Below are 45,334 nucleotides of genomic sequence, written 5' to 3' on the forward strand. Positions count from 1 at the left end.
TCCTTGCTCTGCTTCCTCTTTCAACTGCTTAACACCCTCTACTGTGGCGTTATCACCAAGCGCATTACGAATAGCAATATCATCTGGTTGACGGAAAGTTTCTCCTTCTTCACCAAGTAATTTATAAATTTCTCGTTTTTCAACTTTGTTTTCTCGAATAGCTTCAGTAATTTGTTGTAATAATCCCACGCTACGTGCCCCCTTTGAATTTTTAGACATAAAAAATGAACGCTTATTATCATCCAAGCGAACTTGGAACTGGCGTTCTAGTCTCTCGATATTTTGTTGTGATAGTTGCCCCTGCTGCACATATTCGCGCGCTTTATCAATATAGGCTCCTGGTGTCGAACCTTTGTATACAGTAGATACTTCTCGTAAATGAGCATCTACAATCCAAGAAAATGAAATTCGCTCGTTCTCATCCTCCAAACCAGGAATATGAGGACATTCCCAATCCCATAAATCACGGCCACATGATCCGCAGCGATATGACATTTTATCTCCACCAAATCCAACTGACATATCTCTAATAATGCCAGCTTTCATTGCTCTAATAGTATCATCCGTATTCTCACCATTTAAAGTGAGTCCTCGTATAATGTACCAGTGCCCTCTTACTGCATTGAGACTATTTGCATCATCTGCAGCAGGGACAAGAATACCATCATAGCTACGGCCATATGGAACTAAAGAGATATCATGACCATTTAATAATGAAACACCTGTTTTTAAATCTTCTGCATAATTTCGTAATGTTGTAGTTGGGTCCATTCTTGTAAAATATGAATCTTGTCTATCATTTGAACAATTACCACTAAACGTAAATATTTCTTCCATTGTAACCGGCTCAATAGTATGCCTATTAATAAGTTCTAAATCAACATCTTGGTTTTGCTCAAGGCTTAAACGAACAGGTAGATGTAAAACCTGTGCTGCTTCACTCATAAATCGTTCACCTCCTCTCAAATAACGTAGATTTAATTACGCGCAACTGCAGCATTAGCCCACATTACTGCAGTTTCTAAATTAGTTAAAGCTACTGATTTTTCACGAGAAGCAGGACATAACTCATCGATTAAGTATGCAAATTCTTTAGCCTTTTCTCGCAGAGCCTCATATTTTTCTGGTTGCCCTTCTTCTGGAGAATGATAACTAAATGTGTTTTCAATTTGTTCATTTGTTTGTGGCATGTATAGCCCTCCTATTGTAATTTTTGTTGTATCATTTATCCTATTAACAATATTGCTGTTTTTAGGGAGATACAATGTAGGCCCGTCTTCTCCGATAACTAATGTTTCCGCATTATTAATAGAACCGCCTTTAATTTCCATTTAATTTATCTTCCTCACCTTGCAGAATTCGTTTGTACCAACAACGACAACAAATCAGATTACTAGCAGTAGCTCCTTGAGAGTCATCTCCAGGGAACATTAGTTTCTCTAGACTACCTTGTCCATTTGCCACTTCAAACGGTTTGTCAAATGGTTGAATCTGCCCATTAGCATCATAATGACCAGGACGCGTCCTATCTGGTTGTCGAGCAGAACGCCATTCTTTTCCTATTACCATTCCACTTTGATCATCAGAATGAAATTGCCCTGCACGAGAAGCGTTTATTACTTCTGTACGAGCTATTGTAGTTGCCCTGGTATCACTAAATTCAAAGGATTCTTGCAGTGCATCGGAAAATTTCTGGATTGTATAATTACCTTCTGCTGCTACATCCCAGAGAGTCATAATAACAGCTTCATCCGTTGTACCTTGTATAAGTTCTGCACTTTTATATGCACGATTAGCAAGCCACCGGAGCAGCTTCTCATCTCGGAAGTTAAAGTTAAGCTCTGGATCAATCTCAAATAAGTTTTCTTCACCGGCTACTAATCCGGCTTGCTCAGACCATTTATAGGCTAGTTCGTTCCATTCTTCAATTTCTTGAACAGAATCACCGAGAATATGTTTGCGAACCCATTCAATAAACGCTTTAATAGGTTCTAAAATTCGTTCTTCTTTTGGCATACGCTGTATATCTACCAACATACGGGTGGGAACTTCCGGCGCCTCTTGTAACCTATTAATGTATCTTTCTAACTGATTCTGCAGTAAACTATGCATTTCCTCACGTGCTTTTGTTGTGATTTTTGCAATCTCAGAAGACCAAGCTAAATCAATTTCTTTTACATACTCATCTTCCTCGGAATCAGCACGCATATTAATTTCTTTTTTCATTTGCCGCCGCTTACTTCTTCCTACTGCAGGTGGAGCAGAGGGAGCTTGCGGTTCTGCTACTGCATCATGGCCAACCATGTGCTGTGCTGCTTCATTGTTATCAATCCAACCTGCAGCAACCTGAGCTTGTTTTGTTTCTGTTTCAATCTTCTCGGCATTTGCTTCTTTTTCACGGTCATTAACCCGTATAGAATTGAAAGTAAGTCTGGCCTTGGATTGTTTACCATATACCTGCAGAGCTACGTTGTAAGCACGTTCTAATAAACGTTTAATACCGCGCTGCATGTTTTCTATACCTGCTACATAGATTTGCCATTGAATAGTACCATGTGTCTCTGTAGTTCCCTCATTTCTACCTAATAAAATAGGCAGCTGCTTCAGTGCAGTAGTTACACGTTGGTTAATTACATCAATAACTTTTGTAACATCCATAGATTTACCTTGTATACCACCTGTAATATTTACTTTCACGCTATCAGTATGAAAGAAATCATCATCCGGCTCCAGTTCGCTCATCATTCGTTGCACTTCTGTTATATAACCAGTCACATAATCCTGTACTGCTTTAGGATCACCTTGAATGTGTGGCGGTATATTTTTCATAATCGCTTCTTCTACAATTGAAATATCGAAACGCGCATGCCCTTGATGATGAACCACTTTTTGCAAGTCCCGTAAAACTTGTACCTGGAAAAATATAATTTGTAAAATCGGCAGGATAGGGGATCGTCCATATGGATCATTTACGTCTGGATCAAGAGGGAAATAGAATACCTGCTCCTGATTCAACACTTTGTATTCTCCATTGTCCTGCTTCTGCACAAGTTCTAGCTCTTTTTCTTCTTTATTAAAGCGGAAATCTAAGGTAGATGGGTCTATTGCATGAAAATCAACTACCTCGTCTATACCTTCTGTTAATTCTACCTCTAAAGCGATTGCACCTTGAGTAATAGCAGTAAGGAATAGTACACCAATCAGTTGATCTGTACCGCCTCCATACATTTTCCCTACTCGTTTAGCCACATCATTAAGAATTTCTTGAGCTGCCTTATCTGGTTTCCCGGTAGGTTTTAGACATTCTAATTGATGGCCACTATTACCCAATCGAATAAAGTTCCATATCGCCATACTCGCATCCGGATCAATGTCACGTATCATTCTCAAGCTTTCCATAACATCTTTTGTCCGGTACTCAGAACGTCGTATAGGCCCGTTATACCACATAAATTGACGTTCCCATTTATTCTGCGTTTGTTTACCGCCTTGTAATCCTTTTACAGAAGAACGAACTGCTGCAGCAACATTTGCTCGTAACTCATTATTCTTTCTACTTTTCTTATTTGAAAACCAATTCCGGATACCCATAGTAATCACCCCCTCTTAATTCCCCCTATAATAGGAGAAACGACATAACTTGTTTCCTGTGGCATATTCCATCTGTTTAAAACTTGCGATGTACAATCCACCTGATCGTCATTTTTTCCGTTTGGAAACACCATAAATTCTTCGATAAGATCATGAATCCAAGGAGCTATTGATGGATCTGGTAAATACACATTACCAGCTTCAAATTGGGGCGCTGCAGCTTGTGCTCTTGCGATTTTTCCACCCTCAGGATTTACTCCTATAATGCCAGGTATTTCTCTTTGTAGAGTTTGTATAACTGCAGAGCCGTTAGCCTTATCTTCTATTAGCTTCACTCCTGCACGTGGCCATTTAGCAGTCAATGACCTTATTGCTCGTAATGTAGCAGGAAAGTCCATTCTGTCTCTTACTTGGTCTAATAAATACCTATCAGCACCTCGTTTACCCCATACTTGGCCAACAACAAAGTCGCTTGATTCTGTATCTTTAAAAGTACAGTCCCAAGACTGCATTTGTTCGCTTATATCTGATGGTATTACTTTATAGAACTTAACAAACCAAGGTCTCTTAAAGATTGCCCCTTCTCCTGGACTTGGTCTTTGCTGATACAATGAAGACCATGTACGGGTACCAACTTCAACTTTTTTATTTTTGGCCCACTCTGCATCGTATCCGAGCTCCGGACATAGCGGATCTCCAATCTTACGGCCAAGTAAATCATCTTCATCTTCTGCAATGGCAGGTAAACGTAGCCTAATCCAATCGTGAGGACTTCTCTCTAATAAGCGACCAATAATATCATCTTCGTGCCAACGCGTCATAATAACAATGACAGATGCGCCTTTATGGAGACGGGTAGAAAGTGTAGATTCCCATTCATCCCATACTTTTTCACGTATAGTAGGGGAGTTTGCTTCTTCTGCATTTTTGAATGGATCATCTATGATTAATAAATCTGCACCTTGTCCAGTAATGGAACCACCAATACCCGTTGCGATCATTCCACCTTTATGATCCTGGAGTGACCAGTCATTCTTTGCAGCATTATCATCCGATAATCTGTATCCAAATAACTCATCACCAAAGTTGGCCACTTTTTGTTTATTCAAACGCCCAAATTTCCTAGCAAGATTATCTGAATATGAAGCAACAATTACACGCTTCTCTGGATTTTTACCAATAAAATAAGACGGGAATGATTCCGTCGTTGTCATTGACTTACCATGACGCGGTGGCATCTCAATGAGCACGTATAACTGCTCACCATCTGCAATCCGCTGCAGTGTGTCACATATTAATCTGGTATGCCTAAAGTGTCGGTAATTGCCAAAATGGACGTATTCCACATACTCAGCAAATGACCTTCTGGCAAGTTCTCTCTTAATATCATCAAGAGTCGGTAGATTTTTTAAGGATGGCTTCAAGTTGCTTCAGCTCCTCTACCGTATACTTCGTTAAATCTGTTGTTTGTTCTACTGTTTGTTTCATTTCACCACTGTGATCAATCTCTCTGCGATCACGCCATGTATCTGGCTTTCTATTCTTCAACCAAAAAATAAGAGCAGTTGTATCTGGTGGTACCTGTCTTTTAACGCGTTTCGCTTCAACACTTTCAAATACACCTTCTTCAACTTCTTGGCGTAATACAGTTACTTCTTCATACGTGTATCCAAGCGCGCGTTTTAAAAGAGCATTCTCTACTTCACGATCTACTACTTCCTTACCTCTTGCTAATGCCCTTGTAATCAGTGGATGTTTCTTTTTCCAGTTACTAAGCGTGGCACGACTAATACCGATGTTTTTTGCAATCTGTTCGTCTACAAGTCCATCACGTGCCCATCCTTCTATTTTTAGTAACCCTTCTTTTGTCAGCCATGTATGTACCTTACCTTTGGCCATAACCACCACCTCACGATAATATCTAAATGATTTTATGGAAAATTAAGAATATATATTTACCAAATTAATACAAGTTGTTATAATAAAGTTAACATTGTCATCCGGAAAAGTAATTCGTCCCCAATACGAATTACTTTTCCGTTTTTTATGTTTGCTACTTCAAAAACTCGTCCATTGTTTTATCAAGCAACCTAATCATCGCTGCTCTTCGTTCACGCGGAGTTGTATTATCATATAACTCGTTGTGAATATCACTTACTTTGGCCAACTTCTGAGGATCAACATACTTAGTTACCTCTTCATGCCCACCAAGCATCATAATTGTATTACCTATAACAACCGCTTGTTCTTGTTGATCTAGCTTCATTGTTCATCCTCCTCTGTCAAGCTATCAATAATCTTATTTAAAACACTAACTGTAGCCTCACCACATTGTCTCACTGTTGAATTTTGAGTTGATTCCTCACATAATTCAGATAAGCGATTTAAATCAACATGAGGAGCCAATGCATCCTCCCCGAATGTCGAAAGAATTGAAGATGCAATTGCGATTTTTTCAATTTTTGATAACTCCATCATTTATCCTCCCTTACAAAATAAAAAAGTAGTATTTAATCATTTACATCAGAAACAAATTCTTGCGATACATCTTCTGCTTCACAATAAACATCTAAATCAGTCCAATAACTTTCATCATAACGATATTCCTTTAAGTGATCTGTAGGCCATCCTAATTTTTTATAATTAGCAAGAACTTCATCATAATCTTTATTTCTAGCGTCTTCTCTAAATCTTCTGGAAGCTAGCTCTTCTGCTCTCTCGTGATTTTCCGCAATGACATACACATGTGTTTGGCTATATCCTATATATCCATTCGTCACATAATAAAGATTCATTTTCTTTCTTTTCTTCATATATCGCTTCTTTTTCATAAAAACCACTCCAAAAAGAATCTTATTTTTAAAATTGCGGCAGGAAATTTGTTGTATGCACGGGAAATGAATAGATATTCAAAATGACTGCCGATAAGGTTACTTATGTAAACTAGATTTTCGGGAAATATACCGTCATATCAACGTTTGTGACAATTTCAAGAACTTCCTCTTACAACATGTTTTATACATCGTTGATTTTACGCTGTTTTTACCCTCATACACCTGCTTTTCCTTGCATAAATTTCACCTTGTTAACTTTATCTATTTTTGTTAAGTTTATCTTCTAAAACCTTCAATCCATAATCCGATGCAAACTATAGCCCAAGCAAGAGAATCTTTAAATTTATGAAACATTCCTCTCACCTCCTAAATGCAACACGTTTGCGCTTATCTTTCCTTAACAACAAACAAGACGCCACCCAGATCCCGGCAGCGCCTACGATAATTGCTATTGGATTAATCAAAACTGTTTCTTTCTATTTTCTTCTCTTGTATATATACCATTTGGTGTTACATGTATAGAATCTGCTGTATGTTCAATAATAGTTTCAGCTATTGCTTTCCCATCTAAATTAACGCTAACTTTACAATTCATTTCGACTGGTTCGCTATCATTGATTTTTTTTATTACTTCAGAACGTTTAATTGTAGCGATCTCATCTTTAAGGATTACTACTTCGTTTGTTACCCTTTCTACAGTTTCTGCCAATTGATTAACCTGACCTACTACTTGATTAATTTGCGCATCGATATATGAGCTATCCACTATACCTCATCCTTTCCCTTTTTAGGTGTCTAATTTGTCTAATAAAGCTGCGTAACGTTCGGTTACTCAGATTCTCCTTCTAACATAGTTAGATGATCTTTAATGTGTAATTTTTATACAACAAAGAAAAGCACCCATTATGGATGCTCATTCGAATAAATCCGGATTTTTATCAAACTCATAACAATCTATGCACACTGTCATAGTCTCTTGTTCTTCACGATTATCCATTTCCGCTGTACGTTTACCTGTTACTCCACAAATATCACATTTTTCGAACATGTCAAAATCATATCCTGGTATTATTTCATATCCTTCTAACATTCTGGACATATCCCCACTCCTTTCCAATCTACCTATTCGACAGAGTGTAAAGGAATCCTACAATGGGTTCTTTAATACCATTCCAGTTCTCTTGTATAGTGCCACCATTCATCTTCATAATAGACTTTCAAACAATCTTCATCTTCATCCCAAACGATATCTTTCACATTAATTAAAGCATATTTCTTCTGGTTTTTAGTACCGAACGCTTGCATATGCCGCTCGTGTACTTTAATGAACAATTCATATTGCTCTTCAGTTAATTCGAACATTTCTTCATCCCGCCTCTCTAACGTTATCTATTCAACAAGAAGTTAGAATATCCTACTATAAAAAAAGCCATCACCGAAGTGACAGCTCTTTTACGGCTTATAAAAATATTAAAGGGGATGGGAGAAATTCACGTTCGAACATAGGGGATATGTCTATGCGAATCGAATGTCAAGATCACTCTTAACATTCTCTCAGCCACTGCATTCCCGTATTCTTAGCTACGCGCTTCACGTACAGTGACTGAGAGAAGACTAAGAATAGTCCTCCCTCTGAATAGGTATGGTCAATACTCCGGCTGTCGCATGGCCTTCGTTGACCGCTATCGAATTATAAAGGATTTATATCAAGACGCTTGCATTTCTTCCGACGCCTTTTTAAATAGGTGGCAGGATTTTTAATCCTTACTACATGAGAATCACCTCCATAATTAAATGATTTGTAACAATGAGATTCGCAACATCCCATCGCACATTGTGTATTGAAAAAAACGTTCCTATAGAATCTATATACGAGCAAACACTGGGTCACCCAAAACAGATACCACCGGAACAGGTCTCTGTAACCTTTCATATATAGGTGGCATTTTGACGACAAATTTCGACATTTTTTTCAAAAGAATTCTAAGATATACAAAATAAACTTCCATTTATCCTCTCGCCAATCTTTTTATCTGCTCTTTTTAAATACTCCTGGACAGTAGTTCTTCTTACACCTAAATAATTGGAAATCTTTTCCTGAGTAAAACCATGCCCCCTGGACATTACATATATTTCCTTTTCTCTTTCTGTAAGAGTTGATAGTGCATCTTCTAGCTGTATACGATCCCATTCAGATATGACACTCTCTTTCGCTTCCGTATCCCATTCATACACTGGCATTACCGTACTACGTGTATATCTTTGCATTAATAACGGATCACACGGTCTCTCACGCTGATATGCTGCCCTACGTTCAATGCCTCGGCGATTACCTGGCTTTTTTGCTGTACACATCCACTCTATTGCATATTCTATATCTGATATCATTTCACCGATTATTTCTGCATCCTTTTCTGTAGCATCTTTCTTTGATAATTCTAATTGCTTTAGCGTTTCCTTGTACTGCTTTATTAACTCTTTCATAAGCCAGGTTCCTCCTTTTATATAAAAAAGAGGACGCTGGCTATGCATAGGAAGAAATCTCATCCTAAACATAAACAACGTCCTCTGATTGCGGACTATTACTTTTATTATTTTTTAATTTTTTTAATACGGTAAGTGAAATTTTATACTAAGCCTCTTTTCCTCAGCTGTTCTGCTACTCTTTTCCCCTCTACCATACCAAAGAATTTAGCTATAGATGTGTATGTCATTCCATCTTCCCTCATAGCTGCAGCTTTCACACAAATTCTATCCCATTCTTCTTTCGTCTTCCTTTTTCGCTTTTGTGCTTCTTTACCACCTAGAAGCACACCTAGTTTTATTATTTCTTTTCCTATGGTGCAATTAGAGCTACAATGATCCAATTGTCGATAACGATACTCACAATTTTTACAATGCTTATCCTGTACATTTAGAATTTTGATACGTGCCTCTTTCGCATTCATATCTTCACCCTCTATTAATTTAACTAATACTTGGCCATTCTAATTTTTCAACATATTGCAGGTAATCAACTAACGCACGATTGGTTGGTGTTACTAAATACGATCTCTCATCAAATATTTCTCTTTTTATTGATTTTGGACCACCATTATCTGCTGCTTCCATATACTCTTTAATTAACGCAAATGGTACTAAAAATATAGAATGTTCTTTACTAAATTCCAATAAGATGAAACAAATTGCACCCATCTGCTCCGCTTGTAATAACCATTCATATTGATGAGGTTTTATATTTTTTAAATCAAACCGTTTGTCATTTATAGTAGCCTTGGCCTCAAATGCAACAAATCGTCCTTTATATATCCCATCATAATCCACTGTAGACTTTTTCTCGTAATACCCTTCTTTTATTCTTCCATCTCTATATTTTTTTGTAACAACAACCGGTGTCGCTCGTTTTTCAATTAATGCAATTTTATTATTTCTATACATATCATTTGACCAATTAATTAGATTTTCAAAAGCTGCTCCATGATCTCCGCTATATGCCATTTCTCCATTCTCCTTTTCTAATAAAATAGCGTTTTTATATAAAAAATTTTCACCTTTTAATCAGACAAGCATATGTTATTGTATGGAAACACTCCATTCCATAAGTTCAAACCTTTTAAACTAGGAGCACACTTATATGTGTGCTCTCTTTTTTATTTATTTTCAAATAACGATTTGATTTAAATTACTTATCTTTGTATTCCATTTCCACAAAATCAACTAATTCAATTTTCTTCTGCACTTCTTCTTCCAAATAGTGAAATACCGCTTCTTCTCCACCTTGTTCTCTAACATAGGAAACCCAGTTTTTCTGCGAATCATCTAATTCAAGTTTTATCGTTGCTTTAACAATCATTTTGATTTCACTCCGATCCATAAAATAAAGATTTTGTATTACTTAATGAGTCACATCACTGATATCAGCAGTTATCCAATCAGTATCAACATCTTCAATCGGTGGCATTTCCGGTAAATGTTCCGCGTTGTATTTCTTTGATTTTTCGATTTTTTCTATGATTTTTTGTTTTCCGACTTTGTTTATTAATCTTTTTATTTCTTCAGCAACTTCCGTTCTTAAGAATGCAACTGTACCTGCGGCTGTGCTTGTTTTTTCGTAAGCATCACCAATAACTGGTATCGGCAACAATACCCTGTGACCGGTTGTAACTTCAGATATATTAAGTACATGTCCGAAAATAGTGTCGAACATAGGACATGCACATAATGTGAGTTCATCTATTTGTATAGCGTGTCCTATCATTGGTTGCCAATTTCCTTGATTTGTTGCTAAATGAAACTTTTGAGCTTGCTCATTCACTTTAATTTCCATTCCGTTCCCCTCCAAAATAAGAATTTTGTTCGGTTTTAAATTCTTGTTACTTTAACGGTACCCACCGGCTTAATAGGTTTACTCTGTTTGTTCTGCTCCAGTCGATTCGTATGCCTTACTAATTCATTTATTTTATTCATCATTTCTTCTGCATTAGGCAGTCGAGTTATTTGCGTTCCGTCCCCTAAATTCTCTACTACAACCCGTTCAAGTTCTTTCAGTTCACTCAATTCACTTCCCTCACTTTCTATCCAAAATAACTATTTTGTTTAGTTTTCTTTCTTTAAAATTCTTTGTGGGTCAATCTCCCAATCTTCACAAACCTCACATAAGTCAAACGCAATACAATTGCTTTTTAGATTTACTTCCATACCTCCTTCATCGAAATGTTCATGACCAACTAACTCTGTCCAATCTGCTAATTCTGAAAAATAAAGCCAGATAATAAGTTGATCTCCACGCCAATCCATTTCCTTGTCTGCGCAAAATTTATATAAATCTAGTTCAGTCATTTTCCATTCCCCTTTTCTATTTTTCTTTATTTTGTCTGATAACCTTTCAGTCAGACCTGTTAGTAAACCTATAATCCAACCTAGTAAAAATATGAACGTATATCCCACTGCACCACCTACTTTCCGACCAAATAATGCTTTGGTTAAAGATTTATAGGATCGTTTCTTTTGATAGGTTTAGTCGAATATGTAATCTCAACTTCTCTTGAATACTCAATTTCAGAACCACACGTACTACAATCAATTTTGTCATTGTCTTGCGAACGCTCCCAGGCATCTATATCCTTCTCGCCACAATAAGGACATGTTAAATGTTCTTCATATTCAACGTCTTCTGGTGTAGACTGCAATTGTATTTCTCTAACACCAATTAGATTATTTTGCGGATATTTTGCACAAACGTGATAAACTTTACCATCAATCATAATGTTAGTGCTTATTGCCAAATCACAATCTACTACTTTTATAACCTCCGCTTCTTTATTCTCATCGAACCATAGTTCCATATCGTATTTAACGATTGTGTATGCCATCTCTCATTCCCCTTTTCGATTAAAATAACGCTTTTGTTTAGTTTTATTTAGAGTCTAATTCCCCTGTTCCGTCACAAACATCACATTCCCAAAATTTCATAGCGCCCCAGTCCAAACCAACACCTTTTCCGTCACACTGATAGCATTTTTCACAGTTTTGTTTAACCTCAATTGTATTTGCACAATCTTCCAAATTACTAGCAAGATAATAAGCATCATCTACATGTTGTGAATGGATTGTAATTGTATGTGTTTCATTAATGATTGTTATCTTGCCACCTTTTATACCGTCTTCATTTTCTTTTAGTTCGTTCACTTTTATATCCATAACCATTCCTCACTTTCCTACAAAATTCAAACTTTGTCTTAATAACCGCTCAATTGACGTTCAAAGTTTTCTTTATTTTTTTCTTTGTAGGCATACACAATGTCTACAAATTTATATCCATACAAGTAGCAAAGGCGGAAGAAAATACCGAACGCCTTATGTAAATGGGTTAATGTTGTACTTAAATCCCTATAATGGCACCATGCACGTTTTGCAGTTAAAATGTCCTGCATATACCACTCGAACAACATATTCACATTCGTTATATTTTTCTTCATGATGTATTGTTTTGAATAGTTAGATACAAGTTTCCGTTTTAACGTGCAACTGTCCAGTTCAATTACTATGTTCATTAAAAAGTGGAATCCATCCACTAGCTCTTCTAGCAGATTTTCTTTTGGGGTTCCATATCCTGTGCTCCACATTTTAAAGGCCCTTGTCTCATTCCACGCTTCCCCAATTTCAACCAATAACGCACGGAAAAGCATATCTACTTTATCGTTACCTTTATATCCAATTCGTTTATCTAACTCTCTTTGCATTTCGAAAAGCTCTGTAATATCAAATGTTTGCTGCGTTTCTTCTGGAGTAATAGTATTTAAGTTTGTAGTATGTCTCATTGTGCATACACTCCTTTACGATAATCTTTAATAATGCCACCATTTTCATTGAAGTAAGCAATTTCCCAATACGGATTAAATCGAAACTTATCCGGATTACCATCTAAAATAACGTACAAATCATTTTTACAATTCCCGACGATCGTCCCCATTCTTCCCTGTACTTCGACACGCATCCCACGTTTTGCAAATGGGATTCTTCTGTAATTACACATTTTCCGGAATGGATTTTCTTGTCCAAAAAGCGTTTTGATATCTACTACTCCCATGTACTTGCAACTAATGAACCTTTCAAATTGTTCAAATGGCATATCTATAAAGTGCTGCTTTTTAAATTGTTTATAATAGTGATATTTTGCTTTCTCTTCACTTTCTTTGGAGATGATATGGTCACATCTCCACTGCGGAAAAACTGTTGAAATATGATACTTGTATGTAGGAGCAGTGGCCATTAGTTTCCCTCCTGTTCAGCAAAAGAAACTTTCGACCAATCCATTTCTGTTTCTTCTTGATTAACCATCTCTAAAGGTACTTCTAGCAAGAAGCGCGCTGTTTTGTTGCAATTCGTGCATTTTACATGAATAGCTTTTTCTTCCGCGCTTACCATGATTCCGCCGATTCCGTTATCCTCAGTAGCGATAATTGGCAATACAGATGTAACTGGACCTTCATTTTCAAATTCTTTTTCAACCAAACTAGCCAGTATATTCATTCCACATAAGCAAGTAATTTCAAATTTCATATTATTTATCCCCTTTAATTGTTTTATATTTGTAACTATTAGCAAGACCGTCAATTCCAGCTCGTCCAATTCCCACAATTGACGGTCTCTGAGCCTATAACACTTCAAATCTATTAATCGATTTATTATCTTTTGTTTCTCCAATTGCTTTGTTCACCTGCTGTTTACTTTTGAATCTTATCGAATACCCTAATTGCTATAGCTATAATAAGACTGAATATTACAAAAACAATTAATGTATCCTTATCCATAATGGATTAACCCGCCATATCTTCTGCGAAAAAGTAGATTTCTAGTTCTTTAGGATCTATTTGGAACCTCTCGTCTGAATTGTTAACTAGTACGGCCACAAGTCCCGTTTCTGGCTCTTGATGTAGTACAGTTAAAACACGTTTATCGTTACTCACGAAGTCACCAGGATGGAATTCGTTGTTTCTTCTACCTTTAGCAGCGAATACTCTGCGACGTTCTTCCCAATACTGCTCATCCTCTGTTGCTTTGCGGCACTGATCAGCAAACTGCCAGCCCTTATCTCCTACACTCATAACCGATTCATTACCCCAATTTCCATATACTGCAATACCGCCATTCTGATCGATAAAAGCAATATCTTCTACCGCTGCAAACATTGTGTAGTCTTTGCCTTCAAACGCTACCCATTCCCCTCTTTCAATAAACGGTGCAATGATTTCCGTCATATTTATATTCACTACAGTCACTTTCATATTTAATTCCTCCTTAATTTGTACTAAACCCAAAAATCTACACTTTGTTCAAATTGCACATTCATTTCCTTACGAGCATATTCATGTTTCTTATACTTAAATTTGACTAACTGATAAAAACCGTTCTTACTAACTCCTCGTACTCTATCTATATGTTGGTACTGGAATACCTTAAATTCTTTCGCATACTTACTTGGATCTTCATCCGTTCCACAATTACTCCAACCGTTCTTTATAAATTGTCCAGGATCATCACATACTGCATAAATTTCTTCTTTCCTGTTAGCGATTAAATAGATGTCATCCCAATATTCTAAAGTTTTCATCCCTATTTTTATTGCTCTTACTGCGTCAAGAATACTTTTAAATTCAGCTTCCATAGTAATTAACATCCTTTCGTTATTTAAGATATTTAGTTACATATTGCGGTCTAAATCCACTATCTAAATAGATTCTTAACTGCTGTGGCTCTTGCGATTCCCTTGCCGCGCAGCAAATCCTCTCTGCGGAATCCCAATGAAAACTTTTGTTTTCACTTCTCTTATAACGCCATATAGCTGTGACATAATCCATGAACATATCAAAGTGATTATCCTGTTTTGTAGAGCGAGGCAGCTCGTCCGCGCTCCAGACGTCGCATGGAATAATAGCCATGACATCTACAAAGCTCGCCAATCCTCGCCTTTGTTTTACATTTGCCTTCTTTGTATCAAAAGGAGCACTTTGTACTATATCTGGTTGTTTAGCAGAATCATTTAATATCAGTGCCAGTTGTTCCGTCATGGTGCTCACCTTCTAACTGCATTTGCAGCGTTGCAGTGAATCCACGTTCTAATACTGAGCCGATAACTGCATTCATCCATAAATGAGTTCCGATCTTCCTTTGTAAAAGTGTTATAATCGTTAGTATTTCTTTTGTAGATAGTGAAACAAATTCACCTAATTTTTCTTGGTTAAATTGCCCACCACGCTTTTCTATGTTTAAAGTAATGTTATTTTCTTTCACATATTGTTCCGCCTTAATTAGATCAAACTGACGAACCTTATCACGTCCATATTTGGTAATTAACGCCTTTAACATATCTACTAAAACATTGACATCTACCACTTTTAATTTTGTTTCCATCTCACCACGGCAGGACTTACATAATGTTTTTTCGCATCCCTCAATATGCATATTTGTTACATCGGATTCTGGTATTACATCACCGCAAATATCGCACCATTCGCTATTGTCAAACAACGCACTGAACATAAATTTCATCTCCCAACCTTTAATTTTTAATCGCTTATATTTAACGCACTTATTGCATGGCCGCTAGTGCGTTTATGTGTACTAATGTGTTATAATTGCAAATGTAAATTCTTTCTTAACTACCCATCTCGCAAATGGGTATTTTTTATATACTTTTTTTGATTTCTTCTACTATCTTCGAATTTCCACTAACCTTTTCTAGATGCTTAGCAACCTTCAAAACTTCATTTCTTTCTTTACTTTTATTTTGTTGATCGCTCTTCTGCTTTTTCATGTACAGATCCATAAGTTCCGATTCAATCGCAACTGCTTCACTAGATTGTTTGTCGCATAGTGTTTTTAATTCTTGAGCAGCTGTAAACTCACTGGAATTCATTGCTCTTTCACATTGAGAGAGTAATAACTTACGATTCATCATATATTCCCTAAGTTTTCCCTCTAAGAGTTCAGCTCTTTGTACATGCTCAGGAAGCACTCTGTCTCTTATTCCCAATTACATTCACTTCCCGTTCTTGTTTACGGTCATCTTCATCGAGTTTTCGCTCGATGAAGCTACCGCCTTTGTATGCTGCTAATGCTAGTAATCCAAGTCCTAAACCAAAGATACAAACGGCATTGGTACTCTCAACTAAGACAATATCCATTACGCAATAATAAATACCTTTTTAGATTCAATTTCCTCTGCTAATTCAGCTGTTAAATACTCTTTGATGTTATCAATTGCTTCTAGCTTCCATGCGCCACCATCAGCTTCAAAAAGGGAACATCTTGGACCATCTTTCATACGGAAAACAAAGTTACTTTCTGGCTGTTCTACCTCAATAAATGTTCGGTACGGCTGTAAAGCTACAGGATTAGGAACTGCTACATCCGCTGCAAGTTGGGTTCCTGCACGTGCTACAACCATTTGTGAGTAACCACTATCACCATAAGATTTAACATTTTCTTCTTTTATATTCCCAACAACTTTTAGCATTACTTCTCGGTCATCATTTAGTACAAAACCCGATTGGAGGCTAATGATGAAATTCTCTACGTCGTGCCAATGGCCAAAATCAAAATCAGGAATAAGTGCTTCTGTTTTTACAAATGTGCTGCGATTATAATTCCCGTTGATAGCTGTAAAGCAGTTTACTGTAGTAGGGCTTGCAATATGAATCATTAGTTGTTCCTCTACATCAAAATTCGATTTAACATAGTCTACTAGTCCAGATAAATTACGTACTAATAACGCTCTTGCTGTTGGTTCTTCAACAACATGTAATGGCTGCGTTGAAAATGTTTGGCCATCAATTTCCTTTGTTTCTGTATTTCCTAATTTCACTAAGTACTGAATTGCTTCTTTAATCATTTTTTATTTCCCCTTTACAATTTATTAGTTAGTTTGTTGCTTACGGAAATCTACAACTTGTCTTTCAGTAGGTGTAGGTGTTGTTTGCTGTTCTTCTACAGGAACTTTCTCACCAACATCAGTAGCTACATCGCCTTCACGATCAATGTACATTTGACCTGGTATACCAGAAGATAACTCTTGGCCAATAACAGTTCCATCTGAATCGCGACCTATAATAAATGTAGAATCAACATCTTTTGAAGGCGCTAATTTTGAAACAGCTTTTACAGAGCAATCCCATAATTCTCGCTTTTTATTCCCCTTAAATGTTAGGGTTAAAGTAATTGACCTAGCTTTTGTAGGATCTGTATTAGGATCCACCATGTTTTTTAATACTTTTTGAAACTCATCATCAAGTTTTTCTGCAACTGCACCTTCTGCTAAACTATTTAAATCAATATTCACTTCTAAAACCTCCTTAATGTATTAATTAGCTTTTTATACTAAACGCGGACGCCATGATTTTATGTAATTTATAACTTCATCAAAATCCTTTTGGCGTACATTGTGATAACTATTTACAGCAAACGAAGCATAAACGTCTCTCCAAAGTGCAGAAAACACTTTGCGCTTGGTATCATGAATATTTCTATTTACTATCCCATCATCCCAAAGCTTATAAACCCTACGATTAACAGCATTCCTAATTGCTGTTTGTTGACTATAATCAACTGTCATACGTTCTTGTACTGTTTGCTCTAGTTTGCCTAATCGATCTCCATGACTCATCATTTCTGTTGTCATGATATTGATCATTTGCAATGGATGCATATTTTGTTTGATGTCTTGTTCCATACGGTTAAATTCATATATGTAACTTTCTTTCATTTGAGCAGCTCTTTCACCCGTATAGCCCATAACCAGAAACATTAATCCATCTCGTTTAAGCAAATACTTAGGTCTTATCTTCTGTTGAGCATCCTTGTATTCAGCCAACGAAAAATTTCGTTCGCTAAATTCTTTGCTGCAGTTTAAGGATTCAATACTTTTAAGTACATCTGCATGACGTTTATTGAAAACATCTGCAACTGTTAAACTGTCAGTCACCAAATCATTTCCTTCCAGGAATACTAGATGACTAACTGGATGCTGTATCGCTTGAAGTCGACTCATTCTAAACCCTCCTAAGTTTATTTTTCGTAAACTTTTTATAGAAGTTTGTTTTTTATATAAGTTTGCATTTTGCAAACTTTTTGTTTAAAAAAATAAACCGATCAATTTCGATTTTATGTCGTGATGCGTTAATCATCTGTTTTCAAAATATCACTTATTGGAGTATTTAAAACTTCTGACATTGCAATTAATGCCTTTCTTCCTGGTTCACTTTTCCCACTCAAATACAAGGAAACAGTTGAAGGATGGCGTTCTATAGCTCCTGCGAAATCAATTTGTTTCATTTTCCTCTTTCTAAGCAAAGTTGACACTTTCTCGCTGTCAAATCTCATTTTAATTTCACCTCGCTTATACTTTACACTTTGAATTCTATCAAAAAGTTTGTAAAATGTAAACTTTTTTATTAAAAAAATTACTTTTTTCTTGCTTGAATTTAGTTTTAACTATTACAAAAGTTTGATTCTATCAAACTTTTGTAATAGAATGTACTTACTTGCATATTAATTTAACTGACTATAACTGAAATGATTATATATAAAAGGGTGGATAAATTATGCGTGGAGATAGGGTAAAACAACTGAGGAAATCCAAAGGGTGGACACAGGGTGAACTTGGAGATGCTGTAGGTTTAAAAAAAGCTACAATATCATTAATAGAAAACAATAAACGAGATCGAAGTGAGCGATCCGTTTCTGTATTTGCAGAAGTTTTAGGGTGTACATCTGATTATTTACTTGGATTTTCAGACGATCCACAATTAAATGGCGAGCAACACTCTAGATTAAAACAAGAATTTAATGAAATTTACGAGATGCTTCAAAAAATGCCAGAAGCAGAGCAAGAGATGTATTTGAAATGGATTAAAGCTGGTTTAAATACAGAAAGTAAGTAAATGATTGTTAGCATGAGCGCTAACAATCATTTTTTTCGTTTTTCAAGTGATTCTTTAATATCATTAACATGATTCCTAGCCTTTCCATCTGTTTCCCCCTTTTTTAATAATTCCCATAGATTAGTAGCTATATCATTTTTTTCTGTTGCATTTTCTTCATGTACTAATGCTAAACTCATTATTTATTCCCCCTACATCTTTTTTATTTTATATGCACCGTTTAGAATGGAAAGTTTTTATCGCTTTTTATCTGGAATCACCAAAAAAGTTTCCACTCTTTATAAAGCAGAAATGACACTATCAAATATGATAGTGTCATTTCTAATATTATTATTTATAAAAATCAACCGCCGCCCGGATTCGGGTCCATATACATTACTGGCGCGTCTACATGCTTAATTTTATCTTGTTTTGTAGCTGGTGCAAATGTAAAAGTAGCAGCTGCCGCAATTGTCAAAATAATTTTAAATAACTTGGACTTCAAACATTTCACCGCCTCTTACTTATATAATTCGATTATAACATTTTAATGCATTGATAGGTAGAGAAATATAGAAGAAATCACCTGTTTTAGAAAAACTTTCTACGGATTGTTCAAAATATTTTTTATCACCTGTTGCCAGTCCCATATAATATAGTTGAAAGGCACTAAGTGACCCATTCTGCTTCTCTAGTCCTCTAAGTATTTCTAAAGCTTCTTCCTTTTTACCGATTTTTATATAAAAAAACGCTAACTCTGCTAAATCAAGTTTGGTACGATCAATTGAATCCAAATCTTTCCCATGATGTATTTTTAAGAATAGTAAAACATTTAATATTTTATTTCTTCTTATTTTAAACTTTTTATTAACTGGAACACCTATAAGTTCAAGTGCTTTACAAATATGGTTTTTCGCTATTTCATAATCACTTAGCGCATAACTTTCCCCTAATTTACAATAAGCAATTGCTTTAGTACTTATATAATAGTTAAAAGGGTCATTTAAAATTTCAAAACAAATTTCTCTTGCTTTAAACAAATCTCCGTTATTATGCAAATGAATAGGTACTTGCATTTCTTTTACACGCAAGAGAAATGAATTTCGATTTGTGTGTTTTGAAACTTTCTCAATCCTAGGTAATACACTTTCAATATATTCATTAACCTTTTGGTAATTACTAAAATCTAAATAGGAATACATCATACTAAAATCCGAAACAATCATTAAGTCATCATCAGTATTTTTTTGGAATTCTCTTTTCTGCTGAACTTCATTAAAAAAATCCCTTGCAATAATAGTTCCTTCGCTTCTCTTTCTAAGAAGTTGATAATATTCAGCAATTTTCACGTTAGTACGTACAGTTGGCGAATCGCCTTTTTTTGTTTGCGATTTCATTATTTGTTCAATTACTAATTCTTGAAGTTCATATTCCCCAAACATGTCTAAAACCTCTAACGCTAGTTTTAAATTTTTATGAGATAGTCTTGGTATATACTCTTTAATGCAATTCCTTCTAAACTCTACATCTTTAGGTTTATATAGTCTAAGAGCATCAACTAAATGCATAAAATCAAATTTATCTTGTTTTTTAAAATAACTATTTACTGTTGTATGCGTTACTTTAAATCTTGTTGCTAATTTTCGATTCGTATACCCATTTGATTTTAAAGTTTCTTGCATGTCACTCAAATCTAATAAAGCTCGCACAATCTTTGTCCTCCTTGTGGACAAAAAGACACGTAACCCCAATTTATTACATATAAAGGAAAACGCGCCACTTTCAATCTAAGTTGTGTTATAATAATTATGTACAAGATCCGCGACAATGTTCCCTACCTGGATTAGGGGGCAGTGTAAGAGTGCGTCCAACACTACTTACACCGTGGGTCTTTTTTCACGTCCGTTTATTTTATTTCTTTTCATAATAACACAAATTTCCCAAAATTCGGTCATAGAGTTATCTGAAAACTATTGAGAAAGTAGTAAAACCGCTGTACAGCAACGTTTTTTATGTTTCACAGAACCTCATATGCAATTCTGCATACACTTTGCGGGATTACCCACATGCATATTTTACCACAGAACCGAACTTTTGTTCTAACTAATTTTGTAACGATTCAAAACTAATCATTAGTTAATATAAACGTTTCTTAATTAATCGTTTTATCCAAATATATACCATTTACTTCTTTCGTTCGCTTATAATTGTCACAGATTAAAAAGGGCGGTGAATAGTCATTGCTTAGCGAACGACTTATATACTTTCGTAAGAAAAACAAACTGACTCAAAACGACGTTGCTTACCATCTTAATGTTGTGCGTTCAACATATACCAATTGGGAAGCAGGACGATCAGAACCAGATATAGCAACTCTTATCAAGATTTCTGATCTATACAATATTAGCCTAGACAACCTAGTCGGTCGGGAATATCGTATTCCGCCGCAAATCGAGGTCATACTAGATCAAATTTCTAATTTAGATACAGAACCACAAAAGAAAGCGTTAAACCTCTTAGTGGAATATACATACTTGGTAAAAAAGTATTTTACGTAGACTTCACTCCCCTTTTTTTTACGAGTGAACATCTTTGGATATCAAGATAATACGAATCTATTTTTAAGATTCTAAAATGAAATAAGGAGCGTTGCAGCGCTTTCTATTTCAAATTAAGGATATTGTATTTGAATCAATAATATAAGAAAACTTTTCCAAAATAAAGAGGTAAAATTTTACATATTTTTACCATTTTAACCAACGAGGGCTGCAACTCTCGTTTCTTATTTTTATTCGACAAAGTACGACAAAACGGCCGTAATTAAATTTGTTATGATGTATGGAGAAATCTTATTTTATTATCAATTGTATAAAAAGGTGGTTTTAATTTGGGGCAGTTAGCATTTTTATTATTCCTTGCTGCAATTATACTTTTTGTCTTATTAATAATTGCATTATTTAGAAAGAAACCTAAGAAAAATCTTGTTATCGCAATGTTTGCCTGCTTTGTATTGTCATTAATAATCGCTCCGTCCGCTAAAGAAAGTAAAAAATCTCAACAAACTGTATCTTCTGAGGTAAAACAAGAACCCAAAAAAGAAGAAAAAAAGATTGAATCTAAAGAAAAAATATATAAGCTAAATGAAATAGTAAAAACAAAAAAAATAGAAGTAGCTCTTACTAAAGTTGAAGAAAAAACAACTGTGGGAAATCAATATATGAAAAAAGATGTTAGTGAAGGCGGAACATTCCTTGCCGTACATTACACTATGAAAAACATATCTGATAAACCTGTAAGCAGATTCTCTTTTCCGTCTGTGCGCTTAATTGATGAAAAAGATACTAAGTATGATTCTGATATTGATGCCAGTAGCAAATATGCGGTAGAAACGAAAGCGGATAATTCTAAAATAGCTAGTGATTTAAATCCAGATATCCAAGTTACAAAAACAAAAGTATTTGAAATCAGTAAGGAAAAATATAATTCTGGTAAATGGTATCTTCTTATTGATGGTAAATATAAAATCGAAATAAAATAGAATACGCCTGTGGATAACCTTACTTATCCACAAAAAAGACCGTCATTTATCTGACGGTCTTTGCTTTTACTCTTCTTTTTTCGACGAAGTTCTGATATCATAAAGTGGTAGATATATATAAATTGCAAATGTAAATTTTTCATATAAATTTCAAAAAAACAAATAGAAAAACCCCGACAAAATTTTCAAAGGTTCACGTAAGTTTGGCCGCCTACAAAACCGATGGAAATTGGAACGCGAGGTTTGTTTTCACATAGTTATTTGTTATCTCTATGATAGCATAAACTAAAAAAAATGTGAACAACAATCCTCTATTTTCCTATACCCATTTTTGGGCGGGGTGGAAATTGGAGGATTTTTTGTTATGTCAAACTTAACAGAACAAATGGAAGAACAAGAAGTAAGAGAACTTCAACGTGTAGTAATTAAAGAAGAATTAGTTGAGTTAACAGGAAAGCATTTCGAAGCAGCACTATTAAACAATTTAATCTTTTGGCACGGAATCACTGAGAAAATGGACCAAAGCCTATTAGTGCAAATTAGCCAGTTAGAAAAACGTGGGGCGAAACAAGGCACTATTAATAAAAAGAAAAAACAAATTCGTGATGGTTGGTTCTTTAAAACGGCTGATGAACTATCAGCGGAATTAATCGGTTGGGGAAGTCCTCAAAAGATTGGTAGAGCATTAAACGAGTTATCCAAAAATGGTTGGATTGAAAAAGGTAATAATCCCGATCCAAAAATGAAATGGGATAGAACAACTTGGTTAAAAGTAAATATCAATAAAATTGCTACTGATTTATTTAAAATTGGTTATGCATTAGAGGGATATTCATTAGTTCAAGAAACAGAAGAAAAGCCCAAAGCGTCTGAATCTAATAGCGCCAAAAACGCGTCGTTACGCAAATTCCATTTTGGAATATGCAAATTCCATTTTGGTAGTTCCAAATTCCAAAACGGTAGAACAATACCAGAAGGTTTACTTCAGAAAGTCACTTCATTACCTATTACTGAAGAAGAAGAAATTATAACTAACCCTGTTACTGAATCTATGATTCTTGATTTAATGAATCAAAAAATTGAAGAACGAGAGATTACAAACCAAAAAACTATTAAAGCAATTCATGATGTTGCATCTAAATGTAAAGCGATTGGATCTACAGATTTAACTGCAGCTGAAAACTACGTTATAAAAGTTGTGGAAGAAAAGATGTCTAAGCTTGGCCAGAAACAGAAAGTAAGAACAGGTAAAGCAAATGTACCAGGATCTAAATCTGTACGTAGGGAAATGGTTCCTGATTGGGTTAAAGAAGATAGAGAAGAACAAACAGAATACTCTTATACACCAGAAAAACGGGAATTAAAAAATTGGGATGATTTAACACCAGAATTTAAAAATGTAATTTTCCCATCGATTACAAAAGCAATTAACAATGATAAGGATGATGAAAGTATTTCAGCTGTATTCGGGATTGTTCTTCAAGATATTGCTGCATTACGTAAAACAATCACAGAGGAAAATCAAAAACGTTTAAATGAAATATTAAAGAAACGTAAAGAAGATTGACTACATAGAAGTAATGGCAGTATGAAATTTCACTTACCGTAATAATTTTATACTTTAATAAACTTAGCATTTAGGGGATTTTAACGAATTTTAGGGAGGACAAGCCTATGCCTTCCCTACTTCGCAACATTCATTTTTATAGATTTTGCGAGGCTGTTGCGAAGACTAACGACCTCACAGTGTAATATCCAATGACTAATCAATGATGTTTTTGTTGTTTTTGGTATATTTCATTGAATTTAGACGTAAACATCTGTTAGAATCAAAATTACCAATGACTAATCAATGGTAATGAAAGGGGAATATATATGTTATTAGGAAATCCATATGCGATTGACTTAGGAAATGGCTTTACAAAGCGTGCTTCAAAGAAAAACAAGGAACTTGAAGCGGCTGTTATCACTGAACTATCTGTATTAGCAGAGGTAGATGACTACTACAACGAAGCAAGTTTTACTAAAATTGAACTTACAAACATTGATTCTCCGTACTACATAGGAGAAGAAGCAAGAAAATCTAAATTGCCACTTGTTCGTGCGCTTGGGGAAAACAAGGCGAAGCGTTATGAGGACCCGATTTTTAAGAAACTTCTATTCGGATTTATTGCAAAAGATTTTAAAAAATCTAAACACATTACTTTACCGCTACTTGTAACAGGTCTTCCAGTATCACATTTCGGAAACCAACGTGAGACTTTAGAAAAGGTTATTACAACTGAAACGTCTATGAAGGTGAATGGAGAAATGATTACAGTAGACGTGAAAAAGTGCCTAGTGATCCCTCAACCAGTAGGTACACAATACTACCTTGTTAAAAAGAACATCATTGAGAAAGATGATCGTATCCTTATCATTGATGGTGGCTTTGGAACGTTGGATGTAACTGATATGTCGGGCAACTCCGTTATAGGTCGATTGGGTACAGAATTAGGATGTGAAAAGGCGTTCTTAAATATTGAACAAATTGTACGCGATAATATTGGTGAAACACCAGAACTAAGTGTGTCTAATATGCACTATATCCTTGAAAATAGTTATAAATATAATGGTAACTCACATAACTTGTACAAAGATGATAAGGTTTCAGAAAAAGTTGAGAGTGAGTTGAAACATCATTTTGCTTCTGTGCTTCGAGAAGTATCGCAAAAGTTCAACTTCGCAGTATATGACAAAATTATTTGGACTGGAGGAATGGCTGCATTGCATAAAGCACTTATTATTGAACAGCAAACAAAATTCCCGACGTTTGAACTATTAGAAAATGGTCAAGAAGCTAATCTACTGGGTTATTACTATTTGGGAGATGATGTCTTTGACAAACTTACAAAAGAAAAAGCTGCAAATTGAGCTTAACCCTAACAACGATAAGGTTCTTTATAACTTTGTAACTCGATTAGAGGAACAGGGAAAAGGCCAAAAAGGTTACGTAAATAAGCAGATTAAAAAGAGATTAGAAATGTACCAGGTACTTGCTGAAGTTGCAGGAGAAGAAGATCCACTTCAATTAGTTAAGAAGTTATTAATCAATATAAATACTCATGGCATACAGAACGATGAAGGAGTAGACGAAAAACCTTCTGAAAATGCTGTTGATAATGCTATGGATTTGATTAATAACATCAATAATGGTACCTGGTAAATAATTATTTAAAGAAAATACCACTCCTCCCTCTCTCTCAACGCTTTTTCATGGAATGATGGAATTTTGGAAAAGTGGCCCTGAGATAAAAAAGAGGGAAGGAGTGATTTTTCGAAAGAGGGGAGCTACATGAGTGTAATCAACCCTATGTTTGAACCTCGAAAACAATCTACTACAATAACAAACCAACAACCTCGTAAAACTCGATCAGATAAAAAGAAAGATATAAAAATTCCAGTAAATGAAATTCAACGACAGTTAATAAGATCCTCAGCCTTTAAGGAAGGAATAACCACTACACAATATATGTCCAAATTAATTACAGAACATCTCAGAATCGATTATATAAGCCAAATTCATGCGTATGAATATAAAGACACCAAAAAATACATTCACGCGAAATTGGAGCAAAAAACGCACTCTCAGCTTGTCCAATTAGCTATTGAATGGGGAGTGTCACAACGAGCTGCAGCAACACGTATTTTATGCTTTGCATTACGCACCATGTAAGGAGTGACCGCATGTATAGTAAATACGATGTTATGACGAAAGAAATTAAACTTATGAGCGCTAGTAACTGGTGGGAGCGAACAAAAATTGAGTGGAAATTAAAAGAGAAATATCGCTTTGAAGTAAAGATGTTAAAAATCTACTTATTTCGAATGAATATAATTATTGAAGATATGGAAGAGGAAGATTACGAATGTACGGCAAGTGATTTAGCTGAAATTCTTGTCGAGGACTTCCTGGAACATATAAGGTCCAAGAATAGCATGGAGCAGCTATACCAAATTCTAGAGAGCAAAAAACACTATACGGATTTTGATTTGGAGTTTAATGAAAATGATGATCGATACGGTACACTTTCTGTAAAAATTGATAGACGTACCTTAAGACGGATTGAAGTGTTTTTTTCGGATATGGCCCATAGTTACCCTATGCACGGATATACAGCTGATAAACTAATCAATATCCTCATGTGCGATTACATGAAATATTATGCTGAAGAGCCTGGAAAGAAACTATCCTTATTGAAAAGACGTTTTTCGTAAAATATTGTCGCTCATGCACCATTTTTAGGCCCCTATTTTTAGGGGTTTATTTTTTGTGAAATTGGACATTACTGTGAATAACAATTTTCATAGGGAGTGAGAATGGTGTGGAGATTTCGTTCCAAAAGAACACCACTAGGAAGATTTTTAGATAAACATAGGATCGAACAAGAATGGCTAGTAAGAAAATCTGGATTGGGAAGAAATACTGTAGGGGATTTAGCTAATAATCCGGACAGATCACCAACACGAAAAACAATGCAGAAGATATTGAAGGTGTTAAGAGAATTTGATTCAAGGGTTAAAGCGGATGATTTTTGGGATATGTAAAGGAGGATTAATACTTTGAAGAATGAATTGAAATTTACTGATATTATGATTAAAGATATGGAATCTCGTGTAGATGCCTTATCGGAAATGCAAGAACATACTGAAAAAGAACTCAAGACACTTGAAAGAAAAGAATATTACGCAAGAGGACTAAACCAAGGTTATCTAAACTGTCATACATCTGAAATTGAATATTTACAAGAAAAAATAAAATATTTACGTAGTATATAAAGAGAGGTTCCCGAAGTATGGGGAACCTCTCTTTTATTTACTTTACATACACATAGGCTTCATTTGCTGTTACATAGTATGTTTTACCTTTGCTATTGTGTACTTTATATTGCGGTGAACCATCTACATTTACTTTCGCATCAATTGTAAATCCTAATCCTGTATCTACAGAACCAGCCACATCTTTATCCTGCCAAGATGGAGCATCATAGAAACGTAGATTGTTAACTTTTGAAACAACACGCTTTCCAACAATAGAAGAATCTACTGTGCTTTTCTTATTAAACTTCACATAAGATGGATCGTTCTTAATCCACTGATCTCCACCAAGATTTAACCAACCATCCTTTTCCGCCCACACAATATAAGATTCTGGTTTGTTTAGTTGACGAATTTTAGAATAGCTTGTACCTGGTCCTTTACGTAAGTTAACGTTGTAACCTTCAATATAGGCGATACCGTCTGTTACTGCTGTTGGTACTTCCGATGGTTTAGATGGCTTCTCAGGAACAGAAACATCCACACTAGAATTATTGTATGCTCGTTGTACATCTGCTCTAAATTGAGCTTCTGAAACGCCATGAGACTTTAAGTAATCATTTGGATCTTCATGATCCGTACCGCCAAGGTAATGAGTTACATCGCTATGTGTCCACAATCCTTTTTCTACAGATAACCCACGGTCACGTAATATTTTAGCTAGTAACTTAACGTATTTGTCATAGCTTCGTTTGAATTTTGCATAGTCCGCTGTTTCGCATAACTCTACATGTACAAATCGTTTATTAGCAGCAGGACCGCCACCATAAGCGATGTATTTTGTATCAGCAATTTGGATCGTTTCGTCCCAATCGACTGCATAGTGAACAAATGCATTTCTCCATGTACGAGACTCATATTTTTGAATGTTAATAGCTGGAGCTTCTGGAGTTGCTGTAGAATGCGCTACAACGCCCTCATAAGCACCTACACCATAACGGTATGGTTGTTTCGGTAAATCAGGAATAATAAGTGTTCGATCAGCAAAAGCACTTGTAGCAAAAGAAACAGAAAGTACTAGAATCATAAGTAACGAGGTAATATGTTTCATTGTCTTTTTCATTTAGCATCAACATCCTTTTTCATAATTTTTGTATGGTCAAATAATCCACTTGCTGATAGTCCAATGATGATTCCCTGGAATACATTTGTTTTGATATCTCCGCCCATAAATAAAACGCCTAGCATAATGCCAAGCGTTAAATTTAGTAACGGAACATATTTTGTTTGTAATCCAATTGTTTTTCCAATCTGTGAAAGACCTACTACAATTCCAATCATTACAGTAATTTCAAACATTACATACCACCTCCTTTCAAAAAGAAAGTGAGAGCTGCTCCAACAATTCCACCGACAATAAGTCGTAAAATCCAGGTAGTATTGGCGCTGATTTTATCTAACTGCTTGTTGATATTATCAATATCTTTCTCGTTACCTGTTGTTCGTATTTCTAACCCTTTAATCTCTAAACGAATGTCCTTGATCTCTTGCTTAATTTCTTGAACATCGTTTCTTACATCTTGTAACCCTTCCATTTGGACCACCTCATTTCAAAATAAAAAGAGAGACATCTATTTGTCCCTCTGTTCTTATAAAAGCCGTATTTTATGCAAAATAAAAAACAGCTTATGGCTGCTTTGGTTCCTCATTTATTAATTGTTGTACTAATACCTTTAATTTAGCAATTTCAGCTTTCATTGAAACTTTCTCAAGTTTTTCTGCTTCAAGTTGTTCTTTAAGAGCATGAACTTCCTGCTTCAACATACCGTGGTCAAATTGAAGATTTTTAACTTTAAAGTCAACTTCTTGTATTCCTTGAATAGAAATTGCAACCGAGCTATAAAGTGTTACAGCGTCTTTCTGTGGTGTGGTGAATACATCGTCAGATTCCTCCGCAATCATACCGTAATTAATTGGAAGTGTAATAGACTCCCCTGACTCGAAGCGTTCAACATCTCTTATAAAGTGATACTGTTTGATGTTTACAGAGTTGATTTTATCTAAAGCAGAGAATGGAAGGTCTTCTATGTCCGTTTTAAGCTTACGAGAAGAATTAGGGATAAATTCTTGCGCCCACATACGCCCTGTAGCGCTAATATTCTCTTGCGCTCGTAATGTTCTTAATTCTATATCTTTCCATCCCTTACCCATCATATCTTTAATCTGCAAGCCATTGTTATAACCTTGTACAAAACTTGACCTTATCATTGCATTACCCATAATTAAATCATGATCGGTGGCGCCGTTTACGAAATGTATTTTATAGTCACTGCCTTTTCTTTTGAAAGTAAACTGCCCCGCATTATTTGTAAAAATATGTGGTTCAGTTGTAGTTACAGAGAAGTAACCATATCCTGGAGCCCATCCTTCAGATTCAAAGATAATATCATTCAAGTTTTGAAAACGAAATTGTCCATCTGAATATACACTCAGATGTCCACCGTCATTATGCATTTGAATATAGTTTGACCAAATATTAGTTCCTTCTGCATTTTCTCCTTTAGAAATCCCAAATTTTGCATATGCTTTAGAAGGTTGATCGACTCCATTAATTCGCGGCATGACTTGATAAATATAAAACGATCCTGTACCCCTGTATTTAATATTGTCAGAACCAAGGACGAGTGAAGGTTGAATACTTCCATCATTTGTTTCCATAAATCCTATATAACCACGCGGCGTATCTGCATCGAAAATCTTCATGTTTTGTTTATTTATTTCAACAAATCTGTTTCCACTCGTTTTAAGTGTTACTCCTTCTAAAACTTTTCCTTTGATATGTTCAGCTGTTACATATCCTATAAGGTTGATTCTGCTCGCTTGGATTTGAATTTGCTCAGCTGATTGATTAATCTGCGATATAACATCGCCTTTTTTAACCCTAGAATTAATATTTTGATTTGTTAAACTAAAAGCCGCTTCCATTTCCAAAACATAAGCAAATTTTTTGTCGGCATCCGTCTTTGAGTACACTTCAGTTGCTTTAGCACGAAAACCTATTTCTTCGGTATTTTGATCGATACTTGTTTGCATTTTTTTGGTTACTGTATCAAAATCACTTTTGGCAATCTTATCTGCCACTAAATCCACCAGTTCTTTATAGTTGGTAATGTCTTTTGGGTTTGGCATGTATACAGATGGTTCTTTTCCTTGCTGTAGCTGCGGTTGAGATACCCACATTGTACCATTACGTCGTACCCATATATCTCCTTGCAAACGAGTTATAGGAACGTCAGGAGCTTTAATAGTTACACTAACTAGTACCCATGAGCCATTAATCAATAAATCTTTTATTTCAGTTTGCGCGAAACCTAATGCAGTTGAGCCATTAAAGAATTGAAGCTTAACGCATGCCCCCTGGTCTAATAAGTTTTTATCTACTACATAAACCCATGTAGACAATACGTAGTCACCGCTATTTTGTGAGGCTCCAATACTTTGAGCAATACCCGTCCAGCTATTTGCTGCAACCCCCGCATTTGCAATTCTGACCGAGTTATAACCGTCATGGCGTCTGTCTGTTACTGGTGTTACTGTAGCACCTGATACAACCCCAGCTACTGTCCATTTATCGGTACTAGCAACCTCATTTGTTATATTGCCATTAGCATCAACTGTTTTTTTCTTAAACTCTGTATTGAAGAATTGATTTGTACTACCAAGTGCTCCTACATAAGCTTGCATTTGCTTTTCTGAAATCTTTGAACTTAATGAGTCTTTGGTTTGTGTAATTTCATTCTTGTTTTCTTGAATGAGCTTTCCGTGCTCTGTTTGTTTTTCTGTTAAAGCTGTAATGGTTTGAGAATTCGAAGTCGAGGTTTGTTCAACTCGATTCAACGTTGTTTGCATTGTACTTTGTTCTTTTTTTACTGCTGAGATTGTTTGAGAGTTTGTATTTACTGTTTGCTGAATTTCATTAGTTGTTTGGGTAAAGTCTGCTTTAGAAGTAACTTCATCGTTAGAAAGTTGCCATGTAGTTCGTATGTTACCTTCTTCAAATTTTGCATGGTGTGAGTTTAAATTCCCATCAATATTACGCCCAGAATAGTAGAATTTAATTTGAGTTACGTCTTTGTCTTTTGTTCTGAATGTAACTGATAGTGGCTCGTCTTTATAATCCACATTAATCTTTAATTGTGAGTCTGCGCGTACAGATTTCCATTCTTGCTCTCCATCTGCATACGTTATTGCTGTTTCAACACCAAACCAAGTATTTGAATTAAATTTTGTCATTTTTCCAGTAAACAAAAATGAGATAGTAAAAGTTTTATTTCTATAGTTGACCTTATCCGATAAAGTCATTTGTTTACCTTCTGACCAAGTTCCAGTTACGTTCTGTTTATTTAACCCTGTTTCTGAACCGCTAGCTAAATTGATTGAACCTACAGAAATGTTATTTACAGTAGTTTTTAATTCTGTAATGGTGTTAGTGTTAGTTTCGGCGGTCTGTTTAGCGGTATTAGCAGTTTGACTTACTAGTTTAAGATTATCGTTTAGAGTTGTTATCTCCGTTTTCTCTGCTTTATTTTTAATTTCTTCAGCTGTGCGTTCAGCAGTCGTTTTTGTTTCATTTAATACTTTTATATCACCTTTACGGTTTGTTTCGTACACTTGCTTTCCAATAAGATTTTCGTCTACCCAATCTTTTGTATAAACACCTTCTTTATTGGCCTTTCCTTCAAGTTGCTGATTTAACCAAGTCTTATCAGGTATATCTTCAATTGTCTCTTTTAAAGTATCAATTTCTGTTTGTGCATTCTTTATATCTTTTTGTAATGGTCCTGTATCCGGAACAACCGACTCCCAAGTTGTACCTGTCCATATTTTTAAAATACCAGGTTTACCGTTGCTGATATCGCGCCAAAGCGTTTTGTTTGGTTTAAGATCAGTGGTTGGTGGTTCCTTACCTTCTATGATATTAACCATATTCGTTTCGATATTTTCTTTTAATTTTTCAGAGATGTCTTTTGCTGATTTTGAATCTTTAACAGCTTGTTCAGATTCTTTTTTTGCTTGTTTAGCCAACTCATCAAGCTGCTTTACTAATTCGTTATTAGCTTTTCCGTCTAACCAAGCACGCAGTTTGTTATATAGTTTTCGTGATTCCTCATTCGGATCTATAATTTCTCGATAGTCACCAAATACGTATTTATCTTTTGATGGATCTTTAAAAGATTCATCTCCGGCAATAACACGAGCTTCTAAATATAATTTAGGTGTAAATCCTTCATCTTTTATATGAACTGTATCACCTTCATTGACTTGCTCATGCTCTAGTCCGTATATACGCCCTATAGATTGCGCTTCTACTTCGTATGAAACAAATGTATTTATACGTTTTTTCATTTCTATTTTCATAAGCGTCATGAGACGTTCCGGCGTCATATCTTCTCGCTCTGTTTCAGGAGAATAGAATCCGAATTTATGCTTTCCTTTGGAATTCCACCGTTGGAAAGCACCTTCATCTACGATGTATGGCAAACCTTTATTTATGCTCTCTACAGTAATTATAGAATCGCCTTCACCGTGTACAAACCCAACTAATGCTGTACATATGTTCCTTGAATGCTCAATCCGTTTGATACCAACTAAATCTTTTGCGAGTTCTATTTCCTTTCCTAAATCGTCCCCGCGTCGCTTTATCATATCGACATACCAACCAACGATTTGAGAACCTACAATTTCTACACGATATTCAATTTCTAAATCAAATAAAGCTGCAATTTTCTTTAGACATTCTAATGGACTAATAAACTCCTCGATTGTGAGAGTATGGAATCCAGAGTATTCTGTTTTCCCTCGCTTCCACTTCATTCCTACAAGAGCTATATCCATCATTTTATCTACGGTTTCACTTTCGATTCGCTGTGGTTTTATAAATCCTTCCTGCGCGATTTGAACCCAAGCTCCAGAAGCGCTTATTTTTAGCGATCTGTCTTTCGAATCTTTTTCTGCCTCATTATTAATTACATAAGGAACCATTCGGCCATTCCGGACTTCTTTAATGATTAAATTCTGCTGTTGTAAAGCAATTGCTTGTTCGGTACCGTCAAATACTTTGAATTCTAGTATATCTACATTATTTTTAAGTTCCCAATGACGGTTATCTTCCCAATAATTTTCAGGTTGTAAAACAGAAATAATTTCATCTGTTTGAAAATCAACGATGTGTAATTCTCCACTAGGTGTCCTCATTTATATCTCTCCCTAAATGATATATTCGCATTCACATCGGGAGGCATTATTTCGATTCTATTTTCTCCTGGAATTACTTTTGGGAATGAACTAAACATATCTTTAAATTTAGCAGCACTTGCACCGTTTATAGTTACATGGCCACGAGCAGTATCGATAACGATTTTATCTCCTGCATCAAAAATATATGGCTTGGAATTTTTGGGTACATTGTTCACTTTCCATATTTTTAAATCATCTATTTGCATTGTATAAACAGGAGTATTTCTATCCCATCGACAAATTGCAATCATAACTTGTGCAACTTTACGGCCTGTCATGGGGTTTCCTACTTCATCGATCCAACGCTCAACAAGTGAGGCATCATCTATTTCTGTTCCATCTCGAAATCTTGCTACATAAACGGACCATTCTTTGCCTCTCCTTGCAATACGAAGTCGCCCGTAAAATTGATTAAATGTATTAGGATACGAACCACTTGTGTCTACGAGTAGGCGTCTACTTCCAGGCACTGCATTATCGCCAAGCGTCATATGTGCCTTAGTAATTTCAGCATACCAATATAAATCGTTCATATTAATCTGCGCTACCATATTACCTGTTTCATCAAGAAGAATGATTTCCACACGCCCCATTTGATCTGCATTTTTAGATTGTAAATGTACCCAGGCTTCTAATTCAAAATCTTGTATTGGACCGCCAGGGATATTTTTTTTTGCAAGGCCACCATGAAAACCTGCTGTTCCTTCTGGTCCATAATACGGACAGTAAATTCCTGTTCCATCTTTTACTTTAAGTTCTCCTGTGCCTTTCATGTCGTCAAACATTCCAGTAATAGGAGTCCATCCAATAGTAGTAGACATATCATCCCACATTACACGTTCCCGCTCTTGTACGAGCTTTTCTTCGATTGTTTGAGGATAACCAATTTGGAAATAGTTACGATCATTAGGATATTCACCATACCATACAGATAAAAAAGTACTTGGTTTTGAAGCTACAATTTCAATTAAAGGTGGAGTTTCCTCGCTCCCTTTGTTCGTAAAATTTGAAGTGATTGCTGCAGTTGCATCTCGACTAAAAGGAAACTTCTTAACTGCGCCGAGTTTGTATGGCATCGGACAAATAAACGTAATTACACCTTTACCACGATTGATTAGTTCTTCAGCATCAAATGTTCCATCTATAACGGCTAAATAAGTGCGATCTGGTTCATCATCAAAAATTAGCTCACATTCTTTTTTTGTAACTAACCAGTTCGCTAAATCCTCTTTGACTTTTTGTAAATCAGCAATGTCTTGCGCTTTAACAATAAGAGGCACATCAATTTGACGTGCCTCTACATCTGTATTCAATAATCTGGCCCCTGGATATCCTGGAGTATATAAAAGATTACGTTTAACAGGTGCCCAAGCAGGTCTTTTACGACCTCTAGGCATTAAAATATAGTCTCTTCTTTGGTTATTGAATGTAAAACTTTGGTATTTACCCATGAGCACCCTCCTTAAAACTGATCTTTCTTTTCTTTTTCTCTTCTTTGTATTTCTGTTGTATATGGCGTCGTAATTTCAGCCACTGATTTACCATCCATTAAAGCGGTTAAATGAACAGTTAAATTGCCCTCTCTATCACCCGATGGGGTACCTCCGCTGAATGCGCCACCAAATTGCTGAGCAAATCGGTTAAATACTGCATCTGCAAACGGGTCCATACGACGACCAACAAGTGGTACTGCTGCTTCTGGACCAGCTTCACCGATACCAATGATAGATGCTTTATTGAAGAAACCACCATTAGCATGCCATTCGATACTAGGAGTGGAAGGTGGCATTAAACTAAAATTACCCACAATCCTAGGCTGTGGTAATCTTGGGAGTTTAGGAAGTGTTATATCAGGGAGTTTTAGTTTAAAGTCAAACATGCTCTTAATCTTATCGATCCATCCACTTACAGTCTCACGGGCATCTTTAAATCCATCATCCAGTCCCTCTTTAAATTCTTTTAGAACTTTTATAGCAGCACCAAATAACGGGATTTTTTCGAGTAGATTTAAAACTGCTTTCCCGATAGTATCTGCAGTAATTTCAGCATTCTTTTGTTCTCCAGCCATACCATTTATGAAGCGTTTTAATAACTCACGGCCAACAGCTAAAGCAATAATGCCAGCTGCTGCTAAAAGAGCAGTAAATGCATCAACAATGATTTCACCTAATTTATCAATAATCTCTGGTTTCTTCTCTTCAAATCCTTGTTTCATTTCATCCATTGATTTTTTAGCTGCATTTTTCACTTCTGGTTTCGAGGATAAATTATTAAACCAATTTCCGATTTCAGCCCACCATTTTTCAAGGTTTTCGCCCCAATTAGCAGCAGTTTCATCAAACCAAGCAGAAATAGAATTCCACCATGCTTCTAATTGATCCCATGTACGATCAGGAAGGGTAGTCCACCATGCAACGATAGAGTTCCACCATTTCTCAAGGTTATCACCCCAACGTGTAGTTGTTTCATCAAACCAAGTGGCGATAGAGTTCCACCATAGTTCTAATTTTTCCCACATGCGATCAGGAAGAGTAGTCCACCAAGTGGAAATAGAATTCCACCATTTTTCAAGGTTTTCGCCCCATCTAGTGGTTGTTTGGTCGAACCAAGTGGAAATACTGGTCCACCATAGTTCAAGCTGCTCCCACATGCGATCAGGAAGGGTAGTCCACCATGTGACAATAGAATTCCACCATTTTTCAAGGTTTTCGCCCCATCTAGTGGTTGTTTGGTCGAACCAAGTAGAAATGCTAGTCCACCATAGTTCAAGTTGCTCCCACATACGATCAGGAAGGGTAGTCCACCATGCAGCTATAGAGTTCCACCATTTTTCAAGATTTTCACCCCATAAGGTAACAGTTTCATCAAACCAAGTAGAAATTACTGTTCCCCATTCACTAAGTTTAGTTCTTAGTTTTTCTGGAATAGAAGAAAACCATGTAGACATTGCTTCCCAAAGTTGATTATAAAAAATGATGTTTTGTTCATTTTGTTCGTCGAACCACTGGGAGATTGCATCTTTCCAACCAACCAGTTTAGATTTTATTTTTTCTGGAATGGAATCAAACCAGTTAGACATTTCAGTCCACCAAGTATCTAAATCTTTCTTGATGTCACTGGCTTTACTAGTAAACCAATTTGAAATTTCCGTTTTCCAAGTATCTAATTGTTTTTTTGCTTTTCCAGGAAGTTCATTAAAGAATGTTTCAATTGACTTGCCCCAATCGTTCAATAATGACTTTGTATTACTAGGAAGATTCTTAAAGAATTTAATTGTATCGTTATACCATTTTTCTACAAGTTTAGCTGCTTTTTCTAAAGGGTCTGTAATACTATCTGGTAAGGCTAACCAACCTAACTTAAATAAAGTTTTTAAAGAAGACATTCCTATGTTTGTAAGTGCTTTTAAGATTTCGAAAGCACCTTCAAAAATAGTTTGCACGCCTTCCCATGCACTTTTCCAGTCACCTGTAAAAATTGCAGTAAATGTTTTTATGAAGCCACCTATCATCTTGAAAAATCCACCTAGTGCATCACCAAGTGAAGAGAATATATTTTTTGCGTGTTCTGCTAAAATTGGTATAGCATCTTTTACATACTGTATTAAAGAATCTAAAATATCTTGAATTTGCTCAACTGCTTTTAAGAAGTTATCTATATCTTTACTAGAGAAACCAAGTGACTCAAGAAGTTTAGTAGCTTGTACTTTATCACCTTTAAAAGCAGCGAAAAGTGCATCAATATATTTTTTGGCTGTTTCCGCGCCTTTTTGTAGTACGTCGTATAGTTTTGTAGCTTCTTTCTTAATTGTAGAAATGCTACTAATGATACTTTTTGTAGCTTCTGGAGAGAATCCAAGTCTTTCTAATATAGAAGCAGCTTTACCTTCATTACCATTCCAAATAGCAGCAATTGCACTTGCGAATTCTTTAACTTTCAAAATAACAGAAGTAAGAATTTCAATGATTCCTGTTAAGACATTTATTACGATTGTCAGTTCTTTCATCCATATAGTGGTCATGAGTTTAATAGCCGGGATAAGGATCTTCATAAGTAAATCTATAATCTTACCTATTGAATCACCTAGCCCCTTCCAAAAGCTTTGTGTGCTATTGCCTTCGCTGCCAACTAGTACATTTATCATTTTAAGAAATGCTTGCCATAATTCTTCTAATTTAGGAATAATAGGTTCTATTGCTCCTAAGATGGTTGATTTTATATCATTCCATCCGTTTATTATGGAATCACGGAAAATTTCCGAGTGTTTCGATAACTTCATAATAGTTCCACCCAAAATAACTAAAGCACCTGCTACAATAGAAGCCATACCTGCAACTCTAAGGAATCCTAATACACCTTGACTTATAACCATCCATAATTGAGCAAAAGCAACCTTCATACCCGATGCTCTACCTATACCTATTGCCATTGGAGAAAGTAACAATGTCATGGCTGTAAATAAGTATGCAAACATACCGATAAGCTTTACAATGTCGGGATTCAATTCATTTATCTTATTTATAAATTCACCGACCTTTGTACCTGCATCTACTACTACAGCAGCAACTTCACCCCAAATTTCTACAAATGGAGCAAGTGCCTCCGCCCAGGTCGCTTTAAATCTTTCCCAAGCGATACCGAGTGGTTTTAGCGAATCTTGCAATGCTTTAATCTGCGCTTCTGCAGCAATTCGCATGTCATTTAGTTCATCTTTTGTAGCGACGTTTGCTAAATGGACTTTTTTCCTCCATGTTTCCACGTACTCAGATAACTCCTGATCAGTCATATTATTTAGTGCGTGTATCTCACCAGCAGCTTCTGGCCCCATCTCCCTAAGTCCTTGTACAAATTCTTTCGGAGCCCGATTAGCTAACTTTGCTAAGTCACTAACCCAAGTTTCCATATATTTAACTTGCCCCTGAAGATTCTCCATTAATTCTTTCTTATCAAACGCTTTTCTTTCGACTTTTTTAAATATGTCAACAAAGTTATATATTTCATCTACACGCTTTTGATAAGCCTTAATGTATTCAGCAGAAATCTCATCCTGCTGTTTTCTGACTTCGGCAGGATCTGGTCCGTGAGCTGCTTTGGCCATAATTACAGTGAATCCAGTTAATACAATGCCAGCAGCTAATGCTAGTTGTTGCATTCGCATAATACCAGTATTGATTAAACGAACACGATCAAGTAAATCTTTCATGCTGGCATTAGGACCAAGTTGTTGCAATGCAATGTTTGCTGCAGAGCCTTGTCTTGCCATTCGTTCTAATCTATCGCCAACTTGAAGAAAAGCTCTGTCAATACGTTGTATCCGACTAGTATCACCTAAGGCATCCATCATTTTTTGAGATTGTGTTTTCATAGCGTTCATATGATCTATAGATCGCATGAAGCTAGGGCGCATTCTCTCCATTGCTATAGCTGCTGTATTAGCTGCATTTGCAGTATGGATACCCAATTGGTCTAACATACTTGTATAAGCTCTTCCACCTTGAGCAGCTGCACGCATAGCTCTATCTACTTGCTGCATTTGTCGCTCAAGTTGTCGCATACCTTCATTGTATGAAGCCATATCTCCTGCATCTCGTAATTGCTCTAGACGCTGTCTCGTCTGCACTACATGTTCGTTAAAATGACGCATTTGTTGTTGTGCATCTTCTGTTGAGACTCGCACTCTTCCGTCACGTGAAAGGCCCATAATGGCTAATTGAGTTGTTCTAGTTGTATCTCCAAGTTCTTGAATTGCTCTTGCAGCAGCTTTACCACTGCTTGTAGCACTCATCATCCGGTTTAATGGAACTTGCGACCTTATAGCAGCATCAGCTAGTTGATCCAGGGACTCTGTTCCAACCATACCCATACGTTGTATTTCGAAACGTGTACGAATTAAGTCATCGCGGAAAGGTCTAAGGTGTTCTGGTAAGTTTTGAATCGGACGCGCTACACTTCGTGCCATACGTCTCATTTGGTATTCTAATTGTCGCTCAGGACTAAACCGACTTAATCGGTTCTCCATGCGGTTCATTTCTTGATCTAAAATTTCAGAGGGACTAAAAGAGCGCATTCCGCGTTCAATCCCCTCCATAGGGTTAAAATCACGCATTCTTCGCTGTGCTCTTCTCCCAGAACCTTCTACAAAATCAAAAAATCTCTCGTACGTCCTTCTGGCTTGTCTATCATCTGCAGTAATGTCTATTGTAGAACGTCCTGCATTTCCCATGTATTTTCCTCCTTTCCTCAAAAATAAAGAAGCCTAAGCGTTTTGCTCAGGCTTCCACCATGTTCCTTGTTTGAACTGGCTATTTTGTTTTTCTTTTGGTGACTCTACATTTGCAGCAACAGCATCTTCATAAGTAGGAGGAAGAATACTTTCGAAATTTTTCCCTTGATTGAGTAATTGGTCCATAAATAACAACAAGCTTTGGAATTGACCGTATACATTTTCTTTATAATCGGCATACTGTTGTTTTAACGCATCATCGAATTTTCGTTTTGACCATTCGGGAGTATGTTCCAGTACATATTCCTCAGTATAAGAATAGTGTCGTGCAACAAAACTTATAGAGTCGATGAATTGTTTACTAAAGGTGTTGATGATTTTTCTAAATTTGTCAGCATCGTTTGCTCTGAAAAATTCTCTCCAGCTTGGATATCTTCCATTTCCACTTTCGGGAACCATTGATCCAGAAGTGTTTTGAAGTCCGGCAGCTCTTTCTTGAACATTTTCTGTACTAGCTGACGGACTTGAGTAAAAGTTTTACCAAGATTGGTTTTATCTGCATATTCAATTAAGATTTCTAATGTATCATTTGGATCTAGATTCAAAGCTTCTTTATCAGTCATTTCAAGTAAAATTGATAAAATCCGAATTAATTGTTCTTCTTTTAGGGATTCCAAAATAAGAGCAAAACGTTCGAAACCTCCTAAAGTATCATCTAGTAAAATTTCACGTGCTTGGTCATACATACGAATACCATCTATCCCGATAAATTTCACAATACGAATAATTTTAAAATTCGAAAGTTTAGGAAGCTGCAGTTCCTTTCCGTTTGTCAATGTTACTACTCCAATATGTTTATCAGTGTCAATAGAATTTAAAATGTGTTCCATAGTATTATTCCTCCTTAGATATCGCTAATTAGCGTACTTCTTCAATTTCGTAATAAACGTTTTCGTTATCTGCAATACCTTCTACAGCAAACGCCTGTAAACCGAGTGGTAAAACACGCTTCGCTTTACTGAAAGTTTGTGTCTTTTCATCACCACTTACCTTGCATTTACGGAATACGGCCATATATAAACTGCCATCTTTCTTTTGGCTAATATTAGCTAACATGATTTCTGGGACGTTACCTACTGCACCATAACCAATACGTTTACTTCCCAAAGATTTTACAGGGTATACTTTTGTTCCTGTCGGTTGCGCTTTTTTTACTGGTTCTGCTAGGTAGATAGAGTTTCCAGAAATTTTATTGATTTTTATTACTTCAGTACCGATTTTTAAATATCCACCTTCTTTAAAGTCAGCACCAGGGGCAGCTGCAAATGTCACGATAGTACCATTTACTCCAACTTCTCCACTTGAATCCACACTCGTTCCTAATTCTGGTGGCGTTTCAATAATCGGGCTACCGATCAAGGCAAGTTGTCGATTTTCTACGGTATTTTCAGCTAATTGAGTGTTAATATTGTGAGTCCAGTTTGTAATTTCTGTATCAATTGCACCTTTTACTTGGTCAACTTCGAATTCTTCTGTTTCAAATCCGCGTGTAACTTCAATTCCTTCTGTTGTTGCTCCTACGTCTTTCCAAGAAGCTTTTAATTCGAATGTAGATGTATCCATTACATCTGCAATCTTTGTTGGTGCAGGAGTACCATAAGGCACCCACACTAAACGACCTGCTCCACCGATGATATTACTTGCATTTACTTTATATAAGTTACTCATTATTTAGCCACCTCTCTGAAATTCCAAGAAGGAGCAGCAAGTAATAATTCTGCTTCTTCTTTTGTAATTGTTTGATTCTTACCATTACCGATTTCTAATAGTTGTCCTGGCATGATATCTAAATCATCACGCAATCTATAAAATAAAGCCCCGTTACCTTCAACGGGACCTTCACATAAAATCTGTTTTGTTGTCTTTTTTTCGGTCAATTCATTCACCCCTATGCTTCCAAGTGCTCTAAGCGCATGTAGCACCAACCTTGGAATTTATTTGTTTCTGCATCGTATGCAGGTGTAGGATTACCCTCTTTTTCACACCATTCAACCTGCAGCCCTGTAATGGACGAAGTGTGACGTTCTAATATATTTGTAGCATTTATTAATACATTCATAGCTTCGATATCATCTTTTTCAGAGCGTGAGGTTACTTGTAATCTTGTAAAACCTCTACCTCCTGCTACCTTCACGCAAATCGACGGATATTCTGCCTTTAAAGGGAATGTATTACCATAACATTTAACGTCAAATATTTTAAAGAAACGCACAATATGAGGGATTGGATCAACGTAATCAGTCAAATATATCCCTCCTATTCTAAAATTAATCGAACTTGTGTTTTAGCTACCTGCTGCATACGTGGTTCTGCTCTATCTAATGCTCTGGCCATAATGTTATATCTGTTTTCTAAATGAGAAGCGTAAGAAACGTCTGAACCGATTTCTAGGTTTGTTTTAGTTTCACTTTCTGTCAACTCATGAACAACATCTGCCTCAGTAGCATCACGCTCACCCTTACCGCTCTTATTGGTGTAAGGAATGTTGGTTAAATAACCGATAGAGTTGATGTAAAGAGACGTATCGATATGATTGTCCTCTTGTGTTACTTCTTTAGCTTCATCGGCCCATACCATCCCAGCTGCTTCAACCGCCTTTTGACGGGCTTCTTGTAGCTTCCCTGGTATTTGTCTAGCGAATTGGCGCGCTTGTGGATCTAACCTTACATTGATGTTAATCCCCATTTAATCACGCTCCTTTTTTAACTCCACTTCATAATGATGGAGTCTAATCTTGCTATATTCACGAGATAATTTCTTAACTCCATATACACCAGGTAGTAGAATGTTATCTTGTTTATCTCGTATATCCTTTATCTGCATGGTTTCTTCGATTTCTTGAGAAGCAGCCAAATAAAGAATTGGCTGGATGATAATATCAACACTGTTATCATTTTTTGTCACTCGTTTTTCTATTTGATCAAAGCGACAATGAACATCTGGTATATCCTCCTGCCCATATATATCTCGGCCATAATCATCTTGGCCAATAATAACGTTCTGTTTTATCAAAGTGCAGCGATGGACTAGCAAGCTTTCAAATCTCATCGTTTCACCCTCGATGGTCCAGATACACCAAAAAAATTGAAGCCAGTAATAGTATTATTTGCCCGTAACGAGTCGAGAATTAAATCTAATTCTTTAATTCCTGTTCTATTTGCTCCGAATTTCATTTCATCTGCAGTATTCCCACCTAATGCATCGCGAAGTGTATAAGAGTAGTTACCTATTTTCTCGCTAGATGCTGTGCTCAACTGCGCCTCTTTCATTTCCGGATGGTCTTGGTACCAAAGATACTCAACGAGCAATACGGTAGCAGTAAGGAGGTCTGAGAGTGTCTGTTTATTCGTCTCATTTTCGAATGTACGTTTCACTTCTCTATGAATCCATGAAGCAGCACGGTCTATATATAACTGTATTTTTTCATCAGGAAGAGAAGAAACCTCTATAAAAGAGGTCCTTTCTTTTACATCTGCAGGAGAAGCATACATATTACTTCACCTCAACGATAAAACCATATTCAATTCTATCTAATAACGTTTTTGATGGTGCTGCAGGTAGTTCTTTTTCTTGATTTCCAGCCAAAGTAAAAGACCCTTCCGCATAGCATTCTGCATACTGTGTGTTAGGGTCCTTCAATTTGTATTTGGCTGTCTCTGGAAAAACTTTTTCCTCTCGCAATTGCTTCTGTAAATCTTCTAATTGAGGAACTGTATAGTTATCATCTAACTGTTTTGGATCCAAAGAAGGATTTTCTTTAACAATATCTGCGATTAAATCTTTTTTGGCCATATCTTAGCCCTCCTTATTAGCGAGCTTGGTCAAGCGTTAGAATCATACGTGCATTTGGATCATATGGTACGAAATCAGAAGTAACCGTTCCATACGAACCATCTACCTGCGTTTTAACGCTGCGTTCACTTTCAACAGAGAATGGTTTGTATTGATATTCAGCTAACGCGAATTTAGTATCCACTAACATAATACGACCATCTGGAACATCTTCTGAAATAAATGGCGTAGTTTTTAGAACGCCAGGCATATCCCCGTTCTTTAATTCATTTAAGAATATCAAATTACCGTTTGCCTCTTTTTGCGTTGCCCACTGTTCCGCAGTTTTTAAATTCATAACACTACGATTATAAGTAAATCCATACTTTTGATAAGCGTGTTGCGTTGCATACCAAATATCAGAAATCTTCCAATCATTCGCAGTTTTAACACCTATTGTAGGTGCTACATCAGTACCATCTTTGAAATAACCATTGAATAAGCGATGGATCGCAAGCTTTTCATCCGTACGAGCAATTTGCATACCACGTTTACGTAAATGTAAAGCGAGCATATCAAATTTCATTGATTTCGCCTCGTCAGTAATCTCAATTCCGTTACCACGTTTATACACATAGATTGTGTGGTCTGTATCTAGCTTAATTGTTACAACTGGAATTGGAGCACCTTGTCCAACGAAGCTTAAATCTAAATCATCGTTATCTTTATTTTCAAGTGTGTAGTATTGATAAGCCATTTGATCCATAGGAATTACTTGGCCAACTAATTCAGAAGCACGACCAGCTGCAAGATATCCTTCACGGAAACCATCTTCTAATACTGCATTAAATAGTGGTTTTGTATTGTCATTTTGATACAAAGCACGTACTTCTTGAGAGCCTATATCGTTAATTCCTAAGGCACGAATAGCATCTTTTAACGTAACACCTTGTTCATCAAGATAAGAGCGGAAAGTAGCAGAACTATTTTTGCTAATTAAATCTCCTGCTTGTCCTGCAATACGTCCGTTTTTAGCAGATGCTTCTCTAATTGCAGTTGTTAAATCAGAGCCGTTTGCTAGTTCAATTACTTCACCACGGCTATTTTTAATTTTGTGTTTAAAGTTCATGTGAAATCCTCCTTTAAGGTAGTAAAACTTCTACTGTTTTTTTCGTGCTGTTAACTAAATAAACATATGATCCATTTGCTGCAGCTGCCTTTTTAACTCCACCATTACCATCAGCAGCGACTGGATCACCAATAGCAATTGAGCCACTGTAAGGGAATTCTGCATTGCGTGAATAACCATATACATGTACCCCTAAAGGAGCATCTTTAGATGTAACTGTATGCTTTGCAGTCATGACAATTGCATCATCAGCAGCTGCTTTCTTGGCATGATACGCTCCTGTAGTAGCAAACTTTAAAGGTGTACCTGCTTTAACAGGATTTTCTGAAGTTGCATCTTGTGCGAATACAGTGAGTGATAAACCATAACTATCTGGTACAATACCGCCTACTTTGTTAAACATTACTTATTACCTCCTTCATATCGTTCTGAAACAATTACATCGTCTTCTGGATCTGCTCCACCAGGTCCAGGTAGTGGATCTCCATTTGTTTGACGACCACCATTGAAGCGCTCTTTGGCCATTGCTTCATAAGTATCAATTTCTTCTTTAACAAAATCTAAGTCAGCAGCACGAACTAACATTTGACGATATTTTTCAGCATCAAATTTGTCACCTTGTGCTCTTGTACGTGACTCAACAGCTTTATTTACCATATCAGCAGCATAAGTACG

General features: G+C 36.1%; 64 protein-coding genes. 10 read left to right on the forward strand and 54 right to left on the reverse strand.

Annotation, left to right across the window (positions count from 1 at the left end):
* From RT27_RS22280 to RT27_RS22435, 33 genes are all read right to left on the reverse strand, one after another.
* Nucleotides 1–945: hypothetical protein (locus RT27_RS22280; RefSeq protein ID WP_043937556.1), on the reverse strand; the 945-nt coding region annotated here is incomplete at its 3' end.
* A 32-nt stretch (nucleotides 946–977) separates the two neighbouring features.
* Nucleotides 978–1,190, reverse strand: coding sequence for a hypothetical protein (locus RT27_RS22285; protein ID WP_001136657.1), 213 nt, complete (start codon nucleotides 1,188–1,190; stop codon nucleotides 978–980).
* Nucleotides 1,191–1,320: 130 nt separating this feature from the next.
* Nucleotides 1,321–3,591 (reverse strand): phage minor head protein, encoded by a 2,271-nt coding sequence (locus RT27_RS32485; RefSeq protein WP_052497685.1) that lies wholly within the window; start codon nucleotides 3,589–3,591, stop codon nucleotides 1,321–1,323.
* A 5-nt stretch (nucleotides 3,592–3,596) separates the two neighbouring features.
* Complete coding sequence (gene terL, locus RT27_RS22295; protein ID WP_043937559.1) at nucleotides 3,597–5,015, reverse strand: phage terminase large subunit; 1,419 nt, start codon at nucleotides 5,013–5,015, stop codon at nucleotides 3,597–3,599.
* Complete coding sequence (locus tag RT27_RS22300) at nucleotides 4,981–5,490, reverse strand: hypothetical protein (protein WP_043937561.1); 510 nt, start codon at nucleotides 5,488–5,490, stop codon at nucleotides 4,981–4,983. The genes terL and RT27_RS22300 overlap by 35 nt, the downstream gene beginning before the upstream one ends.
* A gap of 154 nt (nucleotides 5,491–5,644) precedes the next feature.
* A complete protein-coding gene (locus RT27_RS22305; RefSeq protein ID WP_043937563.1) occupies nucleotides 5,645–5,857 on the reverse strand; it encodes a hypothetical protein in 213 nt (70 codons plus the stop codon).
* Nucleotides 5,854–6,066, reverse strand: coding sequence for a hypothetical protein (locus RT27_RS22310; RefSeq protein ID WP_043937565.1), 213 nt, complete (start codon nucleotides 6,064–6,066; stop codon nucleotides 5,854–5,856). The genes RT27_RS22305 and RT27_RS22310 overlap by 4 nt, the downstream gene beginning before the upstream one ends.
* A 35-nt stretch (nucleotides 6,067–6,101) precedes the next feature.
* Nucleotides 6,102–6,422, reverse strand: coding sequence for a hypothetical protein (locus tag RT27_RS22315; RefSeq protein WP_043937567.1), 321 nt, complete (start codon nucleotides 6,420–6,422; stop codon nucleotides 6,102–6,104).
* 463 nt (nucleotides 6,423–6,885) lie between these two features.
* Nucleotides 6,886–7,191, reverse strand: a complete 306-nt coding sequence (locus tag RT27_RS22320; protein WP_052497686.1) for a hypothetical protein — start codon at nucleotides 7,189–7,191, stop codon at nucleotides 6,886–6,888.
* Between the two features lie 147 nt (nucleotides 7,192–7,338).
* Nucleotides 7,339–7,524, reverse strand: a complete 186-nt coding sequence (locus tag RT27_RS22325; RefSeq protein ID WP_043937571.1) for a hypothetical protein — start codon at nucleotides 7,522–7,524, stop codon at nucleotides 7,339–7,341.
* A 62-nt stretch (nucleotides 7,525–7,586) separates the two neighbouring features.
* Nucleotides 7,587–7,787, reverse strand: coding sequence for a hypothetical protein (locus RT27_RS22330; RefSeq protein ID WP_043937573.1), 201 nt, complete (start codon nucleotides 7,785–7,787; stop codon nucleotides 7,587–7,589).
* A gap of 621 nt (nucleotides 7,788–8,408) precedes the next feature.
* Nucleotides 8,409–8,909 carry a sigma-70 family RNA polymerase sigma factor gene (locus RT27_RS22335; RefSeq protein ID WP_043937575.1) on the reverse strand — a complete coding sequence of 167 codons (501 nt, stop codon included), beginning with the start codon at nucleotides 8,907–8,909 and terminating at the stop codon, nucleotides 8,409–8,411.
* A gap of 143 nt (nucleotides 8,910–9,052) precedes the next feature.
* The gene (locus tag RT27_RS22340; protein WP_043937577.1) at nucleotides 9,053–9,373 is read right to left on the reverse strand and encodes a hypothetical protein; all 321 of its coding nucleotides are present in this window, start codon (nucleotides 9,371–9,373) and stop codon (nucleotides 9,053–9,055) included.
* Nucleotides 9,374–9,392: 19 nt separating this feature from the next.
* A complete protein-coding gene (locus RT27_RS22345; RefSeq protein WP_043937579.1) occupies nucleotides 9,393–9,923 on the reverse strand; it encodes a Holliday junction resolvase RecU in 531 nt (176 codons plus the stop codon).
* A 184-nt stretch (nucleotides 9,924–10,107) separates the two neighbouring features.
* Complete coding sequence (locus RT27_RS35330; protein ID WP_170921865.1) at nucleotides 10,108–10,278, reverse strand: hypothetical protein; 171 nt, start codon at nucleotides 10,276–10,278, stop codon at nucleotides 10,108–10,110.
* A gap of 42 nt (nucleotides 10,279–10,320) precedes the next feature.
* On the reverse strand, nucleotides 10,321–10,752 hold the full coding sequence (locus RT27_RS22350) for a hypothetical protein (RefSeq protein ID WP_043937581.1): 432 nt from the start codon (nucleotides 10,750–10,752) through the stop codon (nucleotides 10,321–10,323).
* 35 nt (nucleotides 10,753–10,787) lie between these two features.
* Nucleotides 10,788–10,982 (reverse strand): hypothetical protein, encoded by a 195-nt coding sequence (locus RT27_RS22355; RefSeq protein ID WP_021729053.1) that lies wholly within the window; start codon nucleotides 10,980–10,982, stop codon nucleotides 10,788–10,790.
* Between the two features lie 39 nt (nucleotides 10,983–11,021).
* Nucleotides 11,022–11,372 (reverse strand): hypothetical protein, encoded by a 351-nt coding sequence (locus RT27_RS22360; protein WP_231577673.1) that lies wholly within the window; start codon nucleotides 11,370–11,372, stop codon nucleotides 11,022–11,024.
* A 35-nt stretch (nucleotides 11,373–11,407) separates the two neighbouring features.
* Nucleotides 11,408–11,797: a hypothetical protein gene (locus RT27_RS22365; RefSeq protein ID WP_043937583.1), complete on the reverse strand. Its 390-nt coding sequence runs from the start codon at nucleotides 11,795–11,797 to the stop codon at nucleotides 11,408–11,410.
* Nucleotides 11,798–11,840: 43 nt separating this feature from the next.
* On the reverse strand, nucleotides 11,841–12,125 hold the full coding sequence (locus tag RT27_RS22370; protein ID WP_043937638.1) for a hypothetical protein: 285 nt from the start codon (nucleotides 12,123–12,125) through the stop codon (nucleotides 11,841–11,843).
* Between the two features lie 38 nt (nucleotides 12,126–12,163).
* Nucleotides 12,164–12,745: a dUTP diphosphatase gene (locus tag RT27_RS22375; protein ID WP_043937585.1), complete on the reverse strand. Its 582-nt coding sequence runs from the start codon at nucleotides 12,743–12,745 to the stop codon at nucleotides 12,164–12,166.
* Nucleotides 12,742–13,197 carry a hypothetical protein gene (locus tag RT27_RS22380; RefSeq protein ID WP_043937587.1) on the reverse strand — a complete coding sequence of 152 codons (456 nt, stop codon included), beginning with the start codon at nucleotides 13,195–13,197 and terminating at the stop codon, nucleotides 12,742–12,744. The genes RT27_RS22375 and RT27_RS22380 overlap by 4 nt, the downstream gene beginning before the upstream one ends.
* Nucleotides 13,197–13,487 (reverse strand): hypothetical protein, encoded by a 291-nt coding sequence (locus tag RT27_RS22385; RefSeq protein WP_000667219.1) that lies wholly within the window; start codon nucleotides 13,485–13,487, stop codon nucleotides 13,197–13,199. Before RT27_RS22385 ends, RT27_RS22380 begins: the two co-directional genes overlap by 1 nt.
* A gap of 257 nt (nucleotides 13,488–13,744) precedes the next feature.
* Nucleotides 13,745–14,212, reverse strand: coding sequence for a hypothetical protein (locus RT27_RS22390; RefSeq protein ID WP_043937590.1), 468 nt, complete (start codon nucleotides 14,210–14,212; stop codon nucleotides 13,745–13,747).
* 23 nt (nucleotides 14,213–14,235) lie between these two features.
* Entirely contained in the window at nucleotides 14,236–14,592 is a 357-nt protein-coding gene (locus tag RT27_RS22395; RefSeq protein ID WP_043937593.1) for a hypothetical protein, read from the reverse strand.
* Nucleotides 14,593–14,611: 19 nt separating this feature from the next.
* Nucleotides 14,612–14,995: a hypothetical protein gene (locus tag RT27_RS22400; protein ID WP_043937595.1), complete on the reverse strand. Its 384-nt coding sequence runs from the start codon at nucleotides 14,993–14,995 to the stop codon at nucleotides 14,612–14,614.
* Nucleotides 14,964–15,467: a hypothetical protein gene (locus tag RT27_RS22405; protein ID WP_043937596.1), complete on the reverse strand. Its 504-nt coding sequence runs from the start codon at nucleotides 15,465–15,467 to the stop codon at nucleotides 14,964–14,966. Before RT27_RS22405 ends, RT27_RS22400 begins: the two co-directional genes overlap by 32 nt.
* 145 nt (nucleotides 15,468–15,612) lie before the next feature.
* A complete protein-coding gene (locus RT27_RS22410; protein ID WP_043937598.1) occupies nucleotides 15,613–15,960 on the reverse strand; it encodes a hypothetical protein in 348 nt (115 codons plus the stop codon).
* Nucleotides 15,932–16,111, reverse strand: coding sequence for a hypothetical protein (locus RT27_RS22415; protein WP_016090388.1), 180 nt, complete (start codon nucleotides 16,109–16,111; stop codon nucleotides 15,932–15,934). Before RT27_RS22415 ends, RT27_RS22410 begins: the two co-directional genes overlap by 29 nt.
* Nucleotides 16,111–16,818 (reverse strand): hypothetical protein, encoded by a 708-nt coding sequence (locus RT27_RS22420; protein ID WP_043937605.1) that lies wholly within the window; start codon nucleotides 16,816–16,818, stop codon nucleotides 16,111–16,113. The genes RT27_RS22415 and RT27_RS22420 overlap by 1 nt, the downstream gene beginning before the upstream one ends.
* A 24-nt stretch (nucleotides 16,819–16,842) precedes the next feature.
* Complete coding sequence (locus RT27_RS22425) at nucleotides 16,843–17,265, reverse strand: hypothetical protein (RefSeq protein WP_043937607.1); 423 nt, start codon at nucleotides 17,263–17,265, stop codon at nucleotides 16,843–16,845.
* A 33-nt stretch (nucleotides 17,266–17,298) separates the two neighbouring features.
* Nucleotides 17,299–17,973 carry a Rha family transcriptional regulator gene (locus RT27_RS22430; protein ID WP_043937609.1) on the reverse strand — a complete coding sequence of 225 codons (675 nt, stop codon included), beginning with the start codon at nucleotides 17,971–17,973 and terminating at the stop codon, nucleotides 17,299–17,301.
* Between the two features lie 128 nt (nucleotides 17,974–18,101).
* Nucleotides 18,102–18,305 (reverse strand): helix-turn-helix transcriptional regulator, encoded by a 204-nt coding sequence (locus RT27_RS22435; protein WP_001209868.1) that lies wholly within the window; start codon nucleotides 18,303–18,305, stop codon nucleotides 18,102–18,104.
* 221 nt (nucleotides 18,306–18,526) lie between these two features.
* Here RT27_RS22435 and RT27_RS22440 point away from each other — a divergent pair, with 221 nt between their 5' ends.
* Nucleotides 18,527–18,865 carry a helix-turn-helix transcriptional regulator gene (locus RT27_RS22440; RefSeq protein WP_001213814.1) on the forward strand — a complete coding sequence of 113 codons (339 nt, stop codon included), beginning with the start codon at nucleotides 18,527–18,529 and terminating at the stop codon, nucleotides 18,863–18,865.
* 26 nt (nucleotides 18,866–18,891) lie between these two features.
* Here RT27_RS22440 and RT27_RS34870 read toward each other — a convergent pair whose 3' ends face one another.
* The 3 genes from RT27_RS34870 to RT27_RS22445 form a co-directional block, all read right to left on the reverse strand.
* Nucleotides 18,892–19,044 carry a hypothetical protein gene (locus RT27_RS34870; protein WP_002198422.1) on the reverse strand — a complete coding sequence of 51 codons (153 nt, stop codon included), beginning with the start codon at nucleotides 19,042–19,044 and terminating at the stop codon, nucleotides 18,892–18,894.
* Nucleotides 19,045–19,208: 164 nt separating this feature from the next.
* Entirely contained in the window at nucleotides 19,209–19,349 is a 141-nt protein-coding gene (locus RT27_RS35335) for a hypothetical protein (protein ID WP_000837441.1), read from the reverse strand.
* A 19-nt stretch (nucleotides 19,350–19,368) separates the two neighbouring features.
* Nucleotides 19,369–20,553, reverse strand: a complete 1,185-nt coding sequence (locus RT27_RS22445; protein ID WP_001202083.1) for an AimR family lysis-lysogeny pheromone receptor — start codon at nucleotides 20,551–20,553, stop codon at nucleotides 19,369–19,371.
* A 531-nt stretch (nucleotides 20,554–21,084) separates the two neighbouring features.
* Between RT27_RS22445 and RT27_RS22450 the strand changes: the two genes are divergently transcribed.
* The 9 genes from RT27_RS22450 (at nucleotide 21,085) to RT27_RS22490 (ending at nucleotide 27,200) form a co-directional block, all read left to right on the forward strand.
* Nucleotides 21,085–21,402: a helix-turn-helix transcriptional regulator gene (locus tag RT27_RS22450; RefSeq protein WP_000947852.1), complete on the forward strand. Its 318-nt coding sequence runs from the start codon at nucleotides 21,085–21,087 to the stop codon at nucleotides 21,400–21,402.
* A 329-nt stretch (nucleotides 21,403–21,731) separates the two neighbouring features.
* The gene (locus RT27_RS22455; RefSeq protein WP_052497687.1) at nucleotides 21,732–22,382 is read left to right on the forward strand and encodes a DUF4352 domain-containing protein; all 651 of its coding nucleotides are present in this window, start codon (nucleotides 21,732–21,734) and stop codon (nucleotides 22,380–22,382) included.
* Nucleotides 22,383–22,746: 364 nt separating this feature from the next.
* The gene (locus tag RT27_RS22460; RefSeq protein ID WP_043937611.1) at nucleotides 22,747–23,949 is read left to right on the forward strand and encodes a hypothetical protein; all 1,203 of its coding nucleotides are present in this window, start codon (nucleotides 22,747–22,749) and stop codon (nucleotides 23,947–23,949) included.
* Nucleotides 23,950–24,257: 308 nt separating this feature from the next.
* Nucleotides 24,258–25,295: a ParM/StbA family protein gene (locus RT27_RS22465; RefSeq protein WP_043937613.1), complete on the forward strand. Its 1,038-nt coding sequence runs from the start codon at nucleotides 24,258–24,260 to the stop codon at nucleotides 25,293–25,295.
* Nucleotides 25,255–25,587 (forward strand): hypothetical protein, encoded by a 333-nt coding sequence (locus tag RT27_RS22470; RefSeq protein ID WP_043937615.1) that lies wholly within the window; start codon nucleotides 25,255–25,257, stop codon nucleotides 25,585–25,587. Before RT27_RS22465 ends, RT27_RS22470 begins: the two co-directional genes overlap by 41 nt.
* 129 nt (nucleotides 25,588–25,716) lie before the next feature.
* Nucleotides 25,717–26,097, forward strand: a complete 381-nt coding sequence (locus tag RT27_RS22475; protein WP_043937617.1) for a hypothetical protein — start codon at nucleotides 25,717–25,719, stop codon at nucleotides 26,095–26,097.
* Between the two features lie 11 nt (nucleotides 26,098–26,108).
* Entirely contained in the window at nucleotides 26,109–26,639 is a 531-nt protein-coding gene (locus RT27_RS22480; protein WP_043937619.1) for a hypothetical protein, read from the forward strand.
* A gap of 102 nt (nucleotides 26,640–26,741) precedes the next feature.
* Nucleotides 26,742–26,969 carry a hypothetical protein gene (locus tag RT27_RS22485; RefSeq protein ID WP_000262283.1) on the forward strand — a complete coding sequence of 76 codons (228 nt, stop codon included), beginning with the start codon at nucleotides 26,742–26,744 and terminating at the stop codon, nucleotides 26,967–26,969.
* Nucleotides 26,970–26,984: 15 nt separating this feature from the next.
* Nucleotides 26,985–27,200 (forward strand): hypothetical protein, encoded by a 216-nt coding sequence (locus tag RT27_RS22490; RefSeq protein WP_043937620.1) that lies wholly within the window; start codon nucleotides 26,985–26,987, stop codon nucleotides 27,198–27,200.
* A 37-nt stretch (nucleotides 27,201–27,237) separates the two neighbouring features.
* On the opposite strand, the gene RT27_RS22495 is transcribed toward RT27_RS22490, so the two are convergent.
* The 18 genes from RT27_RS22495 to RT27_RS35340 form a co-directional block, all read right to left on the reverse strand.
* Complete coding sequence (locus tag RT27_RS22495) at nucleotides 27,238–28,302, reverse strand: N-acetylmuramoyl-L-alanine amidase (RefSeq protein WP_043937622.1); 1,065 nt, start codon at nucleotides 28,300–28,302, stop codon at nucleotides 27,238–27,240.
* The gene (locus RT27_RS22500) at nucleotides 28,299–28,538 is read right to left on the reverse strand and encodes a hypothetical protein (RefSeq protein WP_000461723.1); all 240 of its coding nucleotides are present in this window, start codon (nucleotides 28,536–28,538) and stop codon (nucleotides 28,299–28,301) included. The genes RT27_RS22495 and RT27_RS22500 overlap by 4 nt, the downstream gene beginning before the upstream one ends.
* Entirely contained in the window at nucleotides 28,538–28,774 is a 237-nt protein-coding gene (locus RT27_RS22505; RefSeq protein ID WP_000398730.1) for a hemolysin XhlA family protein, read from the reverse strand. The genes RT27_RS22500 and RT27_RS22505 overlap by 1 nt, the downstream gene beginning before the upstream one ends.
* 91 nt (nucleotides 28,775–28,865) lie before the next feature.
* Nucleotides 28,866–33,434 carry a phage tail spike protein gene (locus RT27_RS22510; protein WP_043937623.1) on the reverse strand — a complete coding sequence of 1,523 codons (4,569 nt, stop codon included), beginning with the start codon at nucleotides 33,432–33,434 and terminating at the stop codon, nucleotides 28,866–28,868.
* Complete coding sequence (locus RT27_RS22515) at nucleotides 33,431–34,927, reverse strand: distal tail protein Dit (RefSeq protein WP_043937624.1); 1,497 nt, start codon at nucleotides 34,925–34,927, stop codon at nucleotides 33,431–33,433. The genes RT27_RS22510 and RT27_RS22515 overlap by 4 nt, the downstream gene beginning before the upstream one ends.
* Nucleotides 34,928–34,938: 11 nt before the next feature.
* Nucleotides 34,939–39,699 carry a hypothetical protein gene (locus RT27_RS32490; RefSeq protein WP_052497683.1) on the reverse strand — a complete coding sequence of 1,587 codons (4,761 nt, stop codon included), beginning with the start codon at nucleotides 39,697–39,699 and terminating at the stop codon, nucleotides 34,939–34,941.
* Nucleotides 39,700–39,732: 33 nt separating this feature from the next.
* Nucleotides 39,733–39,885, reverse strand: coding sequence for a hypothetical protein (locus RT27_RS34875; protein ID WP_002198412.1), 153 nt, complete (start codon nucleotides 39,883–39,885; stop codon nucleotides 39,733–39,735).
* A gap of 152 nt (nucleotides 39,886–40,037) precedes the next feature.
* Nucleotides 40,038–40,589: a hypothetical protein gene (locus RT27_RS22525; RefSeq protein ID WP_043937625.1), complete on the reverse strand. Its 552-nt coding sequence runs from the start codon at nucleotides 40,587–40,589 to the stop codon at nucleotides 40,038–40,040.
* Nucleotides 40,590–40,617: 28 nt separating this feature from the next.
* The gene (locus RT27_RS22530; protein WP_043937626.1) at nucleotides 40,618–41,427 is read right to left on the reverse strand and encodes a hypothetical protein; all 810 of its coding nucleotides are present in this window, start codon (nucleotides 41,425–41,427) and stop codon (nucleotides 40,618–40,620) included.
* The gene (locus tag RT27_RS22535) at nucleotides 41,427–41,645 is read right to left on the reverse strand and encodes a hypothetical protein (protein WP_052497684.1); all 219 of its coding nucleotides are present in this window, start codon (nucleotides 41,643–41,645) and stop codon (nucleotides 41,427–41,429) included. The genes RT27_RS22530 and RT27_RS22535 overlap by 1 nt, the downstream gene beginning before the upstream one ends.
* 2 nt (nucleotides 41,646–41,647) lie before the next feature.
* Nucleotides 41,648–42,004: a hypothetical protein gene (locus tag RT27_RS22540; protein WP_043937628.1), complete on the reverse strand. Its 357-nt coding sequence runs from the start codon at nucleotides 42,002–42,004 to the stop codon at nucleotides 41,648–41,650.
* Between the two features lie 11 nt (nucleotides 42,005–42,015).
* Nucleotides 42,016–42,444 (reverse strand): hypothetical protein, encoded by a 429-nt coding sequence (locus RT27_RS22545; protein WP_043937629.1) that lies wholly within the window; start codon nucleotides 42,442–42,444, stop codon nucleotides 42,016–42,018.
* Nucleotides 42,445–42,807, reverse strand: coding sequence for a hypothetical protein (locus RT27_RS22550; protein WP_043937630.1), 363 nt, complete (start codon nucleotides 42,805–42,807; stop codon nucleotides 42,445–42,447).
* Nucleotides 42,804–43,250: a DUF3199 family protein gene (locus RT27_RS22555; protein ID WP_043937631.1), complete on the reverse strand. Its 447-nt coding sequence runs from the start codon at nucleotides 43,248–43,250 to the stop codon at nucleotides 42,804–42,806. The genes RT27_RS22550 and RT27_RS22555 overlap by 4 nt, the downstream gene beginning before the upstream one ends.
* Before the next feature lies 1 nt (nucleotide 43,251).
* Entirely contained in the window at nucleotides 43,252–43,551 is a 300-nt protein-coding gene (locus RT27_RS22560; RefSeq protein WP_043937632.1) for a hypothetical protein, read from the reverse strand.
* A gap of 16 nt (nucleotides 43,552–43,567) precedes the next feature.
* A complete protein-coding gene (locus RT27_RS22565) occupies nucleotides 43,568–44,659 on the reverse strand; it encodes a hypothetical protein (RefSeq protein WP_043937633.1) in 1,092 nt (363 codons plus the stop codon).
* A gap of 13 nt (nucleotides 44,660–44,672) precedes the next feature.
* Nucleotides 44,673–45,062 (reverse strand): hypothetical protein, encoded by a 390-nt coding sequence (locus tag RT27_RS22570; RefSeq protein ID WP_043937634.1) that lies wholly within the window; start codon nucleotides 45,060–45,062, stop codon nucleotides 44,673–44,675.
* Nucleotides 45,062–45,334: hypothetical protein (locus RT27_RS35340; protein ID WP_197080468.1), on the reverse strand; the 273-nt coding region annotated here is incomplete at its 5' end. The genes RT27_RS35340 and RT27_RS22570, both read right to left, overlap by 1 nt.

It is taken from the genome of Bacillus sp. L_1B0_5, assembly GCF_000836715.1.
In the GTDB taxonomy this organism is placed as follows: Bacteria; Bacillota; Bacilli; order Bacillales; family Bacillaceae_G; genus Bacillus_A; species Bacillus_A thuringiensis_S.

Bases quoted from the DNA above. Each gene is read 5' to 3' on its own strand.
- RT27_RS22285 (WP_001136657.1), bottom strand. From the start codon at position 1,190: ATGCCACAAACAAATGAACAAATTGAAAACACATTTAGTTATCATTCT.
- RT27_RS22435 (WP_001209868.1), bottom strand. From the start codon at position 18,305: ATGAGATTTGACAGCGAGAAAGTGTCAACTTTGCTTAGAAAGAGGAAA.
- RT27_RS22385 (WP_000667219.1), bottom strand. From the start codon at position 13,487: ATGAAATTTGAAATTACTTGCTTATGTGGAATGAATATACTGGCTAGT.
- RT27_RS22375 (WP_043937585.1), bottom strand. From the start codon at position 12,745: ATGAGACATACTACAAACTTAAATACTATTACTCCAGAAGAAACGCAG.
- RT27_RS32490 (WP_052497683.1), bottom strand. From the start codon at position 39,699: ATGGGAAATGCAGGACGTTCTACAATAGACATTACTGCAGATGATAGA.
- RT27_RS22495 (WP_043937622.1), bottom strand. From the start codon at position 28,302: ATGAAAAAGACAATGAAACATATTACCTCGTTACTTATGATTCTAGTA.
- RT27_RS22470 (WP_043937615.1), top strand. From the start codon at position 25,255: ATGTCTTTGACAAACTTACAAAAGAAAAAGCTGCAAATTGAGCTTAAC.
- RT27_RS22405 (WP_043937596.1), bottom strand. From the start codon at position 15,467: ATGTTCAGTGCGTTGTTTGACAATAGCGAATGGTGCGATATTTGCGGT.
- RT27_RS22460 (WP_043937611.1), top strand. From the start codon at position 22,747: ATGTCAAACTTAACAGAACAAATGGAAGAACAAGAAGTAAGAGAACTT.
- RT27_RS22565 (WP_043937633.1), bottom strand. From the start codon at position 44,659: ATGAACTTTAAACACAAAATTAAAAATAGCCGTGGTGAAGTAATTGAA.
- RT27_RS22430 (WP_043937609.1), bottom strand. From the start codon at position 17,973: ATGAGTCGACTTCAAGCGATACAGCATCCAGTTAGTCATCTAGTATTC.
- RT27_RS22310 (WP_043937565.1), bottom strand. From the start codon at position 6,066: ATGGAGTTATCAAAAATTGAAAAAATCGCAATTGCATCTTCAATTCTT.
- RT27_RS22550 (WP_043937630.1), bottom strand. From the start codon at position 42,807: ATGAGATTTGAAAGCTTGCTAGTCCATCGCTGCACTTTGATAAAACAG.
- RT27_RS22365 (WP_043937583.1), bottom strand. From the start codon at position 11,797: ATGGCATACACAATCGTTAAATACGATATGGAACTATGGTTCGATGAG.
- RT27_RS22340 (WP_043937577.1), bottom strand. From the start codon at position 9,373: ATGAATGCGAAAGAGGCACGTATCAAAATTCTAAATGTACAGGATAAG.
- RT27_RS22415 (WP_016090388.1), bottom strand. From the start codon at position 16,111: ATGGATATTGTCTTAGTTGAGAGTACCAATGCCGTTTGTATCTTTGGT.
- RT27_RS22505 (WP_000398730.1), bottom strand. From the start codon at position 28,774: ATGGAAGGGTTACAAGATGTAAGAAACGATGTTCAAGAAATTAAGCAA.
- RT27_RS22350 (WP_043937581.1), bottom strand. From the start codon at position 10,752: ATGGAAATTAAAGTGAATGAGCAAGCTCAAAAGTTTCATTTAGCAACA.
- RT27_RS22480 (WP_043937619.1), top strand. From the start codon at position 26,109: ATGTATAGTAAATACGATGTTATGACGAAAGAAATTAAACTTATGAGC.
- RT27_RS22560 (WP_043937632.1), bottom strand. From the start codon at position 43,551: ATGGCCAAAAAAGATTTAATCGCAGATATTGTTAAAGAAAATCCTTCT.
- RT27_RS22300 (WP_043937561.1), bottom strand. From the start codon at position 5,490: ATGGCCAAAGGTAAGGTACATACATGGCTGACAAAAGAAGGGTTACTA.
- RT27_RS22485 (WP_000262283.1), top strand. From the start codon at position 26,742: ATGGTGTGGAGATTTCGTTCCAAAAGAACACCACTAGGAAGATTTTTA.
- RT27_RS32485 (WP_052497685.1), bottom strand. From the start codon at position 3,591: ATGGGTATCCGGAATTGGTTTTCAAATAAGAAAAGTAGAAAGAATAAT.
- RT27_RS22420 (WP_043937605.1), bottom strand. From the start codon at position 16,818: ATGATTAAAGAAGCAATTCAGTACTTAGTGAAATTAGGAAATACAGAA.
- RT27_RS22555 (WP_043937631.1), bottom strand. From the start codon at position 43,250: ATGTATGCTTCTCCTGCAGATGTAAAAGAAAGGACCTCTTTTATAGAG.
- RT27_RS22395 (WP_043937593.1), bottom strand. From the start codon at position 14,592: ATGGAAGCTGAATTTAAAAGTATTCTTGACGCAGTAAGAGCAATAAAA.
- RT27_RS22345 (WP_043937579.1), bottom strand. From the start codon at position 9,923: ATGGCATATAGCGGAGATCATGGAGCAGCTTTTGAAAATCTAATTAAT.
- RT27_RS22500 (WP_000461723.1), bottom strand. From the start codon at position 28,538: ATGTTTGAAATTACTGTAATGATTGGAATTGTAGTAGGTCTTTCACAG.
- RT27_RS34875 (WP_002198412.1), bottom strand. From the start codon at position 39,885: ATGGACCAATTACTCAATCAAGGGAAAAATTTCGAAAGTATTCTTCCT.
- RT27_RS22570 (WP_043937634.1), bottom strand. From the start codon at position 45,062: ATGTTTAACAAAGTAGGCGGTATTGTACCAGATAGTTATGGTTTATCA.
- RT27_RS22315 (WP_043937567.1), bottom strand. From the start codon at position 6,422: ATGAAAAAGAAGCGATATATGAAGAAAAGAAAGAAAATGAATCTTTAT.
- RT27_RS22390 (WP_043937590.1), bottom strand. From the start codon at position 14,212: ATGAAAGTGACTGTAGTGAATATAAATATGACGGAAATCATTGCACCG.
- RT27_RS22530 (WP_043937626.1), bottom strand. From the start codon at position 41,427: ATGAGTAACTTATATAAAGTAAATGCAAGTAATATCATCGGTGGAGCA.
- RT27_RS22465 (WP_043937613.1), top strand. From the start codon at position 24,258: ATGTTATTAGGAAATCCATATGCGATTGACTTAGGAAATGGCTTTACA.
- RT27_RS22380 (WP_043937587.1), bottom strand. From the start codon at position 13,197: ATGGCCACTGCTCCTACATACAAGTATCATATTTCAACAGTTTTTCCG.
- RT27_RS22515 (WP_043937624.1), bottom strand. From the start codon at position 34,927: ATGGGTAAATACCAAAGTTTTACATTCAATAACCAAAGAAGAGACTAT.
- RT27_RS22440 (WP_001213814.1), top strand. From the start codon at position 18,527: ATGCGTGGAGATAGGGTAAAACAACTGAGGAAATCCAAAGGGTGGACA.
- RT27_RS22335 (WP_043937575.1), bottom strand. From the start codon at position 8,909: ATGAAAGAGTTAATAAAGCAGTACAAGGAAACGCTAAAGCAATTAGAA.
- RT27_RS22545 (WP_043937629.1), bottom strand. From the start codon at position 42,444: ATGGGGATTAACATCAATGTAAGGTTAGATCCACAAGCGCGCCAATTC.
- RT27_RS22305 (WP_043937563.1), bottom strand. From the start codon at position 5,857: ATGAAGCTAGATCAACAAGAACAAGCGGTTGTTATAGGTAATACAATT.
- RT27_RS22475 (WP_043937617.1), top strand. From the start codon at position 25,717: ATGAGTGTAATCAACCCTATGTTTGAACCTCGAAAACAATCTACTACA.
- RT27_RS22525 (WP_043937625.1), bottom strand. From the start codon at position 40,589: ATGGAACACATTTTAAATTCTATTGACACTGATAAACATATTGGAGTA.
- RT27_RS34870 (WP_002198422.1), bottom strand. From the start codon at position 19,044: ATGAGTTTAGCATTAGTACATGAAGAAAATGCAACAGAAAAAAATGAT.
- RT27_RS22370 (WP_043937638.1), bottom strand. From the start codon at position 12,125: ATGGATATAAAAGTGAACGAACTAAAAGAAAATGAAGACGGTATAAAA.
- RT27_RS22330 (WP_043937573.1), bottom strand. From the start codon at position 7,787: ATGTTCGAATTAACTGAAGAGCAATATGAATTGTTCATTAAAGTACAC.
- RT27_RS35330 (WP_170921865.1), bottom strand. From the start codon at position 10,278: ATGATTGTTAAAGCAACGATAAAACTTGAATTAGATGATTCGCAGAAA.
- RT27_RS22510 (WP_043937623.1), bottom strand. From the start codon at position 33,434: ATGAGGACACCTAGTGGAGAATTACACATCGTTGATTTTCAAACAGAT.
- RT27_RS22400 (WP_043937595.1), bottom strand. From the start codon at position 14,995: ATGACGGAACAACTGGCACTGATATTAAATGATTCTGCTAAACAACCA.
- RT27_RS22325 (WP_043937571.1), bottom strand. From the start codon at position 7,524: ATGTCCAGAATGTTAGAAGGATATGAAATAATACCAGGATATGATTTT.